36 protein-coding genes are annotated in these 57,671 nt (G+C 58.3%); 15 read left to right on the plus strand and 21 right to left on the minus strand.

Annotated features, from left to right (window positions below; all coding sequences use genetic code 11):
• Positions 1–137 precede the first annotated feature (137 nt).
• The 3 genes from ACRC0P_RS04290 to ACRC0P_RS04300 all read right to left on the minus strand — a co-directional run bounded on the left by ACRC0P_RS04290 (position 138) and on the right by ACRC0P_RS04300 (position 3,129).
• Positions 138–1,010, minus strand: coding sequence for a transposase (locus tag ACRC0P_RS04290; protein ID WP_438628551.1), 873 nt, complete (start codon positions 1,008–1,010; stop codon positions 138–140).
• A 537-nt stretch (positions 1,011–1,547) separates the two neighbouring features.
• The gene (locus ACRC0P_RS04295) at positions 1,548–2,546 is read right to left on the minus strand and encodes an RHS repeat-associated core domain-containing protein (protein WP_438628552.1); all 999 of its coding nucleotides are present in this window, start codon (positions 2,544–2,546) and stop codon (positions 1,548–1,550) included.
• 244 nt (positions 2,547–2,790) lie between these two features.
• A complete protein-coding gene (locus ACRC0P_RS04300; RefSeq protein WP_438628553.1) occupies positions 2,791–3,129 on the minus strand; it encodes a helix-turn-helix domain-containing protein in 339 nt (112 codons plus the stop codon).
• Positions 3,130–3,341: 212 nt separating this feature from the next.
• Here ACRC0P_RS04300 and ACRC0P_RS04305 point away from each other — a divergent pair, with 212 nt between their 5' ends.
• Together ACRC0P_RS04305 and ACRC0P_RS04310 are read left to right on the plus strand one after the other, a co-directional pair.
• Positions 3,342–3,707: a hypothetical protein gene (locus tag ACRC0P_RS04305; RefSeq protein WP_438628554.1), complete on the plus strand. Its 366-nt coding sequence runs from the start codon at positions 3,342–3,344 to the stop codon at positions 3,705–3,707.
• Between the two features lie 268 nt (positions 3,708–3,975).
• Positions 3,976–4,965: a transposase gene (locus ACRC0P_RS04310; RefSeq protein ID WP_438628555.1), complete on the plus strand. Its 990-nt coding sequence runs from the start codon at positions 3,976–3,978 to the stop codon at positions 4,963–4,965.
• Between the two features lie 880 nt (positions 4,966–5,845).
• Here ACRC0P_RS04310 and ACRC0P_RS04315 read toward each other — a convergent pair.
• The 10 genes from ACRC0P_RS04315 to ACRC0P_RS04360 form a co-directional block, all read right to left on the minus strand.
• Positions 5,846–6,346 (minus strand): hypothetical protein, encoded by a 501-nt coding sequence (locus ACRC0P_RS04315; protein ID WP_438628556.1) that lies wholly within the window; start codon positions 6,344–6,346, stop codon positions 5,846–5,848.
• A 17-nt stretch (positions 6,347–6,363) separates the two neighbouring features.
• Positions 6,364–13,059 carry an FG-GAP-like repeat-containing protein gene (locus ACRC0P_RS04320; RefSeq protein ID WP_438628557.1) on the minus strand — a complete coding sequence of 2,232 codons (6,696 nt, stop codon included), beginning with the start codon at positions 13,057–13,059 and terminating at the stop codon, positions 6,364–6,366.
• A 600-nt stretch (positions 13,060–13,659) separates the two neighbouring features.
• Positions 13,660–14,286 carry a hypothetical protein gene (locus tag ACRC0P_RS04325; protein ID WP_438628558.1) on the minus strand — a complete coding sequence of 209 codons (627 nt, stop codon included), beginning with the start codon at positions 14,284–14,286 and terminating at the stop codon, positions 13,660–13,662.
• Positions 14,287–15,221: 935 nt separating this feature from the next.
• Positions 15,222–16,781 carry a glycoside hydrolase family 43 protein gene (locus tag ACRC0P_RS04330; RefSeq protein ID WP_438628559.1) on the minus strand — a complete coding sequence of 520 codons (1,560 nt, stop codon included), beginning with the start codon at positions 16,779–16,781 and terminating at the stop codon, positions 15,222–15,224.
• Between the two features lie 154 nt (positions 16,782–16,935).
• Entirely contained in the window at positions 16,936–19,719 is a 2,784-nt protein-coding gene (locus ACRC0P_RS04335; RefSeq protein WP_438628560.1) for a TonB-dependent receptor, read from the minus strand.
• Positions 19,716–21,104: a glycoside hydrolase family 28 protein gene (locus tag ACRC0P_RS04340; RefSeq protein WP_438628561.1), complete on the minus strand. Its 1,389-nt coding sequence runs from the start codon at positions 21,102–21,104 to the stop codon at positions 19,716–19,718. Before ACRC0P_RS04340 ends, ACRC0P_RS04335 begins: the two co-directional genes overlap by 4 nt.
• Positions 21,105–21,138: 34 nt before the next feature.
• Positions 21,139–22,440, minus strand: a complete 1,302-nt coding sequence (locus ACRC0P_RS04345; protein ID WP_438628562.1) for a TRAP transporter large permease — start codon at positions 22,438–22,440, stop codon at positions 21,139–21,141.
• Between the two features lie 8 nt (positions 22,441–22,448).
• On the minus strand, positions 22,449–22,946 hold the full coding sequence (locus ACRC0P_RS04350) for a TRAP transporter small permease (protein WP_438628563.1): 498 nt from the start codon (positions 22,944–22,946) through the stop codon (positions 22,449–22,451).
• Between the two features lie 232 nt (positions 22,947–23,178).
• On the minus strand, positions 23,179–24,159 hold the full coding sequence (locus ACRC0P_RS04355; RefSeq protein ID WP_438628564.1) for a TRAP transporter substrate-binding protein: 981 nt from the start codon (positions 24,157–24,159) through the stop codon (positions 23,179–23,181).
• Positions 24,160–24,249: 90 nt separating this feature from the next.
• Positions 24,250–25,170, minus strand: coding sequence for a sugar kinase (locus ACRC0P_RS04360; RefSeq protein ID WP_438628565.1), 921 nt, complete (start codon positions 25,168–25,170; stop codon positions 24,250–24,252).
• 225 nt (positions 25,171–25,395) lie between these two features.
• Between ACRC0P_RS04360 and uxaC the strand changes: the two genes are divergently transcribed.
• The 3 genes from uxaC to ACRC0P_RS04375 all read left to right on the plus strand — a co-directional run bounded on the left by uxaC (position 25,396) and on the right by ACRC0P_RS04375 (position 29,818).
• On the plus strand, positions 25,396–26,811 hold the full coding sequence (uxaC, locus tag ACRC0P_RS04365; protein WP_438628566.1) for a glucuronate isomerase: 1,416 nt from the start codon (positions 25,396–25,398) through the stop codon (positions 26,809–26,811).
• Positions 26,812–27,013: 202 nt separating this feature from the next.
• Positions 27,014–28,504: a mannitol dehydrogenase family protein gene (locus tag ACRC0P_RS04370; protein WP_438628567.1), complete on the plus strand. Its 1,491-nt coding sequence runs from the start codon at positions 27,014–27,016 to the stop codon at positions 28,502–28,504.
• 405 nt (positions 28,505–28,909) lie between these two features.
• A complete protein-coding gene (locus tag ACRC0P_RS04375; protein WP_438628568.1) occupies positions 28,910–29,818 on the plus strand; it encodes a complex I NDUFA9 subunit family protein in 909 nt (302 codons plus the stop codon).
• Between the two features lie 245 nt (positions 29,819–30,063).
• On the opposite strand, the gene ACRC0P_RS04380 is transcribed toward ACRC0P_RS04375, so the two are convergent.
• The 5 genes from ACRC0P_RS04380 to ACRC0P_RS04400 all read right to left on the minus strand — a co-directional run bounded on the left by ACRC0P_RS04380 (position 30,064) and on the right by ACRC0P_RS04400 (position 36,744).
• On the minus strand, positions 30,064–30,855 hold the full coding sequence (locus ACRC0P_RS04380) for a gluconate 5-dehydrogenase (RefSeq protein WP_438628569.1): 792 nt from the start codon (positions 30,853–30,855) through the stop codon (positions 30,064–30,066).
• 98 nt (positions 30,856–30,953) lie between these two features.
• Positions 30,954–31,796, minus strand: coding sequence for a 5-dehydro-4-deoxy-D-glucuronate isomerase (gene kduI / locus ACRC0P_RS04385; protein ID WP_438628570.1), 843 nt, complete (start codon positions 31,794–31,796; stop codon positions 30,954–30,956).
• 11 nt (positions 31,797–31,807) lie between these two features.
• Positions 31,808–34,309, minus strand: a complete 2,502-nt coding sequence (locus ACRC0P_RS04390; RefSeq protein ID WP_438628571.1) for a glycoside hydrolase family 88 protein — start codon at positions 34,307–34,309, stop codon at positions 31,808–31,810.
• A gap of 115 nt (positions 34,310–34,424) precedes the next feature.
• Positions 34,425–35,840, minus strand: a complete 1,416-nt coding sequence (locus ACRC0P_RS04395; protein ID WP_438628572.1) for a glycoside hydrolase family 28 protein — start codon at positions 35,838–35,840, stop codon at positions 34,425–34,427.
• Positions 35,841–36,006: 166 nt separating this feature from the next.
• On the minus strand, positions 36,007–36,744 hold the full coding sequence (locus ACRC0P_RS04400) for a FadR/GntR family transcriptional regulator (RefSeq protein ID WP_438628573.1): 738 nt from the start codon (positions 36,742–36,744) through the stop codon (positions 36,007–36,009).
• A 204-nt stretch (positions 36,745–36,948) separates the two neighbouring features.
• Between ACRC0P_RS04400 and ACRC0P_RS04405 the strand changes: the two genes are divergently transcribed.
• Entirely contained in the window at positions 36,949–38,472 is a 1,524-nt protein-coding gene (locus ACRC0P_RS04405; protein WP_438628574.1) for a UxaA family hydrolase, read from the plus strand.
• 63 nt (positions 38,473–38,535) lie between these two features.
• Here ACRC0P_RS04405 and ACRC0P_RS04410 read toward each other — a convergent pair whose 3' ends face one another.
• Positions 38,536–40,221 carry an enoyl-CoA hydratase-related protein gene (locus tag ACRC0P_RS04410; protein ID WP_438628575.1) on the minus strand — a complete coding sequence of 562 codons (1,686 nt, stop codon included), beginning with the start codon at positions 40,219–40,221 and terminating at the stop codon, positions 38,536–38,538.
• Positions 40,222–40,364: 143 nt separating this feature from the next.
• Positions 40,365–41,645: an aminopeptidase PepB gene (pepB, locus tag ACRC0P_RS04415; RefSeq protein ID WP_438628576.1), complete on the minus strand. Its 1,281-nt coding sequence runs from the start codon at positions 41,643–41,645 to the stop codon at positions 40,365–40,367.
• A 311-nt stretch (positions 41,646–41,956) separates the two neighbouring features.
• On the opposite strand from pepB, the gene ACRC0P_RS04420 reads away from it, so the two are divergent.
• The 9 genes from ACRC0P_RS04420 to ACRC0P_RS04460 all read left to right on the plus strand — a co-directional run bounded on the left by ACRC0P_RS04420 (position 41,957) and on the right by ACRC0P_RS04460 (position 54,846).
• A complete protein-coding gene (locus ACRC0P_RS04420) occupies positions 41,957–43,387 on the plus strand; it encodes a hypothetical protein (protein WP_438628577.1) in 1,431 nt (476 codons plus the stop codon).
• A gap of 79 nt (positions 43,388–43,466) precedes the next feature.
• Positions 43,467–43,904, plus strand: coding sequence for a hypothetical protein (locus ACRC0P_RS04425; RefSeq protein WP_438628578.1), 438 nt, complete (start codon positions 43,467–43,469; stop codon positions 43,902–43,904).
• A 112-nt stretch (positions 43,905–44,016) separates the two neighbouring features.
• Complete coding sequence (locus ACRC0P_RS04430) at positions 44,017–44,337, plus strand: hypothetical protein (protein ID WP_438628579.1); 321 nt, start codon at positions 44,017–44,019, stop codon at positions 44,335–44,337.
• Positions 44,330–44,623, plus strand: coding sequence for a hypothetical protein (locus ACRC0P_RS04435; protein ID WP_438628580.1), 294 nt, complete (start codon positions 44,330–44,332; stop codon positions 44,621–44,623). Before ACRC0P_RS04430 ends, ACRC0P_RS04435 begins: the two co-directional genes overlap by 8 nt.
• A 128-nt stretch (positions 44,624–44,751) precedes the next feature.
• The gene (locus tag ACRC0P_RS04440; protein ID WP_438628581.1) at positions 44,752–45,303 is read left to right on the plus strand and encodes a YdeI/OmpD-associated family protein; all 552 of its coding nucleotides are present in this window, start codon (positions 44,752–44,754) and stop codon (positions 45,301–45,303) included.
• A gap of 270 nt (positions 45,304–45,573) precedes the next feature.
• Positions 45,574–46,188, plus strand: coding sequence for a demethoxyubiquinone hydroxylase family protein (locus ACRC0P_RS04445; protein ID WP_438628582.1), 615 nt, complete (start codon positions 45,574–45,576; stop codon positions 46,186–46,188).
• Positions 46,189–46,237: 49 nt separating this feature from the next.
• The gene (locus ACRC0P_RS04450; protein WP_438628583.1) at positions 46,238–51,373 is read left to right on the plus strand and encodes an MG2 domain-containing protein; all 5,136 of its coding nucleotides are present in this window, start codon (positions 46,238–46,240) and stop codon (positions 51,371–51,373) included.
• A gap of 248 nt (positions 51,374–51,621) precedes the next feature.
• The gene (pbpC, locus tag ACRC0P_RS04455) at positions 51,622–53,991 is read left to right on the plus strand and encodes a penicillin-binding protein 1C (RefSeq protein WP_438628584.1); all 2,370 of its coding nucleotides are present in this window, start codon (positions 51,622–51,624) and stop codon (positions 53,989–53,991) included.
• A 327-nt stretch (positions 53,992–54,318) separates the two neighbouring features.
• Entirely contained in the window at positions 54,319–54,846 is a 528-nt protein-coding gene (locus ACRC0P_RS04460) for an adenylate kinase (protein ID WP_438628585.1), read from the plus strand.
• Between the two features lie 106 nt (positions 54,847–54,952).
• Here ACRC0P_RS04460 and ACRC0P_RS04465 read toward each other — a convergent pair whose 3' ends face one another.
• Positions 54,953–57,382, minus strand: a complete 2,430-nt coding sequence (locus ACRC0P_RS04465) for a hypothetical protein (RefSeq protein WP_438628586.1) — start codon at positions 57,380–57,382, stop codon at positions 54,953–54,955.
• Positions 57,383–57,671 lie beyond the last annotated feature (289 nt).

A 57,671-nucleotide genomic window follows, 5' to 3' on the forward strand; every position in this document is an offset into this window, starting at 1 on the left:
GCTATTGACGAAATCACGCGATAAGGCACGGGAACTCGTTAGGAGACATGGACACCCCAAAAAGCAGAGAATGGCGACGGCTGCGTAAAAATGTTCCGCAAATTCAAACACTTGCGCTTAAGTCAGCGCCATTCGGGTCAGGTCTTACATTCTACATAACTTTCCGCTGAACCGTCCTCGAATGACTTCACCGCTCTGCTAACCGTTGCATAGCTCACACCAAACTCAGCCCCCACCTGCGCCAAAGTGTAATGCCCGCTGAGATAGGCCTTCGCCATAGCTTCATTTCGCTCCGGATATCTTTCCCGATAATGCGCCAACGGCCTTGGTGGACTCCGCTTCTGAGGCTTTGGAATATCCTGTAAAGACTGCTCTGGATTCATCCTGCATTGCATATCTTCTACGAATTCATCCGAACCCAGGTAGATCTGATTCTTGAGCGATTCCCAGGGGCCTGGCTGTCCACGGCCTTCCTGAACGAACTGCCGATACCCTTTCTGCGCCCTGCCACGACGAGCCCCGAAATTCCCCAATACACAATCCGTAGTCAGCACCGGATGTGGCTGCGCCAGGCCCGCCGTCGCCCGGTAGCTGCTCCAGGGCCAGTCCTTGGCTGCACGCACCATGCGCGCACGCACAGGATTCAGAACGATGTACCGTGCAAGTTCCAGTAGATAGCTCTCAGCCTCCACCAGAATCGCCTTGAAACGCCCCTGAAATACATGCCCTACCCGCTTGTGCCGGCGATTGAACTGCTGAGTATAAGTGCCGTTGAGGTACTTCATACCCTTGGACAAACTCGGCGTTCCGGTTTCCAACAACAGATGGTAGTGGTTGGACATCAAACAGTAGGCGTGACACAACCAATCGTATCGCTCACAGGCCTTGCCTACCAATTCCAGGAAGCCGACTTTATCCGCGTCCTCCAGGTAAATATCCTGCCGCGCATTCCCACGCGCCGTCACATGGTACAAAGCGCCGGCAAACTCTATCCGCAATGGCCTCGCCATACATTGTCACTCCTTGGACTCCTCTCTCCTCCGTAAGCCTAGATCACGAATCCTGGATGTCAAATGTAAGGCCTGACCCCGTCATCCTGCAAGGCCTGACCCCGTCATCCTGCATCCTGTGACCCCGTCATCTCATGTAAGGCCTGACCCCGTCATCTCATTGCATCTTGCATCTTGCATCTTGCATCTTGCATCTTGCATGTCAAATGTAAGGCCTGACCCCGTCACCATCTTGCATCTTGCATGTCAAATGTAAGGCCTGACCCCGTCACTTGCATGTCAAATGTAAGGCCTGACCCCGTCACTTGCCTCGTCACTGTTGTTGGTTGTTTTTGTTATCCTGCTGTTTACTTGCCTTCCAGATGCTTAATACAATCGCAACCATGATCCACAAAAATAAAAAAACATACGGAACCCTATCATAGGGTCCCAAATCTTGTTTATAAAAATAGATAGAATATATGATCAAGCCACAAATGCCACTTCTAAAAACCCAGCTAACTAATATTTTTTTTAAAAAAAAACCAAACCTGCGGCTCATAGTCCAGCTCCTGCAGAATATTCACCCCGATCAATTATGATATTGTCCGAGTCAATAATCGTTTCAATTATTATGACATTCCCTATACCGGAATCAGATTCCAAAACGGGGACAAGGTCGGCCCTAATTTCATGAATAACTGTATCTCCAACTTGCGGCACATACCTGACCTGAGAATCTACAAAGTGTGCATTTAATCCCATTGTTGCAGATAGAGCCGCACCGCTAACGCCACCGAATCCAGCTCCCAACATACCTATTGCAGCGCCCCTGATGGATTTATACATATTGGCCTCAGACATCATCCTCGCAATTTGTTCCCTGCTATTATATTTAAACGATCGCGAAGCACAAACATCTTTGTTGCATTCAAGTAATTGAAACGGCTTTCCTGGTATATTGAAGTTCACTTGCCCAGTAGCCGTCGCAGCAGCATCAGAACCGCCTGTATTAACCGCATTACTTAAACTATTATTAGACAATCCATCAACATTACTCCAAATATTGTCATCAATGGACTCAAATAATACCGAGTTATCAACCATAGAATCTACAAATCTATCGTAATAATCGTTGGGATCATCGTAATCATCAGGATCAGCGGTAACTTCAACCTCCTCGATAGGCTCGTCCTCGTCATCCTGACAGTAGCGCTCTTCCGGCTCCCCCGAACAATTCGACCCATCATACCCACTCGGGTCTGTGGTATTCAACGGGTTATTCCACACATAGGAATAACGATTCAGGTGCTGCATATTAAAGCGATTATGAACAATCGGATCAGCCTGAACAAACCTTGCTAGGTCGGGATCGTACATACGCCCATTCATATGAATCAGGCTGGATTCGTCCAGATGCTCATGACCTGTGAAGCCTCTGGTGGTTGCAGGGTTCCCGAAAACGCTAAATTGGTCGATCTGCTCCTGCTGCGACAGCTTCTGCCAATTATCCGGCCTGCGTCTGGCGCCCCAGGGGGACATTTCTTGGACACCCACCAGGGACATTTCTTGAGGGACATTTCTTGGACACCCATTTGTGGGGACGATTTGTGGGTGTCCTACTTCTCGCCTCCTACTTCTCGCCAGTGAGCACGGCCCTGTTCCACCTTTCCCATCCCGGACCCGAATGGTGCTGACCTAAATCTGGAAACAGTATTTTCGTAGGAGGGGCAAAGCGAAGTGTGCCCATCAACAGCGCGAATCTACGAGGCTTCCTATTGTGTACGCTTCAAAGACTGTATCAACCGTTTCGGCTACCCAAAGCCAACAACTGTTGCTTTGCAATTTTAAGATCTCGAATCGAAAGCTTGGCGAGCAAGTCCTTAATCTCCAGCTCTAATTCCAGGCGCTTTCTGTTTGCTCCGCCACGGTCGTAGCCCTCGAAAAATTCGACCATCGGCACATCCAGCGCTTTGCTTAACCGCTCTAACGTTTCAATGGTCGGCGCCGTTATTCCACGTTCGGTACTGGAGATGGTCTCCATCGTCCGCCCTATTTGTTCGGCAAGTTCAACCTGGGAAAGCCTCTTCGCTTTCCGCGCCGTTTTCACCCGCAGACCAATACTGTCTTTTAAGCTCATTGTCATATTCGCATTTAAAATTCATATGCCAAACTTGACAATGAGATTAAAATTCAAATATTCTCTATAATTAGAAATTAGATCTCTAATTTTGAGTTAAAACAATAGAAATGACCATCAATATTGCTATTGAAGGCCCTTAGTAATACTGGGAAAAACCGCAGAGGTGCGGATAGCTCCATTGCTATGGTAAGTGAAACAAGGAGGGAGAGATGGCCGAAATAGACGAGCTGTTAATAGCTATGCGCAGAGTAATCGAAAACGCCAGGCTGTTATCCACGGAGCTGTGCGACTTCATCATCGCCGAGTCGATGCCCATTGCCGAGGTGATGTCGGATTGGTTTGATCAGTGTCAGTCAAAAGATAGGCCAATTAGCGAACAGGCCATTGTGCGGCTTGTCGAACAACGTCAAACCGCTACGCGTATCAAGGCATCCCGGCTTTTTTCAGGGATAGAACTAGCGATACTGGACGATTGGCAGGCACTGGAAGTTAAAGCATTGGCACTTTCCCTGAATGCGTTATTGAAAGCCCCTTACGTATTTCGGCGAACGCGAACACCTATACCGGGGAACTGATCGCCGCCTTTGTGCTGGAGCACCTGGAATACCTGCCGCAAGGGTGGATCAATGGGGTCGTGGATCAATGGGGTCGCGGGATCAATGGGGTCGGTGTCTAATACTGATATTTCTTGGACACCCACCTCTGATATTTCTTGAACACCTGATTATTTCTTGGACACCCACGACACCGACCAAACAAAAAGCATTCAGCGCCGCTTCTATTGCAACTCATGTGAATTGACGCAAAATGCTGGTTATCCATCCACCTGTACGGATAACAACCATGGGGCTCCCGCGCAAAACGCTCATCTCGCTTGAAGCCACACCCTATTACCATTGCGTCTCCCGTTGCGTGCGCCGCGCCTTCTTGTGCGGGCGGGACGAGCGTACCGGGCAATGCTTCGAGCACCGGCGCCAATGGATAGAGGACCGGCTGCTGGAGCTGGCGGAGGTGTTCGCGCTAGATATCTGCGCCTATGCGGTGATGAGCAACCACTACCATGTGGTGCTGCACGTGGATGCGGCGCAAGCGGCCGGCTGGGAGCTGGGTGAAGTGGTAGAACGCTGGCACCAGCTGTGCCAGGGCTCCCCGCTCTCCCGGCGCTTCGTCCGCGGCGAACGCCTCGATGCCGCGGAGCTGTCCCGGCTTGCTGAGGTGGCAGAGGTGTGGCGGGTACGGCTGATGGATATCAGCTGGTTTATGCGCATGCTGAACGAGTCCATCGCCCGCGAGGCCAACCGGGAGGACGGCTGTACCGGCCGCTTCTGGGAGGGCCGCTTCAAATCCCAGGCCCTGCTGGACGAGCGGGCGCTGGCGACCTGCCTGGCCTATGTGGATCTCAACCCCATTCGCGCAAAGATGGCTAAAACGCCCGAGACATCGGAGCACACTTCTGTCAAACGGCGTATCACAGCAGCGAAAACTGGGCGGCAGCCGGAACCCCTGTTTCCCTTCGCCGGCAATCCCAGAGAGACCATGCCGGCTGGGCTACCCTTTCGGTTACAGGACTACCTGGAGTTGGTGGACTGGAGTGGACGCTGTCTACGCGAGGACAAGCGCGGGGCCATCGCCGAACAGCTACCACCGATCCTGGAACGGCTGCAGATAGATCCCCGGCACTGGCTCTATCTGAACAAACACTTCGAGAGCCGTTTCAAGTCCCTGGTGGGCGCCGCTCATTCCGTGCGCGGTGCCTGTGAGCAACTCGGCAAGCGCTGGGCGCAGGGCATCCACGACTGTGAGCGTTATTTCTCACCACCTGCAACTTCCTGACCTTTTGTATCTTCTTTAAAGAACACCTTCGCAGGCTTGCTGCGAGAGCCTGCCGTATTTAAAAAACGTCTTTTGGCACTGCTGTACACAACCTGCCGGCTCAAGTCATCCAGACGCCCAAGTCTCGATACCCTGCGACTGGATCAGCGGAAATTTTTGATCAATTTTCCAATTTATGGCTGTCCTGTTTTTGACCAACACTTCGAAAGCCGTTTCAAGTCCCTGGTGGGCGCCGCTCATTCCGTGCGCGGTGTCTGTGAGCGACTCGGCAAGCGCTGGGCGCAGGGTATCCACGACTGTGAGCGTTATTTCTCACCTCCTGCAACTTCCTGACCTTTTGTATCTTCTCTAAAGAACACCTTCGCAGGCTTGCTGCGAGAGCCTGCCGTATTTAAAAAACGTCTTTTAGCACTGCTGTACACGACCTGTCGGCTCAAGTCATCCAGACACCCAACTCTCGATACCCTGCGATTGGATCAGCGGAAATTTTTGATCAATTTTCCAATTTATGGCTGTCCTGTTTTTCGGCTTTTCCGTGCGCGGCGTCTGTGAGCGACTCGGCAAGCGCTGGGCGCAGGGTATCCACGACTGTGATCGTTATTTCTCGCCTCCTGCAACTTCCTGACCTTTTGTATCTTCTCTAAAGAACACCTTCGCAGGCTTGCTGCGAGAGCCTGCCGTATTTAAAAAACGTCTTTTGGCACTGATGTACACGACCTGTCGGCTCAAGTCATCCAGACACCCAACTCTCGATACCCTGCGATTGGATCAGCGGAAATTTTTGATCAATTTTCCAATTTATGGCTGTCCTGTTTTTCTGTTTTTCTGTTTGCGACCTGACCCCGTCACTGCATATCAGTAAAAGCGGTCTAAAATTTTCTTAATTCAGTGACAGTAAATTTACTCCACATCCAACTTCAACACCTTCCACATTGATGTTTTTTGCATCAAGAAATACATCGTAACCTGAACCTTTATAAAACCCTGCGTTAATTCGCAGAGTTGTAGCTGATTTACCGTATTTTGTCCCTTGAGAACGGTCCTCCCACACCAAAGCGTAAGCATGGGTTTCTTTGGTCTTGTTCTTTAAAAGCTCATACGCGGGGTTAAACGCACTACCTGTAGAGTCCACTGCCAATCTTTGAGTAACTAAAGAGTCTGCGCCACCTTTATTTTTCCAACGAAAGAGATACCACCCAGAAAACTCTTTTCCTTCCTTGACGGCCTGCTCTTTTAAATCTGCATAACCATATGCAGCCAAGCCAAATATCTCTAAAGATGACTCTTCGAACCTACAGTCTGAGAATATCTTACCAGCAGCTAATGAAAGCTGGCTATCAAGTAGCATTAAACCTAACAAAAAATAAAAAATGTTTTTCATACAAGCTTTCCTACAAATTACCATTGGCCGTAATTTCGTCTAACTTGTTCCACAATATCAACGTGATTCGCAACACCAGTTAGATTCACATTTGTGGCCATTGCACCATTCAAAGCAGCCCCTTTAAAAGTATTTGGGCCAAGACTAAATCCACCCCTTTGATAAAAATTAAATGCTCTCACATTGTCTGGAATCGTATAGCTACTAGCTCCAAAGAGTCGATTGCCAGAGCGAGGATCAAAAGTAACTAGTGTTCGCACCGAAAAACCTTCAGCAGAAAGGGCTTTAACAAATTTAATTGCATCAGCACCACCAGCACTATAGCCAGCGGCTAGAATTACACCATCAGGATTATCAGCTAGATATTGCAATGCATCATCAACTGCACCAGATACTGGAAATTTACCTACACCACTATCGTACCGGCTTACTCCCTCGCCTAAACTATCTACGTAACGAACAAAATGCGGATTGCCCCCACCTTCAAAATTACCGCCAGCCCCATCAAACGCAGCGATAAATTTATTCGGTCTCTTTTGTGCATTATGCCTCCCTGTGGCATTCAACAAATAAGCAAAAGCCGCCGTAGCCGCCCCATTTGCAAACTTGCCGCCAGTCGCCACAGAAGCACTACCGCCTGCTACCATTTCCACAATAATTCCGGCATCACCTGCACCCAGTGCGGCGGGCGTGACCGCCTTGCCAATAGCTGCACTTACAAAACCGTGGGCAAACTTCCCACCTCCAAGCTTGGCAGATATTCCCCCGACCATCGCATGCTGGAAGACCATAGTGGCCGCATTTCCGGTAGACAGCCACAGGTTTTCGCCCATCTGCCACATACCTGACGCAGCTTCGAGGGACGTTCCGGGCGCACCACCAGCGGCCGCATTTTGCCAGGCCTTCCCTATTTGCTGGAATGCACTTGCCGAAGCAAATGCCAGCAATCCACTGCCAATCGAGCGCCCAATATTCCCCGTGAGCTGGTAAGTCTGGTTGGCATTGTAGGCTGCCAGAGCATACGGACAGCCCGGTCCGGAGAAATAACAGAGCGCTATTTGCGCCGCCGCATTCAGTATCGGGTTTTTCGCCATCTCCTGGTGAATTTTCCGGTCGTTTACAAACCTGTCCCGATAGAAATTCCACCGACTGTAGCCACTCGGGTCTGAGTAAGCTAGTGGGTTGTTATGCACATACGCATAACGGTTGAAACCCTGCGTTGAGGTCACCCCGTCGATGACAGGGTCTGCGCTGACGAACCTCGCCAGAGTCAGATCATACACCCGCCCATTCATATGGATCAGCCCAGTCTCGTCCAGCATCTCGTGACCGGTGTAGCCGCGGTTGGTCCTGAGATGGTTGAAGGTACCCACCTTGAGGGAGCTGACGATGTTCTCGGGGGTGGTGAGCTGGGCCCAGGTGAAGGGCTGCCTGCGCTTGCCCCAAGCGTCGAAGCTGAACACCTGTTTCACGCCGTTTTCTTGTGCCACCTGGCCTGTGGCGGTGGTGATGACGTCCAGACTGCCCTGCAGGTCCTTGAGCAGGTATTGGGTGTTCCTGGCAGTGACGCTGTCACTCTGGTCCAGGTCCATCTTTTCGACCACGACGCCGGCGATGCTTCTGCGGTAGTAGGCTTTGATGAAGGCGCCACCGCTACTGCGCTCGGTGACTTTCTCTACGCTGCCGATCTGCAGGGTGGTGACGGTGCCGCTGCCGTTGTCGTCCACGCGCTTGTATCGGTTTCTGTCCGGGTCGTACTGGAAGCGGGTGGTGTGACTGCCTTTGCTGATCTCGGTGGGCTTGTCGAACACGGCGTAGGTAAGGTTCCGGCCGTTGGAATCACTGACCAGGTTGCCGTTCAGGTCGTACTCGTAGCTGACATTGCCGGTGGTGGTGTCGGTGACCGCGTGCGGGCGGCTGCTGTCGTAGGTGTAGGTGCCGACGCCGGTTTTGGTTTTGATGTTGCCATTATCGTAATAGCTGACCTCTTGGGTGCTGGTGAGGCTGCCGGCCTGGTACAGCCGGGCGTACCTGAGGCGGTTGAGACCGTCGTACTCGTAGCTCTCCTGCAGGTTCTTCTGGTAGCTGCCGTCGCCGCTCGAGTCGGTTTTCGACATGAGGTTGCCGATGGTAGTCCAGTCGTAGTGCAGGTTCTGTACCTGGCCGACGCCGGGGATGATGTCGGTGAGGATGTCGGTGAGCCTGTGACTCTGGCTGTCGTACACGTAGGTGGTGGTGAGACCGTTGCCGAGCTCGATCTCCTTGACCTGGCCGCGGATGGTCATGTCCTGGACTGTGTAGTAGGCGCTGCCGGTTTCCAGGTTCTTGACGGCCTGTTTGTAGCCGTAGGCGTTGTAGGCGGTCTCTACGCCGTACAGGTAGTTGCCGCCCTGGGCCACTTGCTGGTTGGCGGCGTCGTAGGTTTTATGCGCACGGCTGTATTTGTCGTAGGTGACCTTTTCGTAGAAGTCGCCTTCGCTCTCCACGAGCGTGCCGATGGCAGTAACGGTTTTGCCCAGGCGGCCGTAGCGGTCGTGCTTGAACAGTTTGAGGTAGTCGATGTCCTCCAGGTTCGGGCTGCAGCCGGCGTTGATCACTGCCGACGCCTGGGCGACGGCGAGCAGTTTGCCGTCGAAGCGATTCTGCGCGTTGCAGATCGGATCCTGGTCGAAGTACCAGCGGCTGAAGTTTTTGAGGGTGCCGCTCTGAGTCTGGCTGTCGAAGTCAGTGTAGTCGGCGCGGGAGACCATTCTGCCGAGCTTGTCATAACCCATGACGGTGCCCTGGCCCTTGGCGTCCCGCTGCCATTTCAGTTCGCCGAAACCGGTATAGCCGTAGGTCCAGGAGCCCTTATCGGGATCGATCAACTTCTCCTTGCGGCCGAGTTCGTCGTACTCGATGGTAGTGAGCGAAGTCTGCATTCCAGTGCTGTCGAGCACCTTGACGTTCTTGAGCTGGCCGTCGGCGTAGTAGCTGTATTGCAACTTGCCGCCAATATTGTCCGTGATCTCGCGGACTTCGCCGAGGGCGTTCTTGACGGTGGTCTTGCTCTGACCACAGCTGGTTACGGTCTCGGTGAGTCCGCTGTACGCGGTGCTGACGTCGCACTGGCCCGCGGGCGCATTGACCAGGGTGGTACGGCCGAGCTTGTCGTAGCTGTAGGCGATCCAGCGCGGGCTCTGGGCCGGTGTGTAGGGCTCACTGACCTTGAACACCCGCGACTGCTCGTCGTACTGGGTATCCACGTACACCGGATCGCCGTGGAAGTCCTGGGTCTGCTTGCGGATCTCGCGCCCCAGACGGTCGTGGTAGACGATGGTTTGAGTCTGGTCTATCCCCTTGGTGGTGACTGTGAAGTATGCGGGCACACCAGCCACGGTGGGGCAGCCGCCGGTGTCACTGCACAGGGCCTTGAGGGTGGTGCTGTGGCGACCGGTCTCATGGTGTTCGAAATAGCCTTCGCCAAACTCGGAGGTGGCACGGGTAGTGGTAACACCGTCCTGGTCCAGGCTAACAAGGGGCTGGCCAAAGGCATCGCGCTCAATGACCTGCCCGGTAGTCTGCTCGAGCGCGTTCACTTCGCTGGTCGGGTATCGGCCGAGGCTGTCGTAGATGGTCTTGGAGGTGCGGCTGTTGCCCTGGCTGTCCGTCACCGTGGTCTCGGTGCGGTTGCCGAAGCTGTCGTGCTCATAGTGAGTGTGCAGCTCGAAGCCGGTGTCTTTTTCCACCCATTCGTCGGTGAGCAAGCCGGTGACCGGGTCGTAATCGAAGTCGGCCACGCGGGAGATGGCGGCGGATGCCAAGCTGCCATAACGCTGGGTGGTGACGGTGCTCCTTGTCAGCCGCGCCAGGTGCCAGCGAGTGTTGTCCACCACATTGCTATAGGTGTTGGTGGTGGTTTTGTTCTGCACCTTGGTACCGGCCGCGTCGAAGTTTTCCACGATGACCTTGGAGACATTGCCGTACTTGATATCGTCGGGGTAGTCAGGATCGTAGATAGTCCGGGTTTCCACCCGGCCCAGATAGGTGCCGTCGATATCGTAGGACTTGTCGACGGCTTTGCTGATATAGGACAGCTTGGTCTTGCCGGTGATCGGCTCCACAAACGCCGGGGTATTGGTGGAGCAACTGATCAGTGTGAGCCCCGTGCCAGAACAGGCGGCCGGAATATGAATATTGGCCGCATTGGGTTCGATCACCTTGGCGGTTTCCACCGGCATACCGATATAGGGATAGTCCTGGCGGTAGCTGGTGGTGGTCTTGACCTGGTTTTGCGGGTCGTAGGTGGTGATCTTCTCGAAGCCGAGGAAACCGCGGCCGCCGGATTGCATGCGCGCGCCGGTGTAATGGTACTGGGCCTCGACGGTGTTGCCGTCGTCGTTGGCGGCGGGGGCGTCGGAGATGACCTTTTTCACCACGTACATGGGTGAGTAGAGGTCGAACACCGGAGAGCCCTTGCCGTAGCTGAGCGCAGAGGAGCCGGTTTTGCGGGTGTAGATATTGCTGTCGGCATCGTTCAGGCGCGCGTATTCGATCTGGGTTTTGACACCGAAGCCGTTGGTGACCGCGGTGAGCACGTCGACCGGTTTGTTGTCATGCCAGGGGCGGTAGACGCGCACGTGTTTGTTGGCGCCGCTACCGCTGTAGCTGTCCACCAGGTCCGGGCGGCCGTCGCCGTCCACGTCCGCGGCCAGTTGGACGTGACTGTCGTCGGTGTTCCAGACGAGGTGGGCGTAGAACGCGGTGGCGAAGCCGCTTCCAGTGTTGCGCCGGACGTGCAACACATCACCGTGACTGAAGAGAATATCCACCAGACCGTCACCGTCGTAGTCGATGAACTGGAGTTTCGAGCTATCGGCATCGCTGGGCAGGGAGATGTGGCCCGCACTGACGAAGCCGGTGCCGGTGTAGTGGCGGATTTTCCAAGCGGTGCCGATGCTCGAGCGATCGCGGTACAACAGATCCGGCAGGCCGTCTCCGTTCAGGTCTTGCAGGAACTGTTCGAACTCGCGGTCGTCAATAGCGATACTGGTGTGGAACACTGTGTTGTAGCTGGTGGCACTGTCAGACAATAGCACCACAAAATATTTCTTCGTTATGGTTTCCTGCTCATTGGGGCAGTCATATTCCGGAAACGGTTCGTCGCAGATCCAGGTAATCTTGGCGATGGCCGTCATGTCGGCCATGCCGTCACCGTTGAGGTCCGCCACCAGATCGTTGTCCCGCAGCTTGACCGAGACACTCTTCCCTGTGTACTCGGGGGCCGGGCTGGCCCAGGCAGGAAGGTTCAGGGTGAGCTGCATATCGCTGGATTCGAACTCCAGGCCACCACCCGCCTTGCGCCTGAGCAGGCGCACCTTGGCCTTGAGCGTATCACTGCCGCTGGCGATCACGTCGTTGGAATGTTGCTTGAGGTAGTCCGGCAGGCCGTCCGAATTGAAGTCGTACATGCTGCCGCGCTGGCCGGAGACATAGGGGATGGACGTCGCCACATCGCCGGCGGTATCGTGCTCGGCGAAGAAGTTGCCATTGGACAGGTTTACCCGCCAATAGCCGCTACCTTCAGCGGGCGCGTGCAGCAGGTCGGCCTTGCCGTCGTCGTTGTAGTCCACCAAGTGCCATTCCTTGCGCACCTCGGTTCTAGCTCTGATATAGGTTGACGGCAGGGTGAAACCGCCGTCGGCGGTACCGAAAGCCACCTTGAAATGGTAATGGTTGTCACTGCTCCTTTCGCGCACATACACCAGGTCCTGGCGGCCGTCGCCATTGACATCACCCACCTTGACGTCCCTCAGGTGGCTGGAGAGCCCCGACTCCGAGTCGAAGCTCTTCTCATAATGGCCCCGTCCCGGACGTTCCGCATAGGCGAACTCAGTAGCCGGACGGCAGTTGGTGCCCACACACGCCTCGATGCCGCGCATGCGCAGCATGCCGGTACCGGAGGTTTCATAATCCGGCACATAGCGGCGCAGTTCCTCGCCGCCAGCTCTGGAGGTCACCAAAATGAGACGGCGGGTAGTGGCTTTCTTGTCACCGAAGGCGTAGCCGTAGCGCTTGTCGCTGCGGTTGGTATCGTAATCGAACTCGATCTCGTTGCCGGAGTAGCGCACCTTGTCAATCAAATGTTCGCCGACGGCGGTGTCCTTGAGGTAGTCGTATTCGATGCGGTTGCCAACACTGTCCACCTGTTCGTCCAGGTACCAGACGTTGGTTTCATAGGAATCCTCATTGAAACCGTAATAGGAGATAGAGCCGTCTTTGCGGTAGACAGTAAAGCCTTTATTGGAGCCTACGCTGGTGGAGACCAGTTTGACACGGGTGAAGGAATCCATGCTGGTGCGGTACTCGGCACCGATTGCACCCTCACTGCCACTGACCAGCACCAGGCGCTGGCCATCGAGACAGTAACGGTCGAAGGCGCTGCCGTTGACACCATCCTCCTCCCTTGTACGGCGGCAGGCGCTGATCGCGGACAAGCCGCCAATATTCCAGCCCATGCCCAGCGGGCCGTTGCCGCTTTGGCTGCTGTAATTGAGGGAAATGGAGGGGATGGCGCCGCCGGAAGCCGGACCTGTGATGATCGGGATGCTGTAACTGGCGGAGCCAGATTCGCTGACCCGGAATTCTCCTCCCACTACGCCCACACGGTCCGAGGCCCGTACTTCCTCTGACGTATTGGCTGGCGCGGTTTGCTGGTGGGGCTGGATAGGCACATCCACTATGTCCAGTCTCGGCCTCCCACCATCAACATTAGGCGAATACACTACCTGGTCAGCAGCCCCAATCACCACATCGCTCACCCCTTGCAAAAGGAGATCCGCGAATCCATCGAAATTCAAATCATCGATAGTTATCTGAATCCCGGCCTGCTGCCATTGCCGCGCCGCTGCCTTTTGGGAGGGTGACAAGTCCTTAAGCAACAAAAACTGACCTGACGTCTGCTGTAAGATAAAATCCTGGACCGGAGCAGGAAGTATAACCGACGGGGTAATTGCTCCCTGCAGTATCACTATTTGCGGCTTCTGACGGACATATAGATCTATTAACCCGTCTCCATTGATATCACCTTGGCGCACTTCGTAGTTATCATCGAAGCCCTGACCTATGACCGGGCTCGAAACCAACACAAGGAGAGAAATAAGGAGAAGCCTAACTTTCATGACAATTCCATGTTAATTAGCCGCCGCTGTACCGCCCGCAGCTGAATTTATTATGCGTTCTTTCTTTAATTGAAGCCTGCGCATGCAAAATGAAAAATTCTTACCTGCGTCACAGCGTACCACGGCATTTCAAGAGGGATTGCCAGGTTTGCGCTATTCCCTCATCGTAACTGCATATATAGAGGTATAATTCCCTATGCACTTTTTATAGTCGATCTCAATCGGGGCTCCCGACAAATATGCTGATATTAGAAGGCTTGCTTTGGCCTGATAGCTATCTTCGGAACTATAAGTTACAAATGTTGTTTTTGAATCACAGTTAAGACCACTGGAATCGGAAAAGTCAGCCAATTCTATGAAAATTGCATCAGGAGTCACCGAGAGCCTTGTTATCTTCTTTGCGCCATCAGTACCAGTAACAATAGCTGTGACCGGGCTCGCCGTAAAATACTCGATTCCCGTCTCGCTGCTATCATAAGTATTGAAGAGCTCAATTTCGTATTCGCCAGGGGGATATCCATTAGCAGTAAAAGTCGTATAAGGCTCAGTAGAACAACCCCATTCTTGATTTTCACGAAAGCTGTTATTGCCAACAACAGTAATTTGGTAGTCAATACAACGCTCACCTGGCTGCAGCAAATTGTCCCAGGTTACTGTAAACGAGCCATCCGTAGATACAGTCGGAGTTACAACAATATTTGTTGGTGTAGCTAATGCGAGCAACGGGAAATCAGCCAGCAGCGCCAGGAAAAAAAGAATAAAACAATTATTTTTTGTCATAGAAGAAAACCCTTTCACTTTATTTAGCTTCTTTACCAAGCTTTTATGAGTGCTATTTAAAGATTAAAAATTAAAGATTCCATCTCGTTATATTTTTCTATTCGCTGCTTATCGCCATACTCCTCTGATAGATTCATATCAGGGAGTAAAAAATTACACACAATCAAAGTCCAAAGTCTCAGAATATTTTTTGCATGCAAAAAGAACATTTATCCTTATATTCCACGTTAGAACCTCTGATCAACTCGCCACTTCCCCAAGGAGAGGCACAGTCAGCAAAAAACAAGCATTTTGCACACCAATATTTCTGATTTTCCACCTGCCCCTCTCATTTTCCTTGCCTGGAACCCGCCATTCGCGGAGTTCAGTTGCACAGCCCTTGCTAGCGAACCTTGCTTTCCCCTTCTGGCCGGGATTAATTCAGAGGCTTCTCATTACTGCGCACTGTGTACGCTAAAAAACTGGAACATTATCGCGGAATAAAACCATAAATGAGACCAAAGTTCCAGATATTCAAAGAAAAATAATAAAAAAATAGCGCCCATGTCGAATGAGTGTAGGAACTTTATACAAACCTGTAATTGACGTGTAATGGGCCGTCTAAAAAGTGAGCGTATCGCTCAATTTTTAAGAAGACCCTAACCCCTCTTCTCTTTCCAGCACATTGCGCAGGGAGCGGGGCTTCTCGGCATTCAGGCTGTTGATCCAGGGGGATCCAGGCTGAAGCCTTTGAGTCTTTGCAGGCTTAGTGAGTCCGCACAGGCTTGGGAGTATGCAAACAGCAACAGCAGTGGCTAGAAACGGTAGGGCGTTAGCATGGTGGCACGCCCCGGGTAGTGGGAATTGTCTTTAGGAGTGAGGGGCGAGCGAGGGGCGGGCCTGCGGCCCGCTTGCGGAGCTGGAGCTCCGCGTTCCCGGGGGGGCGCAACTACGGATTAGTTTACGTGCAGATAGTCGAAGTCGGCGTGGCCGTTGTCGCCCTGGGCAAAGAAGCCGAAGCGGGCGCCCACCCAGCGCCCGGGTTGGGCGATGAAACCTTCGTTCAGCGGTGTCCAGTTTCCATCCGGCTGCCGGTAGGAAAATACGGTGCGGCCTTCGGGAAAGACGCTGATGCCGATTTCCGCCTGGGGCTTCTCCAGCTCTGCGAGCAGGACCTCATGGGTCTTGCAGCCGCTGCGCGCGCCGATACACACGTTGTAAATCAGCTGGTTTTTGCCGTTCTCGTCGCGCAAGCCGAGCCAGGCGTAGTCGGTGCCGTAGACCAGCAGGCCGGCCTGGGCTTTGTCCCCCTCAAGCCTCAGTTTGGTCTCCACGCGGAACTCTTCCGCCGGGAACTTCTGCAATAGCAGCGACGGCACGTGCCAGAGGTTTTCTGCCTCACCGGTGCCGGGCTGGGCAAAGAGGCGCAGGTGGCCGGGGTTGTCGCTGAGGGAATACCAGTCGGCGCGCCAGTTGGCGTTCCACTGCCACTGGGGCTGCAGTTCTTTCGTATCGAATTCGTCGCTGGTAGCCAGGGAAAAGTCCGGCGAGCCCCCGGATACTTTGGGGGGCGCATGGCTCAGTACCGGCTCGCCCCGGCCATCGCCGTCGGGGTCTGCGCCGATCACCGGCCAGCCATCTCTCCATTGCATGGGCTGCAGGTGCACTATACGGCCGTAGGCGTCCTTATCCTGGAAGTGCAGGAACCAGTCCTCACCGCTGGCGGTGCTTACCCAGGCGCCCTGGTGCGGGCCGTTGATGGGGGTATTACCCTGGGCCAGCACCACCCTCTCCTCGTAAGGGCCGTTAATATTTTTTGCGCGGAATGCGGACTGCCAGCCCTGTGTTACGCCACCGGCGGGCGCAAACACATAGTAGTAGCCGTCGCGTTTGTAAAACTTGGGGCCTTCCAGGGTGCGATAGCCGGGGATCTTATTGCCGTCGATCACCACTTTGCCCTTGTCGAGAACCTCGCGCGCATCGGGACTCATACGGTGCAGGGTGAGCACGTTATTGATGCCGGCGCGGCTCTTGGCCCAGGCGTGCAGCAGGTAGGCCTTGCCGTCGTCATCCCACAGGGGGGTGGGGTCAATCAGTCCTTTGCCTTCTTTCAGCAGGTGCGGCTCACTCCAGGGGCCGCGCATGTCCTCGGCGGTGATCACGAAAATACCCTGGTCCGGATCGCCGTAGAAAACCCAGAATTTGCCATCGTGATAGCGCAGGCTGGGCGCCCAGACGCCGTTGCCGTGCTGGGGAACGGAAAAACGCGCATCCGGTATCTGCCGCTCCAGCACATGGCCGAGCAGGCGCCAGTGCACCAGGTCTTTGGAGTGCAGTATCGGCAGGGCGGGTGCATGGTTGAAGCTGGATGAGATCATGTAGAAATCGTCCCCTACCCGGACTGCGTCCGGGTCGGAGTAGTCGGCGTGGATTATGGGGTTGGTGTAAATTTCGCTGCGGGCGGCCTGCGCCAGGAGAAGCAGGATAGTTACGCAGGCCAGAATTAGTCGCTTCACAATTTGGATCTCCATACGTAAAAAAAGGCACCATATTTTTCTGAAATATGGCGCCCAACTGGGGGAATAATAGCGCGTTGAGTACGGGAACCGAAATACAGGTAAAATTTTTCATTGCCTGTAAATCCGGCTCCCGCGTTTGGGAAAGTCCCGGTTAGAAGTTGGCCCTCATACCCAGTAGAATTTCCCGTCCAGTACTGTTGTACTCCCTCACCAGGTCCATATCGCCGGTAGGACCAGTGGTATACAGACGCTCGGTTTCGTTGGTGAGGTTGATGACTTCCAGGGTCACCTTCAGGTAGTCGGTCACGTTGTAGAAACCCGACATATCAACACGGGTGGGACCGGTGGTCATCTCAGCCGCGTTGCCGTTGGACCCGGGTGCGCGGGTGGTGTAATCGTCCCTGTCGTTGACCATCAGGCGGGTTCCGAACAGGTCCGTTTCATAGTAGACGCCCATGTTATAGCTGTTCTTCGACAGGCCCGGCAATTCGCCTTCGACACCATCGCCGAAGTCAGCGCTCGATCTCACATGGGTGTAGTTGGCGAGCAGGCCGAAATTGCTGGCCCAGCCGGGCAGGAAGCGCAGCGGCTGCTGGTAGCCGATCTCGTAACCCTCCACGGTAGCGCCTTCACCATTGACGGGCGTCCGGAGATCCCAACCCTTCTCGCCCGGCTGAATGATATTAGGCTCGAACAGCGGGCTGTTGGGATCGTATTCCGGCCGCGCGGCCACCGCGGCGCGGATATCGTCAGGCAGGAACTGGTTTTCCAGCTCCTGAGTCGTAATAAAGCTCTCTATCTCCTTATGGAACAGGGTCAGCGCCAGCACCGATTCGTCGTCGAAATACCACTCCAGCCCCAGGTCCGCGGAGTTGGCCCGCACCGGCTCCAGCCCCGGGTTGCCGAGAGAGACACTCTGGTTGATGGGCGTCACACTGACCGTACCCGCGAGACTGCCGAGACCCGGTCGGCTGATATTGCGACCCACACCCAAACGCAGCAGCAGGTCTTCGCGGAACTCCCACACCAGGTTAGTGGAGGGAAGCACTTCGGTATAGCTGCCTTCCCTGCTAGTGGGCACGAAACCGCCCTCGCCGTCGCTGGCCACACCGCGCGAGGTCACTTGGGTGTCCACTATGCGCAGACCGGCGTTCACTGTGAGGGGCAGACCTAGCAGCTGGGTTTCCACATTGGTCTCCACATAGCCACCCAGGGTCTCTTCTTTGATGTCGTAGGTGCTGGAGTCGTCTTCGTTCAGCTCCCATTGACCTACACCCCAGGCGGCAGCGGCCGCATCGTAATCCGCCACCAGCCAGTTGGCGGGGAAACCGGATGGCGCGTCTATACCGTCGGAATAGTCATCCACGACATTGCCCAACTGGTCTGCCAAGCCCGCGGCTACCACTTCTCCGTTTAGAGAATTAATGTTAATGGCATCCCAGCGTTGGGATTCCACCTTACGGCTGTTCCAGATCAAGCCGGTCTTCACGCTGGAGCTGTCGCCCTCAATGGTGAAATCGGCGCGGAAGGTGTCGTTAGTGCGCTCAACGATATCCCGGCGCAACACGGGACCAGTCCACTCATAGTTTGAGGGGTCGAGGATATCGAAGCCGTAGGACATCTCGGCGATATCACTGTCTTCCAGGAAGGAATAGGAGAAGCTGTGCCCCTCGGAGGCAGTCTGGTTGAAGCGCAGTTGGTCCTCGCTGTGCTCGGACACTGCGTTGCCGTACATCACATCCAGAGTGATATTGTCCGCAAGATCGAACTTGCCTGAGAGCACTACCTGCTGGAAATCCGTCTCGCTGAACTGACCGCGGCTCTCGGAGCGGGGTGCCACGTTTTCGAATTCGCCGGCGACGATCATGCGCCCGGATTCATCCAGAGTGACTTCGGTGGGAATCACAGTGTCATAGACATTCCGGAACTGGGCGAAGTAGTTGTATGAGGTCACATCCGCCTTCAGATTCGAGCTGAGCACATCCAGGGAGAACTCCATGGTGTCCGTGGGGCGGTACTGCAGCGAGCCGGTAAGGCCCAGGCGCTCCTGGTCACGATTGAAGGAGTCCATGCGTGGGAGGCGCGGCGTCCACATATAGTCAAGCGGGTTCGCGTCGGGGTCCACCTCCCCGGGATGGTTGGCTCCGGGATTAGGAGTGCCGTTTATCACGGCTGGCGAAGTTCCGCTGGCCCAGCTCCGACCTCCGTTGGCATGGGGACTGGTCCAACGTACAGTACCGAAGCCCTCCTGGCGCACGGTCCGCTCAGAGTAGGCGGCGCTCACAAGTACGCCCAGCTTATCGTCCATAAAGGTATTGCTGTAAAGGCCGGTGAGACGCGGATCCTGCTCACTGGCAAAGCTGTCCACCATCAATTGGCCACCGAAAGCTATATGCTGTCCGGGAGTGTCCAAAGGTTTGGCCGTAGACAGCTCCACTGTGGACGCCAACCCACCCTCCTCCACCGAGGCGACGGGTGACTTATGGATAGTGATTCTGTTGAACAGCTCTGAAGCGAAAACGTTGAAGTCGAAATCGCGTCCGCGGTTGACACCGCCGGAGGAATCCAGGCCGCCGGTACTGGCGGGAACCTCCATACCATTCAGAGTAGTGCGCGAAAAACCCGGACCAAGCCCGCGCACGGTGATATTGCGGCCCTCGCCACCCTCGCGGGTAATGGCGACACCGGGTACCCGTTGCAGCGACTCGGCCAGGTTGAGATCCGGCATCTTGCCGATATCCTCGGCGACGATGCTGTCGCTGCTGTTGGCGTTCATGCGCTTGGCGTCCAAACCCTTCTGCAGGGAAGCGCGGAAACCCGTTACGGTGATTTCCTCCAGCATCTGGCCTTGATCATTAGCACTTTGCTCCTGAGCGAACGCCGGCGAAGCTATTGCCATAGCCAACACGAGCGGCTTGATTTTATATTTATTCATCTGGTCATCTCCTTTTTCTCAGTTCCATGCCAGCTAAGTACCCCATCAATTCGCTGACTTCCTAGTTTCACAGCATAAAATTTCAGATTTACTGCGTTTTCTATAACCATTGGGATTTTCACTTGGTCGACAGTGATATCTTTGAACAACACGTCCTGAAGCGGCGCAGCCGATGGTGCGTGAACTTCCAGAAAAGTCCCTACCTTCTCTACTTCAATATTTTCGAAAACAATATCCCGATAGGTAGAAGGGAAAAAGCCACCCAGTTCTCCCGGGTAATTCAACTGAAACCAAAACAGGTTCTTGAATGACTCCACTCGCAGATTGCGCAGGCGAATGGTTTCCACCAGACCGCCCCGGTCCAGATTTGACTTAAAGCGGAAGGCAGACTCGCCCTGACGCAGCACATTGTCAGAGAAAAATACCTGCCTGATACCACCGGACATTTCACTGCCAAGGGCTATACCGTCTTCTCCGCCCATATCATTGTGGCGCACAACAATTCTCTCGCTGGGGATACCGATACTCCGGCCGTCCAGATCGCGGCCGGATTTAATCACCACCGAATCATCACCGGTACGGAACCAACTGTTCTCGACCAGCACATTTTTGCTCGACTCTATATCGATTCCGTCATTGTTCGGAAAGTGGCTGTCGACACGAATACCTTTAACTGTGGCGTCTTCTGTATAGACAAGGTGGTTTACCCAGAAAGGCGAGTTCAGAGCAGTGTAATCCTCCAGCAAGACCCGCCGGGCACGGAAGAACTGCACCAGCGGTGGACGAAGATAGGTTCCCTCAGCAAAGATGCGTTCCTCAACGGGTACCCCTTCGGCTCCCATCCTGCGCAACCTGTCCATATCCTTGGATTGCAACGGATGCCAACCCTTGAATTCGCTATTCCGGTTGCCATCGATAGTGCCCTTGCCGGTTATTGCCACATCTTCCACATTGCTGGCATAAACCAACGGCGAGTAGCTGAACAACTCGGTACCTTCCCATCGGGTCTTCACAACCGGCAGGTAGTGTTCCGGCTTGCGGGAAAACAACAGAGTGGCGCCTTCCTCCAGATGGAGCGCTATACGACTTTGCAAGACAACAGGGCCATTGCTCAACCATTTGCCTTTAGGAATCACCACTTTTCCACCGCCACTTCCAGAGGCGACTTTTATGGCTTCCAGTATCGCCGCTCTCGCGTCGGCTCCCGGTTTAGCACCATAGTCGGTAATTCTGTAAGTTTTATCCGGAATGTCCGGCAGTTGAATATCCGCAACGATATGCTCGGCAAGTTCCCATTCATCCGCGCTTACCAGCGAGGACAAGGTCACGAGGAAAACAAGGGCGAGCATCTGTTGATAAGTGCTCTTGTTTTTGTTCTTCCACATATAACGCACTTCCGTATGCGAGCTACCAATCGGCCTAGTCGATCAATCCCAGCGCCCGCGGCAGGTACTCACTGATCGCCGGCACGTAGGTCACCAGTATCAATACGAGGAACATCACCGCATACATGGGCAGCAGCGGTCGAATAAGCTGGGTGATCGAGGTTTTGGAAATGCTTGCGCCCACGAACAGCACACTGCCCACCGGAGGTGTGCACAGCCCGATACAGAGGTTCAGGATCATGACGATGCCGAACTGCAACGGGGACATACCCAGTTCCACGGCCACCGGCAGGAATATCGGGGTGAAGATCAGAACCGCCGGGGTCATGTCCATAAAGGCCCCCACGACCAGCAGGACCAGGTTGATGGTGAGCAGAATCAGCAGTGGGTTGTCGCTGAGGGTGATCAGTGCCTCACTGATGGTCTGGGGAATATTCTCGTAGGAGAGGATCCAGGACATGGCCGAGGAGGCGGCGATCAGGAACATCACTATGGCTGTGGTTTCCACCGCCTTTACCAATAGTTCCGGCAATTGCGAGACTTTTACTTCCCGGTATACCAGCACCGAGAGCAGCAGCGAGTAGAGGACCGCGATGGCACTGGCCTCGGTCGCGGTGAAGATACCGCTGATAATGCCGCCGATAACCAGCACCACCAGGAACAGGCTGGGTATCGCATCCAGGGTCTTGCGCAGCGCCTCCCGCCAGGGGGTGACTTTCCCCACCGGGTAGCCCTTGGCTTTGGCCCAGATTCCACAGACCAGCATCAGCCCCACGGCCACCAGCAGGCCGGGGAGGTAGCCGGCGATAAACAGCGCGGCGATGGACACGCCGCCGCTGGCCAGGGAGAACACGATCAGGATGTTGCTCGGGGGTATCAGCAGGCCGGTGGTGGAGGAGGCCACGGTAACGGCGGTATTGAAATTCTTGTCGTAGCCCTCTTTGGTCATCGACGGAATCATGAATCCGCCGATCGCCGAGGTGGCGGCCACCGCGGAACCGGAAATGGAACCGAACAGGGTGCAGCTGATGATGTTCACGAATGCCAGGCCGCCGGGCAACATGCCCACCAATACCCGCGCGAAGTCGATAATTCGCCGCGCGATTCCGCCGCTGCCCATCAGCAGCCCCGAGAAAATGAAAAATGGAATCGCCAACAGTGCGAAACTGTCGATCCCACTGGCCATGCGCTGGGCCATGGTGATCAGTGCGGGTACCACGTCGATGGTTATCAGCATGCTCAGCAGGGTGGCGACACCAATACTGACGGAAATAGGGACGTTCAGCGCCAGCAGAAGCAGGAAGCTGATCAGCAAAACGGCTGCGGCGATTTCCATAAATCCTCCTAGGCGGACGCAGTTTTTACGGCTGTTGCAATGCGTTCTTTCTGTCCCAGCAGTTGGACCAGTTGGTCCACACAGAAGAGACAGATCAGTCCGCCGGACAGGGGTATCACGCTGTAGACAATCCCCATGGGAATATTCAGTGCCGCGGACAGCTGGTTCAGTTCGACAGTCAGCGCCACCAGTTTGACACCGCCGAACACCATGGCCGATGCGGCAAAGGCGAAGCACAGGGATATGGTCAGAATTTGAACCTGCCTGCGGATTTTTTCCGGCAGGGCATTGGTCAGCAGGTCGATACCCAGGTGGGATTTTTTGCGGTAGGCATAGGCCCCGCCGAGCAGACCGATCCAGACCAGCAGGTAGCGCGCCAGCTCCTCGGTGTAGGAGCTGGGGCTCATGGGCAGGAAGCGGGTGAGTATCTGCCAGGTGACGTCCAGTACCATCAGCGCCAGCAGGCTGCCGAGGAAGATTTCCAGCAGTTTTTCTATTCTATTCATCGCCAGTACGCCTTTTATTACTTGGCTTTTACTTTTGTTCTTTCCTGGTAACTGCTCACCCCTGTAGGAGCGGCGGGGCGGCCATCCGCCATGCCCGCGAACAGAACCCGATCGCGGGCATGGCCCGCTCCTACTCCTACAGGGTGGCTCGCTTAAGCCAATACAGGTTCCCTATGGGTGAGTAGTTTCCTTTCTTATAGGAGCGGCCGGGCCGCTCCTGGCCGGGCCGCTCCTACATAGCCGCGATTCGATCCAGCAGTTCGCCCACTTCCGTGCCCTTATAGCTGGCGTGTAACGGCTGCACGGCATCGATAAACGGCTGCTTGTTCGGGTAGATCACTTCCACTCCGGCCGCCTCCACTGCGGCGAGGGATTCGCGGGTGGATTCCTGCCAGAGTTTCCGCTGGTAGGCCACCGCGTCATCCACTGCCTGTTGCAGCCATTCCCTCTGTTGTGGTTCGAGTTTCTTCCACACCTCTGTGCTGACCAGCAGCATGTCCGGTACATAGGTGTGCTCGTCCAGGGTGTAATACCTGGAAACTTCGTAGTGTTTGGAGAGATAGAAACTGGGCGGGTTGTTTTCCGCACCGCTGACCACACCCTGTTGCAGGGCTGTATAGAGCTCCCCCCAGCTCACCGGCGTGGCGGCGCCGCCGAGGGTGTTGACCATTTTGATCGCGGTCTGGCTGTTCTGTACGCGGATCTTCATGCCGCGCAAATCTTCCGGTGTGTGAACGGGCTTGTCGTTCATATAGAAGCTGCGGCTGCCCGCATCGAAATAGCCCAGCCCGCGCAGGCGCGCTCGCTCGCCGGCCACCAACAACTGGCGGCCGATATCGCTCTGCAGCACTTCCCAGAAATGATCCGCATCGCGAAACACATAGGGGAGGTTGAAGATCTTGAGTTCGGGGACGAAACCCTCCATGGGGCTGGCGGACACCTTGGTCATGGCCAGGCTGCCAATCTGCAACAGCTCGATCAGTTCGCGCTCGCTGCCCAGTTGCCCACCGGGATAGATATCGATGCGCATGCTGTTGCCAGACAGCTCGCGCAGCCGCTCGTCCATAAATTCCATGGCCCGGTGCACCGAGTGCTGCCGGTCCAGGGTGTGCGCCAGCTTGAGCGCGGTCTGCGAATCTTCGAGACCGCAGCTGCCAAGCAGCACTAACAATCCCACTACCGCCAGGCGGCAGAGGGTTTTTCCTTTCATCATCTTATGCACCTGTTGTCTATTGTTATCGCTACAGGTATGACCGAAAAATTTTGACGGCTTTTATTTTCTCGCCAAATTGGTCTTACCATCCTATCGGCTTGCTGCCCCAGGCGCAACACTTCTCGGAATAATTGCCCCGCGGTGGCGGATCACCGCCGCGGCGCAGCGGTTGCCCGCGGAGACCGCGGCCTCCGGCCCCTCGCCCTGCAGCCGCGCCGCCAGGTAGCCGGCATTGAAGGAGTCGCCGGCACCGGTGGTATCCACCACCTCGTGAACCTCCGGCACGGGAATAGCACACAACTCCTCATCGTGCCGCAGCAGGACCGGCTCGGCGCCGCGCTTCAGCACCAGCTCCGACAGGGGATAGCGGCCGTTGCGCTCCAGACATTGGTCGGCATCCCCATCCCCCCACAGCAGTTGCTCATCCTCCAGGGTGAGCAGGGCGATATCCGACTGTTGCAGAAAAGCGGAGACCGCCTCCCGGGCCTCATCCACACTGGACCACAGACGCGGCCGGTAGTTGCTGTCAAAAGCCACCCGGCCACCCCCGGCGCGGAACTCCCCGACAAATGCGAGTAAGTGCTCACGTGCGTGGGGGGCCATTATTGCAAGGGTGATCCCGGAGAGATAGAGGCAATCCATCTCCCCCAGGTAAGTCTTTAACCGCTCGCGCTGCAGCTGGTCCGCAAACAGTTCCCGCGCCGGGGACTCGCCGCGCCAATAGGTGAAATAGCGTTCGCCATCGGGGGTGTTGTAGATGCTGTAGAGACCGGGGCAACGCCCGGGCAGGCGCTCTATGGCCCCGGTATCGATGCCTTCGGCGCCCATGGCCTCCAGCATCTGCTCACTGTAGGGATCGTCCCCCAGCAGGGTCACATAGGATGTGTGAACGCCACTGCGCGCCACATAGACCGCGGTGTTGTAGGTATCCCCGGCAAAGGACTGGGCCAACAGCCCCTCTCCGCGCGGGGACAACTCGACCATTACTTCACCCAAAGCTGCAAGTTTCAAAGCTATCTCCTGTACTGACCAGATCAGGTCTTACCATTAGTTGTTGACCGGTATAACCAATTTTTGGCAGTATAGCAATTCCGGTCTATGTACTGGGTTTCTCCATTGCCTGGCGCGGTCCATCCCCAACTTGCCGCGCACCCCCCGCCTTCGGGCGGGGTTTTTCCTTCAATGGGGTACGCAGTATGCTTGTAAGACAACCCAATTAGAACGAGCCTTTCCGCTATGCCACGCCCTTTGCAATTGCACCCCGATCGCCTGTTCCCTGTGGATAACACCCAGCGGGATATCGCCCGCAAGCTCTATGAGAGTGTCAGGGATCTGCCGATTATCAGCCCGCACGGGCACACAGATCCATCCTGGTTCGCCGGCAATCAGCCTTTCGGCAATCCGGCGGAACTGTTGATCAAGCCGGATCACTATGTGTTCCGCATGCTCTACAGCCAGGGCGTACCGCTGGAGAGCTTAGGCATTGCCGGCCGCGAGGGCACTCCGGCGGAAACCGACCCCCGCGCCATCTGGCAGCGCTTTGCCGAACACTACCACCTGTTCCGCGGCACTCCCTCACGCATGTGGCTGGATACCGTATTCCACGATGTGTTCGAGCTGGACGTGGCCCTGGACGCCTCCACCGCGGAACTCTACTACGAGCGCATCGACAGCTACCTGAAAAAGCCGGAGTTCCTGCCCCGGGCCCTGTTCGAGCGTTTCAATATCGAAGTGATCGCCACCACCGAATCCCCGCTGGACGACCTCCGCCATCACCAGAAAATCCTGGACAGCGGCTGGAGCGGGCGCATCATCACCGCCTACCGCCCGGACCCGGTGCTCGATCCGGATTACGAGGGCTTCGCCGACAATCTGCGCAAACTGGCGGAAATCACCGGTGAAGACACCGGCAACTACGCCGGCTACCTGGCGGCACTGAAAAACCGCCGCGAGTTCTTCAGGCAGATGGGCGCCACCTCCACCGACCACGGCCACCCCACCGCCACCACCGCCAACCTCAGCCCGGCCGAGGCGGAAGCGCTGTTCAACCGCGTGCGCGGCGGCGGCGCGAGCAGCGAAGACGCGGAGCTGTTCCGCGGTCAGATGCTCACCGAAATGGCGCGCATGAGTATTGAAGACGGCCTGGTGATGCAGATTCACCCCGGCTCCGTGCGCAACCACAACAAAGTGGTGTTCGACAAATACGGCCGCGACAAGGGCTGCGACATCCCCTCCCGCACCGATTACGTCCACGCACTCAGGCCGCTGCTGGAAGCGGTGGGCAACGAGCCGAACCTGACGGTGATCCTGTTTACCCTGGACGAGACCAGCTACAGCCGCGAACTGGCACCGCTGGCCGGTCACTACCCGGCACTGAGACTCGGCCCCGCCTGGTGGTTCCACGACAGCCCCGAGGGTATGCGCCGCTTCCGCGAGCAGGTGACCGAGACCGCCGGTTTCTACAATACCGTGGGCTTCAACGACGACACCCGCGCTTTCCTGTCCATCCCCGCGCGCCACGACGTGGCCCGGCGCATGGACTGCAACTTCCTCTCCCAGCTGGTGTGCGAACACCGCCTGGCGAAGGACGAGGCCTTCGAACTGGCACACGATCTCAGCTACGCGCTGGCCAAGCGGGCCTATAAGCTTTAATTTGTGCGCCCGCCCGGGACCAGCGGAGCTCCAGCTCCGCTTGCGGGCCGCGGCCCGCCATCGGGACTCGAGACTCGAGACTCGAAATGATTATGTGCTGTAGGAGCGGCCCATGGCCGCGATCGGGTGCTTCGGCAAGTCCGATCGCGGCCATGGGCGGATGGCCGCCCCGCCGCTCCTACAAGGGATTTGGGGAAAATTTATGAGTGAAAGAACTCTCAACAACGCCAGTCTGGGCCAACTGTCCCAGGAAGTAATCGTGCCCTCCTACGACCGCAGCCAATTGCGCGCGGGCATCGTCCATCTGGGCATTGGCGCCTTCCACCGCGCCCACCAGGCCTGGTATACGGAGCAGGTACAGGAAGACGGCAGCGACTGGGGCATTGTCGCCGCCAGCCTGCGCTCGCCCACAGTGCGCGACCAGCTGGCACCGCAAAACTATCTCTATTCCGTGGTGGAAAAAAGCAACGATGGCGAAAAAGTCCGCGTGATCGGCAGCGTGCAGGACGTCTACGTGGCTCCGGAAAGCCCGCGCGCCCTGCTGGATGCCTTGTCCCGCGAGGAGATCCGCATCGTCTCCCTCACGATCACCGAAAAGGGTTACTGCCACCATCCGTCTTCCGGCGAGTTGAACCTGCGGCACCCGGATATCCAGCACGACCTCGCCAATCCGCAGGCCCCGAAATCCGCGCTCGGTTTCATCGTCTACGCCCTGCGCGAACGTATGCAGAAAGGGCTGCCCGGATTTACCCTGCTCAGCTGCGACAACCTGCCCAGCAACGGCAAAGTGCTGCAACGTGTGCTCTTCCAGTTCGCCGACCAATTGGAGCCGGAATTCGCCGACTGGGTCAGGGAGAATACCCGCTGCCCCTGCACCATGGTGGATCGCATAGTCCCCGCCACCACCGACGCAGACCGCGACGCCCTCGAGAAGCTTCTCGGTGTGCGCGACAACGCCGCGGTTATGGCCGAGCCCTTCTCCCAGTGGGTGGTGGAAGACAACTTCCTGCGCGGGCGCCCCGCCTGGGAAAAGGCCGGCGCCACCTTTGTCGATGATGTGGAAGTCTACGAACTCATCAAACTGCGCCTGCTCAACGGCTGCCACTCCCTGCTCGCCTATAGCGGCTACCTGGCCGGCTTCGAGACCATTGCCGACGTCATGCAGGAACCCGCTTTCGCCGCGCTGGCGGAGCGGTTTCTCGCCGACGAGGCCAGCGCGGCGGTGGAAGCGCCGGCGGACTTCGATCTGGCGGCCTACCGGGGACAATTGCTGGAGCGCTTCGCCAACCGGGCGCTGAAACACCGCACCTGGCAGATCGCCATGGACGGTTCGCAGAAGATCCCCCAGCGCTGGCTGGGCACCCTGCGCCACCAATTGCACAACGGCGGCTCCATCGAGCTGCTGTGCCTGGCCCTCGCCTGCTGGATTCGCTATGTCTCCGCGGAGGACGACGCCGGCAAGCCGATCGAGGTTTCCGATCCGCTGGCACAGGAACTGAAAGCCCTTTGCGACGCAAACGCAGGAAATCCCCAGAAGCTGGCCGCGGCCTTCCTGGGTTTTGCACCGGTATTCGGCGAAGACCTGCAAAAGAGCGAAGCCCTGCAGCAGGCACTGGCTGCCCAGTTGGAATTACTGGCAAAACAGGGTGTGCTGAACACCGTGCGTATGCAGATGGAAGAAAGCCTCGCCTGATCTCACCCGCCATTCGCCTGCAAGCAGGCTCCTACAAGGCACCCCGTAGGAGCCTGCTTGCAGGCGAATGGAACAGAACTCCGCAGCCTTTCGCTTGCAAGCAAGCTCCTACAAAGCACCCTGTGGGAGCCTGCTTGCAGGCGAATGGAACAGAACTCCGCAGCCTTTCGCTTGCAAGCAAGCTCCTACAAAGCACCCTGTGGGAGCCTGCCTGCAGGCGAATGGAACAGAACTCCGCAGCCTTTCGCTTGCAAGCAAGCTCCTACAAAGCACCCTGTGGGAGCCTGCTTGCAGGCGAACGGAACAGACCTCCGCCAGCCCTCCGAAACCCAGCCACACGTCCCCACTATCTTCTACTATTCATCGGTTGGCAGGGGCCGGGATAGCCAGCGCGGGAGAATCGAGATGAATGAACAGATTGCAACAGTCTTTGGCGGCACCGGCTTTTTAGGCCGTCGCGTGGTGCGGGCGCTGGCAACGGCGGGTTACCGGGTGCGCGTTGCGGCGCGCCATCCCGAGGACGTGGATTTCTCTGACATTAAAGATCAGATCGCGCCGGTGGCTGTTGATATACGCAATGAGCGGCGGGTTACAGAGGCGGTTTCGGGTTCGGTGTTCGCAGTCAATGCGGTTTCTTTATATGTGGAGAGAGGTGATCTCACGTTTGACACCATCCACGTAAAAGGTGCCGAACGCATCGCCCGTTGCGCCCGGGCAGCCGGCGTTGATCGGCTTGTGCACATATCCGGTCTCGGCGTGGACGAACATTCGCCGTCGAAATTTATTCGCGCGCGAGCACGGGGAGAACAGGTCGTCTGCAACGCCTTTGAGCGAGCGACCCTGGTTCGGCCAAGCGTTATGTTTGGTAGCGATGATGCATTCCTGTCCTCCCTCAAAACCGCAACCCTATTGCCAGTGGTACCGCTCTTTGGCAAGGGAAACAATCGGTTGCAGCCGGTATACGTCGAAGACGTCGCCGCGGCGGTGGTGGAGCTTGCGCGGCAGGCTGGTGGTCAAGGGCAAGTGTTCGAATTGGGTGGCGGGAGTGTCTACACTTATCGCCAGGTCCTGCAGGTGGTTATGTCCCATCTGGGGCGCAGGCGCGTTTTATTACCCGTGCCATTTACTCTTTGGCGGCTATTGGTGGCCACATTGAGCCTGATGCCCAATCCTCCACTCACCCGCGACCAGCTTGTTTTAATGCAGAGTGACAATATGGTGGGCGAGAATGCGAAAACTTTTGCCGACCTCGGCATTGATCCCTATAGCCTGGAAGATTTATTGGATGAGTGCTTGCCTACAAATAGCGGGTAAACTCGACCGATATCGATACCGGTAAAAGAACGTTGTAGGAGCGGCGGGGCGGCCATCCGCCCATGGCCGCGTCGGTCTAGCTACGTAGCAGATGCCGATCGCGGCCATGGGCCGCTCCTACAAGGGTGCATACGTTAAGGTAGGGTGCATACGTAGGGTGGATAAGGGAAGCGTATCCACCATAAAGCGGGCCTTGCGGCCCGCAAGCGGAGCTGGAGCTCCGCGGTCCCAGGGGGGGGGGGGGGTTATTCGTTCGACGGCTTGCCGATGGTCGCCAGGATACCGCCGTCCACATAGACGATCTGGCCGGTCACGAAGTTGCTGGCGTCGCTGGCGAGGAATATCGCCGTACCCTGCAGGTCCTCCGGGTTACCCCAGCGTCCCGCCGGGGTTCGGCCGAGAATAAATTCGTTGAAGGGATGGCCGTCCACGCGGATAGGAGCGGTCTGGCTGGTAGCGAAGTAACCCGGACCTATACCGTTGACCTGAACGTTGTGCCGCGCCCACTCGGTGGCCATATTGCGGGTGAGCATTTTCAACCCGCCCTTGGCCGCGGCGTAGGCGGAGACACTATCCCTACCCAACTCGCTCATCATCGAGCAGATATTGATGACCTTGCCGCCGCCGCGCTCGATCATCTTGCGCACCACCGGGCGGCTCATGGTGAAGACGCCGGTAAGGTTGGTGTCGATCACCTGCTGCCAGTCCTTCAGCTCCATGTCCAGCAGCGGCACCCGGCGGATGATACCGGCGTTGTTCACCAGGATATCGATGGGCGCGCACTCGCTCTCTATCTGCCCCACCGCGTCGGCGACCGCCGCTTCATCGGTGACATTGAACAGGTAGCCGGCGGCATCGAACCCCTTGTCGCGCAGGTGTGCCACTGCATCGTCCAGCTTCTGCTGTGACGAGTGGCCGGTGATGACCAGCCGGGCCCCGGCCATGCCGAGACCCTCGGCCATGGCCATGCCGAGGCCGTGAGTGGCACCTGTTACCAGGGCCAGCTTGCCGGTTAGATCAAACAAGGAATTCGCCATATCAAAACCTCAAAATTTTTCCAGGTGGCGGGCCTGCGGCCCGGTGCGGAGCTGGAGCTCCGCGTTCCCAGGGGACCCGAGTCCCGAGCCCCGACAAATCATCGCAGCTCGTTCGGCTGCACAAAATCCATATCGGTGTAGTCGAGATTCTCGCCCGCCATACCCCAAATGAAGGTGTAGTTGCTGGTACCCACACCGGAGTGCAGGGACCAGGTGGGGGAAATCACCGCCTGCTCGTTGTGCATCCAGATGGTACGGGTCTGCTGCGGCGGGCCCATGAAGTGGCAAACGGCCTGGCCTTCCGGCACATTGAAATACATATAGGCTTCCATGCGGCGGCTGTGGGTGTGGGCGGGCATGGTGTTCCAGACACTGCCCGGGGCCAGTTCGGTCATACCCATCTGCAGTTGGCAGCTTTCCACCACTTCTTTTACCAGCAACTGGCGGATAACGCGCTGGTTACAGGTTTCGCTTGAGCCCATCTCCAACACCTTTGCGTCGCTCTGGCCCACTTTACGGGTGGGGCACTCGCGGTGTGCGGGGGTGGAGTTCAGGTAGAACTTCGCCGGCGCGGACTTGTCATTGCTGGAAACCTTTACCTCGCGGGAGCCGCGGCCGACATAGATGGCCTCCTTGGTGCCCACGTCGTAGCGGGTGCCATCGACTTCCACTACACCCGGGCCGCCGATATTGATCAGACCCAGTTCGCGGCGCTCGAGGAAATATTCGGATCTGAGCGCGTCTACGGTTTCGAGAAGTACGGTTTTCTCCACCGGCATGATCCCGCCCACGATCATGCGGTCTACGTGGGTGTAGGTGAGGCGCACTGTGTCCGCCTCAAACAGTTTCGGCACCAGGAATTCCTCGCGCAGACGCTCCGTATCGTAGCTCACATAGTCGCGCGGGTTGTGCGCGTAGCGCTCTTCGTATTTGGTAGCCATCAATCTCTCCTTTAGCCCTGCTTGTTGAGCAGCTTATACATCTCGGCGCCGGCCATGATGAAGGGGCCGACGCCTTTAAGATCGTCGTCGATGACCGGCTCGCTCATGTAATAGCGGTAGCTGCCGTCGCGGCCGAAGCCCAGGCCCGCCACTTCGCAGTTGTTGGTCAGGCTTACACTACCATCGGCGTGCACCTGGATAAACTGGTCCAGCAGGCCCTGATAGGATTTTTTCGCCAGGGGTACGTAAGAGTCGGGCAGGTAGCCGTTGTTGATGGCCTTGGCAAAGAAGTAGGTGAACATGCTGCTGCCGGTGGCTTCCAGGTAATTGCCCCGCGCGCCGGCCTTGTCCGCGACCTGGTACCAGGTGCCGCTTTCAGCGTCCTGGTATTTTTCCAGTACCGGGGCCAGTTCGTTGATCATGTCGATCAGGTACTGGCGCTGCTCCGTGTTTTCCTCCGGAATATAGTCGAGCACGTCTACCAGTGCCATGGCCATCCAGCCCATACCGCGGGACCAGAAATTGGCGGATAGGCCGCTCTCTTTATCTGCCCAATCCTGCTCTTTCGCTTCATCCCAGGCGTGGAAGTAGAGCCCGGTTTGCGGATCGCGCAGTTTTTCGCGCACCACCTTGAATTCCGCCAGCACCTCGTCGAAGTCCCCTTCTCCACCTTCTTCAGCGCGCATTTTTTCGTAATGGGCGAGGAACGGAATGCCCATATAGACGCCGTCCAGCCATACCTGGTGGGGATAGATTTTCTTGTGCCAGAAGGCGCCGGCGGTCGTGCGCGGGTGGTGTTCCAGTTGCTCGCGCAGGGTGGCCACGGCGGTTTCGTAGTTGTCTTTGCCGTTGCGCTCGAGCATGCGCAGCAGCATCTTGCCGGCGTTGATGCTGTCGATGTTGTATTTTGACTGCACGTAACCGTTGATACTGCCGTCTTCGTTGACGAAGGAGCCCATCACCTTTTCCACCGCGTCCGCGTAGTGCGGCTCGGGACTTACCCGGTTGAGGTCGTCGTAGGCTTGCATCAACAGGCCGGTGGTGTATTCGAAATAGGCCGGGCGCTTGCGGTGCGGGTCCACACCGCCGAAGGCGAGCTGGTAGGTGCTGCGCTCCAGTTCGGAATCCGCCAGGCGCTGGCTCCACCGCAGTGCCACATCCGCGCTCAGCGGCTGTTGCGTCTGCGCCTCGCTCAGGACAGTGGTCAGACGCTTGCGCAGCGGCATGGTGAGCTTTTCCGCCTCGCGGGCCAGGTAGGTTTCGAACTGCCCGGCACTGGTGATGGGGCCGTGCCTGCTCTCCACTTCTTTTGCCCAGGCGGCGGTGAAGTAGTAGTTGAAATCGTTGGTGGCCGGCTGCTTGAATACCACCACCTGGTTGTGCTCGTCTTCGGTCACCTTCTTGACGGTCTTTTTCTGCACCAGCAGGCCGATGCCCAGGTCGCTGCCATCGAGGCTCTGCTGGCCCCAGGTGCCGATATAGGTCCAGGCGCCGCCATTGATGTCCAGGTCGCCGACGATCAGTTTAGTATCCGGATGCTTGACCAGGCCGGCCACCAGGGCGCCGAGACCTTCGCTGGCCTGCCCGTTCACTTCCACCAGGCGGCTGCCGGCGCGCATGGAGAGCACCGTACTCAGGTCGGCCTGCTTGTTCTCCGCGGGTTTCCAGCCTTTGTATTCAATATTCAGGGAAGAGTAGAGCTCGCCGTTGTCGACGATTTTTGCGGACCAGTCCTGCACGTCACTGACCCGCACGACTTTTTCGCCATCCCAATAGCCGTAACCGCCCACGCCGAGGGCGTCGCCCACTTTCAGGATATCCATACCCCAGTCGGCCATATGGTGGTAGGACTCAAAGCCATCCTGCCCCACATCCTGCAGCACCGGCTCGCGCACTTTCTTGCCGAATATGTCGAAACCGTTGCGCCAGTCCAGGTAGACCCGGTAGCCCACCAGGTCCGATTCGATGCCCGGGCCCTCGTAGCGGATAAACTGCGAGTGATCGGTGTGTTCCGGGGGAACATCCAGCTCGCTGACATTCTGGAAGTAGCCGCCCAGGTATTTCCTGTCGACCCACTTGCCGCCGGTTTTGCGGGAAATTTCCGCCTGGGTGCGTTTATCCACAGCCGGCTGCTCACCGCTGCCGGGAAAAATTTTCAGGTCGATTTTTTCATCCACCTGCAAGTCCACCAGGAACAGGATGCCGTCGGCGCTGCCGTCGGCATCCCGGTCGACCCGCTGTACCGGAAGTTGTCCCTCGCCGCGGACCGCCAGCGGCTCAGCGTAGTCTTCGCCCAGGCCCAGCTCCCGGAAACTCAGGTATACAGGCTCGTCCAAGCGCGGAAACGCCGACGGGTTGGCCAATTGCAGGCGGGCGATGCTCTCACTCTCCGTGCTTTTGCTCTCCGCCGGTCTCTGTTGATCCTTTATTGCCGTGGAATCCGTCGCTTCGCCACAGGCGGTCAGGGCAATTGCGGCGGCCAGCAGCGGATAAACGGAACTGGATAATTTCACTCTCTGTTCCTCGTCGTTATTTCTTCTTTCAAAGGGGCGAAGGTGTAGGAGCCTGCCAGCAGGCGACTCCAGAACTTCCTCGATACCTCATTCGCCTGCAGGCGGGTCCTACAGGTCAGGCTGGATGGAATTCCTTGCCGTTGATAAGCAGTCCCTTCGCGGTAAAGTCCTTCAGCGCCTCGATCACACCAAGATCGCCCGCGCTCTTTATCTCGCTGTTGGAAATATGCAGACCGCGAATGGGAGCGCGGTCGAAACCGCGGATATGGAAGGCGCGCTGCGCCTTCTCGCAGCGGAGGTTGTCCACGAAGATATTGTACACCTCCGGATCGAAGGGACCCTTGTCCCCTTCCTCGTAGAAGAAATTGATTACGATCACGTCCTTCACCTGGCCAATCTCCAGGTTGCGCACATAGATATCGTGTATCTCGCCACCGCGCATGGCGTTGGTCTTGATGCGCAGGCCGCGATCCAGGCTGGGGCTGCTCATCACGCAGTTCTCCAGGAATACATTGCGCACCCCGCCGGAAATCTCGCTGCCCAGCACCAGGCCGCCGTGACCGTCGCGCATACGGCAGTTGCGGATGACAATATTCTCGCTGGGTGTGGCCAGGCGGCGGCCGTCCGCATTGCGGCCGGACTTGATCGCGATGCAGTCGTCGCCGTTGTCGAACAGGCAATCCTCGATCAGCACGTTGCGGCAGGATTCCGGGTCGCAGCCGTCGGAGTTTGGCCCGTGGCTGCGCGCCGTGACACCGCGTACGGTGAGGTTTTCACAGAGCACCGGGTGCATGACCCAGAAGGGCGAATTCTCCAGGGTGACGTCTTCGATCAGCACATTGCGGCACTGGTAGAACTGCACCAGCGGCGGGCGCAGGTAGCTGTCGTCGGCATAGACCCGCTCCGCCACCGGCAGGCCTTTTTCCGCATCCTCAAACAGCGCGTCCCGCGCGGCTTTCTGCGTGGGGCTCTCTCGGTATTCACATTTGCTGTTCTTTCCTTTCCAGGGCCACCAGGTATCGCAGTCCGCACCCCCGTCGATGCGGCCCTTGCCGGTGAGCGCCACATTCTCGCAGCCGAGCACGTAGATCAGGGGGGAATATCCCATCAGCTCCATTCCCTCCCAGCGGGTTTTTACCGCCGGCAGGTAGCGTTCCGGGTCGGGAATAAAGGAGAGCTCTGCACCTTCCTGCAGGTGCAGTTCGGTATTCGAGGACAGGTGAATGGGGCCACTGCGGTAGCGCCCCGGCGGCACCAGGATGCGACCGCCGCCGGCCTCGCGGCAGGCGGCCAGGGCGCGGGCGAAGGCGGTGCTGGCATCCTCACCCTCGCCCCTGGCGCCGTACTGGCGAAGATTGAATTCCCGGGGGGGGATCTGCGGCCGCTCGATGGCGGCGAGGATTTCCGGTACCGCGGCCCAGGGGCCACTGTAATCCATCCGCGGCGGCCGGCTCATGGCCCAGGGCACCGCGGGAATGGCGGCCGCGGCCAGAGCAGATTGCAGAAATGCGCGCCGGCTCAACTGTGTCATAACTTCCTAACTCCACTATCGTTACTATCTCAGCCGAAACCGGCAAGACCAGACTATTTACTATGACCCAATAGTGTCATACCAATTTTAGGGGAGCAAGGGGAAGGAAAATCAATGACCGATGATATAAGTTGAAAAACTGATCATCAATCATTGGTCATTGCCCTCAGGGCAGAGCAAAGCGCTGGCGCGCCGCATTCACTTCGCGCCTCGCGGCCTCCAGGGCCTCGGCTTCGGTGGCGTCCAGCAGTTGCTGCACCACACGCTGCAGGTGATCGCGCATGGCGCTCCTGGCTCCATCCGCATCGCGGCGCTTGAGGGCGTCGAGAATCCTGCGGTGCTCCTCGATGCGCGGCCGGGAGCCGGCCTGGCGCACTTTCTCCAGGATGCGCGCGGACACGCTGGAACTGTTGCGCAGCTGCCACAGGTGCTCGCACACGGAGACCACCGCATCGTTGCGGGTGCTGCGGGCAATATGAAGATGGAACTTCTCGTCCGCCACCTCTGCGTTGGCCTCGGTGGCGTTCTCGGCGATCATCTCCTCGAGTATCCACTCCAGCTCCTGCAGTTCCACCTCGGACATCTGCCGGGCGGCCAGGCCGGCGGCCTCCCCCTCGAACATGATGCGCGCCTGCAGGATCTCAAACGGGCCTATATCGGATTCCCCGGCCTTGAAGGCGCTCACCTCCGCATCCACCACATAGACGCCGGAGCCTCCTTTCACTTCCACGCAGCCGGCCAGCTCCAGGGCGATAATCGCCTCGCGCACCGTGGGCCGGCTGACCTCGAAGCGCTCCGCCAGCTTGCGCTCCGCCGGCAGGCGCGTGCCCGGCGGGTAGTCACCGGAGGCGATGGCGGCGGCCAGTTGCTCGGCCACCTGTTGGTAAAGTCGCACACCTTGCATGAAGGCATTCTCCGTCATTCGTTAATCGACGCAGTTTAGCAGATGGGGTTTAACCGCCACAACCGAACCGCCTGCCACAATAGTCTTACCAAAACAAGCCCAACTCAAGATTGCGGCCTTACCAATATAGTGCTAGATTGCATTCAAGCAATCAATAAAAATCAGTTGTTCCTGGCCGTTTGCCGGTGCGGAGTCTGTACGCAGATGGACCTTATCTATATTCACGAATCCGACAATGTCGCCCTCAGCCGCGCCCTGCTGCCCGCCGGCAGCCTGGTGAACTGGCGTGACGCCATGCTCGAGCTGGTCAGTGACCTGCCCGCCATGCACAAGGTGGCGGTCGCCCCCATCGCCAGCGGCGAGGCCGTACTCAAGTACGGCCAGGTGATCGGTTTTGCCACCCGCGATATCGCCGCTGGCGAACACGTGCACGAGCACAATATGTGTGCCGGCAACCACAAGCCCAGCCACGATTTCTGCAGCGAGACGCAGCCCGTCGACTACGTCGACCCCGCGGCCCGGGCCAGTTTCCTGGGTTTTCGGCGCCCCAATGGCAAAGCCGGCACCCGCAATTATCTGGCAGTCGTCTCCACCGTCAACTGTTCGGTGACCGTGGGCCGGGCCGTGGCCGCACATTTCCAAAACAGCGGCATGCTGCGGGACTTCCCCAATATCGACGGTATCGTCGCCCTGGGTCACGAGAGCGGCTGCGGTATGTCCACCTACGACGAGGGCTACCAGACGCTGCTGCGCACCCTGCACGGCTACATCGCCCACCCCAATTTCGCCGGTGTACTATTGATCGGCCTGGGCTGCGAGGCAATGCAGGTGAGCAGCGTGCTGCGCGAGTCCGACCTGGAGACCAACCCGCTGTTCCAGACACTGACCATCCAGCAGCAGGGCGGTACCCGCGCGGCCATCCAAGCCGGCATCGAGAAGCTCACCACCATGCTGCCGGCGGCCAACAACTGCCGTCGGGAGCCCGTTCCCGCCTCGGAACTGACCCTCGCGGTGCAGTGCGGCGGCAGCGACGCCTACTCCGGCATCACCGCCAACTCGGCACTGGGTGCTGCGGCGGACCTGCTGGTACGCCACGGCGGCACGGTGATCTACTCGGAAACACCGGAGATCTACGGCGCCGAGCACCTGCTCACCCGCCGCGCGGTATCCCCGGAAGTGGCGCAGAAGCTGGTGGACCGCATCCACTGGTGGGAGCACTACACGGAGATCAACGGCGTAGCCCTGAACAACAACCCCTCACCGGGAAACAAGGCCGGCGGGCTGACCACCATCGCGGAGAAATCCATGGGCGCCCAGGCCAAAGCCGGGACCACCATGTTGCAGGATGTCTACCTCTACGCCGAACAGGTGCGCACGAAAGGGCTGGTGTTCATGGACAGCCCCGGCTTCGACCCGGTTTCGGTAACCGGTCAGATTGCCTCCGGCGCCAATGTGGTCTGCTTTACCACCGGCCGCGGCTCCGCCTTCGGCGCCAAACCGGTGCCCAGCATCAAGCTGGCGAGCAATTCGCAGCTGTTCGAGCGGATGCGCGAGGATATGGATATCGACTGCGGCGGTATTCTCGACCGCGAATGCACAGTGGCCGAGCACGGCGAGTTTATTTTCCAGCGCATCCTCGCCATTGCCTCCGGCGAGCGCAGTGCCAGTGAAAAGCTCGACTACGGCGACAACGAGTTTGCGCCCTGGCGGATCGGCGCGGTGATCTAGAGCCGGCTCAGCTTATTTGCCGGCCCTTCCCTGCCCCAGGCTCTACACAGGCGCCTGGATGGCTCAGGCAAACACCACCCGCTGCCAGAAACGCGCTTTGCGGCGCAGGCGCGCCGGCGCCTCCCGTGGAGGCACCTTGTGAACAAACTCCCGCCGGGCGCGATGGTACTCCGCTTGCGGATCGAAGAGCACCGCGGACACCCTTTCCAGCTCCTCCTCCCGGTACCGGCGCAACGGCTTGCGCCTTTCATCGGCGGCGCGTATGGCCCGCTTGGCTTTCAGCTGCGCGCCAAAGTTGGCAGATTGCGACAATATCCGGCAGTAATACTCCAGTTCCCGCTGGAAAATATCCCAGCCCTCGTCGAAGATTTCGTCGCCAAGCCCCATCTGCAGCGCCTCGGTGGCGAGCAGCGGCAGGCAGTTTCGGGTCAGCGCCAGGGCCCGCTTTTGCCCAACCCGCCGCGGCAGCAGATAGGTCCAGTACTCTGAACCGTAGAACCCCATAGTCCCGTAGTGGGGATTGAGCACTACGCCCTCGCGCAGCAGTACATGGTCGCAGGCCAACGCCATCATGGCGCCGCCGGCGCCGGCGTTGTTGCGCAGGGCGGCCACGGTGATCTGATCGGGTGTTTCGATAATGGCCTCCACCAGGTCGTTGACGGCGTTGATATTCTCCCAGGACTCCCGCGCCGGGTCCTCCGCCGCCTCAATACAGTGCAGGTGGATGCCGTTGCTCCAGAAGTCCTCGCCACCCATCAGCACGATCACCCGCGCATCGCCGGACTGCAGTTCGCGGTAGTGTTCGAGCAGGCGCCGGCACTGACCGGTATTCATGGCGCCGCCGGCAAAGTCGAAGTGGAGGTAGGCCACATGCCCGATCCGCTCGCTGCGAATCTCCTCCACGGCGCGGGGAATGCTTTTCAACTCGCGGGGCGTTTCCCTTAGCAGCGGCAGCAAGACCTGCGCCGCGGGCAGCTTGATCCCCCCTTCGCACCGGGCCTGCGGTATCCACACTGCGCCATCGACGGTGGCGCGACAGACGGCGCCGTTGCTGTGGGCGATAAAATCGCCCGCCCCGCCGGAGAGCTTTTCCTCCCGGCGCACGCCATAGAGGAACACCGCCCGGCCGCCGATCTCCTCGCGGATACCCGGCGCGCTGTCGGCGGCGCGCAGTTTCGCAATGGCGATATCGGTGGAATCCCTCTGCCAGTCGATCGCTCGGTCCGCCTGGCGCATGGGCGGCTGCACGCGCCAGGGAATTTTTTGCGGCTCCAGCGGACGGGGAGTGAAGTCGGGGTCTCTCAGCGCGGCCAGGGCCGACTTGACCAGGGAAGCGGCGACGGCGGTGACCTCGCGTCGGTAAAGGCCGGCCTTGCTGGTGCCGCGCAGGGGGAAGGTGGCGGAGCCCCAGATATCCCCCGCGCCCATTTCCCCGTTGGCCTGCAGCAAGGTCACGCCCCACTCGGTACAGTTGCTGGCGATCGCCCAATCGAGAGACGAGGGGCCGCAGTCCCCCTCGATGCCGGGGTGCACCACCAGACAGGGTATTTTTTGCCAGATGGTGTCGGGAATCCTGTGGACCAGGTAGGGACAGACGATCAGCCGCGGGCGGAATTGGGCCACCGCCACCCCAATCCCGGCTTCGCCAGTGGCCAGCTCCACGGAAACTTCGCAGCCGCGCAGTTCCAGTTCGCGGTGGATACGCTGGCTTATGCCGTTGAAAGCGCTGCACAGCAGCAGGACTCGCATGGTGACGCTCCTTGTTGTTATTTGGTCTGGGGAAAATCCTCTTTCCCCGTGGTATATCAAGAGAACGCTGTCAGCTGTTTGTAGGATGGGCAAGGCGAAGCGTGCCCATCCTACAATGCCAACCAGCGCGACCTCTCTAGACCTCAGTTGTCCTGCAAAAAGCGTGCAATTGTGCGCAGGCCGTGCCCTTTGGCACCCTGGGCCCACAAGTCATTGGCGGAGGGCAGGTAGGAGCCGGACAGATCCATATGCACCCAGGCGCGCCCCTCATCGCGCACAAAGCGGGCCAGGAAGGCCGCGGCGGTGGAGGCGCCGGCACTGCCGTCAATCCCCACATTGGCCACCTCGGCAAAGCCGGAGGGAATCTGCTCCAGGTGGAATTTCTCCAGCGGCAGCCGCCAGGCCCTCTCGTTTTCCGCCGCGGCGGCGTCCAGCACCTTCTGCGCGGTTTCACCCTCGAAGCTGAGCACGGAGTTGTAGTCGCGCCCCACCGCCATCTTCGCGGCGCCGGTGAGGGTGGCGGCGTCGAGGATCCAGCGCGGATTCTGTTCCGAGGCGGCGATCAGGCCGTCCGCCAGCACCAGCCGGCCCTCGGCGTCAGTGTTCAGGATTTCCACACTGACGCCGTTCTTGTAGCGGATGATATCGCCCAGCTTGTAGGCCTGGCCGGAGATCAGGTTTTCCGCACAACACAGATAGAGTTTGACCCGCTTCTGCAGGCCGCGGGCGATAGCCAGCCCCAGGCCGCCGCTGACCATGGCGGCACCGCCCATATCGGATTTCATGGTGACCATATTGCTGGACGGCTTGATGCTGTAGCCGCCGGAGTCGAAGGTGATACCCTTGCCCACCAGGCAGAAATCCACCGGTGCATCGGCATTCCCGGACGGGTTGTAGTCCAGTTCCAGCATCACCGGCTCGCGCGCACTGCCCTGGCCCACCTTGTAGACGCCGGCAAATCCCTCCTGTGCCAACTCCTCCCCGGCGACAACCCGGTAATTGACCGCCTCCGGCGCCAGCTTCTGCAGCATGTCCGCCGCACTCTCCGCCAAGGCCCGCGGGAACACCTCCTCCGGAGTGCCGTTGGTGATTTCGCGCACCCAGCGCGCCGCCGTCTCGCGGGCCTCGAGCTCCGCCAGTTCGCCGGCTTCTTCCGTGCCCCAGTCCAGGCGGTTTTCGCGGTTGGGATTGTAGTAGCCGGCGCGGAAGGCCCAGCGGCTCTCCAGGCCCCAGCCGTCCCCGGCGAGCGCCACCGAAGGGATCCCCATGCCATCCAACCGCCGCGCCGCGCGCTGGGCGGCCACCAGCGGCCCACCGGTGGCTTTGGTGGCATGCACAGTGGCACCGCCGCTGGTAAAGCTCAACAGCGCCTTGTCCCCGCCCCAGGTCTCCGCCGCCGCGGTTTCAACCAACTGAACCTGCATTGCGTTCCTCATACTGCGTCCTTAACTGAAATCTTCGGATGGATTTGCGGTGATTCTACCAGTATGCCGACACCGTCAGGGACTGGGGGCCCGGGGCCGCCCCTATCTGCTCCCCTCCCCCGCTCGCTCTATATCTCCCCTCTCCCGCTTGCGGGGGAGGGAGCAGTTCCTGGCGTTCTGAATTCGGCATTGACCTCCCCTCTCCCGCTTGCGGGGGAGGGGGAGCGAGGCGGCACGGTAGGCATTTGCGCCCCCAGAACCGCACCGGATAAACTGGCGCCCAGGGAATTAAAAGAACCATAGGGAAACGAATGGCCGAGCCCTGCAACTACCACTCATCCGCCGAGGCCGCCTGGCACTGCCAGCCCTGCAGCCGCCACTTCTGCGGCAGCTGTATCCCCGGCGCCAGCGCCAACTATCGCAACGGGCGGCCGGACTGCCCTCTGTGTCACAAGCCGCTGGACTATATCGGCGCCAGCAACAGCGCCAAACCCTTCTGGCAGATGGGCCTCTTCTACTTCCGCTACGCGCTGCAGCCGGGCCCGCTGACGGTGCTGGCACTGGCCGCCGGCGCCGGCCTGATGATCTCCGGCCTGGGCATCATCTCGCTGCTATTGCTGCTGGCGGCGGTGGCCCTGGTCAGCCGCTACAACCTGCTGGTAATCGAGAAGCTGGCCAGCGGCCAGCTGCAGGCGCCATCCTTCGGCGACGCCCTGGACGGCAACAGCGCGCCCCTGTTCCTGAAGGTGATCGGCATGACGCTGATCGCCGGCTTTGTCGGCTACAAGCTGATGGCCTTCGGCCAGGGCGCCCTGCAGCTCTACTCGATCGCGCTTTCCCTGCTGGCCCCGGCGGCGATGATAGTGCTGGCCCTGGAAGGCAGCCTGCGCGCCGCCATCAACCCGCTCAAGCTACTGCAGTTCACCCTGATTATCGGCTGGCCCTACCTGCTGCTGTGGCTCACCACCAGCGCCGTCTCCGCCGCCCCCGGCTACCTGCTGATGCTGGTGGCGAACAAGCTGCCGCCCTGGGCCATAGTGCCGGTGATCGCGGCGAGTACGACTTACTTCTATATCGTCACCAGCGCGATGATGGGCTACATCTGCCTGTCGCGGCAGCAAAAACTGGGCATCATCGCCGAGCGGGACGACGACGGTGACTTCCTCGAGGAAGCGGAATTCAGCCGCGCCCGCGCCCTGGCAGAAAACCAGATACTGATGCGCGAGGGCGACTTCAGCGGGGCGCGCCGCACCCTGGTGGAATGCCTGCGCCGCTACCCGGACGACCCGGCCCTGAACGAGCGCTACTACCGTCTGCTGCTCGCCACTCAGGACAAAAAAGCCCTGCGCGAACTGGGCCCGCACCTGCTGGAAAAATTCATCCGCATGAACCGCGCCCACAAGGCCGCGGAACTCTACCTGGCCACAGACCCCCACCCCACCATCGACAAGTCCCACCTCCGTCACACCCTGGCCGAGGCCCTCTACCGCCAACAGAAATTCCGCCCGGCGGCGATGCTGTTGAACAATTTGCACAAGGAAGACAAGGACTACCGGCAGCTGGATGCGGCTTATCTGCTGTTGGCGCAGATCTATATCGATGGATTTAACCGGGAGGATCTGGCGAGGCAGTTACTGGCGTTTGTGCGGAAGCATTTTCCGGAAAGCAAGTTGCAGGAGCAGGTGGATACGTTGGAGCGGGTGCTTGGTGGGGTGCAGGTGGCTGGCTGCTCGGCGCGATAGTACCTGCTATGCCTATGAATAAAACTGTTGGCGATATAATGAGTTTTTACAATCATCAATAGCAAGGAGCACATTAAGGATGTTAGTTCAACCAACGTATAAAATGGTTTGGAGCAAACACGATGAATTACGAGACAAGGCTTTAACTATTGCGTATCAGCAGCTTCCCAATATCTTGATAAATCAGCGAGGTGAAGGAATCTTAAAGAGTCAGATTAGCCTCAGAGGGTTAGATTATAAAACCTTCGAAAGGTTAGCTATGAATGAACGCAACAAATCCACCAAAAAAGAAAGTACAGATACTCTCAAAGAGTTACAGAAGTACGCACAGAAAGAATCAGAAAGATTATTCAAAAACAGAAAAAAATCAAATTTTGATGAGAAAGATTTAGCTTCAGGAAGCAAAGATTTACTTGAAAAATCAGATGCCGAGCTTTTTCCTGATGAGATTGAGGAGTATACGGAGAAAGAAAAGAGGCCAAAGGTGATAGCAGATAACAAACCAAAGAAAAAGTAAGTGGCCCCTGGGCGCCAGCGGCGTCGCTAACCAAGCACTGCAGTGGACGCTTTCTTGGAGAGTGGAAACCCGGTATCGACTCCTCGCTACTCGGCGCACCATGGGAAGTGGAATGATGAATAAGAAAGTCGATAGAAAACTGCTTGCCTACGTTCAGTTTGATGAAATGGATCATGTAGTCATAGATGTGATTGAAACATCTAAAAATGGCCTTTCTTATCATTACAAAAATACCACATGGAATAGGGATATCCGTTTCTTTGGCAACGATTTCTGCACTGATCCACATGGAAATAAATGCAAAATTGCAACCTTAAGAAGATGGCACACGCCAAGCTGGGTTGAAAATGCAGACATACACATTACAGATGAAGCCAGGGAGCGCTATCAACTTTGGATTGCAAAAAAGCTAAGATCCTCAAGAAATGAATAGTGATATTGAGATTTCTGATACCTTTGAGGTAGAGAAAAGAAAACGTGAGATTCAGATTCTGATAAATGTAATAGAGCCCGATCCTGAGTATCAGCCTTTCTTTATTTCCGATGAGGCTAGTTTTTACGATATAACAGGTAAATCGAAGGAAGAAATAGAGCAAAACTTGCGGTTCTATTTTAAAGGTGAGCTGCCTGTGACTATAAATACTCCTATCTGGCAGTTCGTTGATGTAGTAAAAATTCGCTATCCCGGCTGGCCCGATAATTGGCCCCCGGAGCATTAGCGCATAACCAGCCGCTCCATAAGACAGAGGAAATAGCCATGTCATCCCATCATTTACCGCGCAGGATTGCGGCCCTTCGGGGATTGGACGTTTGCATCCAGTTAGACGCATTTGGAGGCTGACTCAGAATGATACAAAGCGACACAAAGTCCCAGTTCAAAGCAAAACTGCTTTGCCCAGCCAAGTCGGGCAGCGATACGCCGTGGGCTTTTATAATTCTGCCCAAGAACGCGAGCGCAAAACTGCCAAGACGGGGAAGGACGACGGTAGAGGGCACTATCAACGGTCACGACTTCCGGGCCACGCTTGAGCCGGATGGTCAATTGAGTCATTGGCTGCGAGTAAACGAGGAGCTATTCGAAACCGCAGGCGTGAATATTGGCGACACTGTCACCTTTGAGATCATGTCAGTGGAGCAAGAACCAGAACCTGAGATTCCCCCGGACCTGCAGGAAGCCCTTGCGGCTGCTCCCGAGGCTCGAGCCGTTTGGGAGGATACAACCACCATCGCACGTCTGGACTGGATACATTGGATTACTTCAGCCAAGCAGTCCAAGACTCGGGCGAAACGGATTAGTAATGCTTGTGACATGCTTGCTTCCGGAAAGCGGCGGGTTTGCTGTTTCGATCCATCTGGCTACTATAGTAAAGCCTTCAGCGCACCCAAAGCGGCAGATTAGATCAGGCGAATTTATGAACAACAGAAGGCAAAGTCAGTCCCGAATGGCACTAAGTGAAGCCTCGAGCTGCTCCGGCCCCTAAAGATTGCGCTGTAGGAGCCTGCTTGCAGGCGAACATTCCCGGTGCCACGCCGCGGCCTCAGTTCGCCTGCAAGCAGGCTCCTACAGGGGGATTTCGCTTAACTTAGTACCATTCGAGTCAGTCCCCTCTCCCCCATTGGGGGAGAGGGTTAGGGAGAGGGGAGAGTAGCTACCGTATGATCTTATGATGTGTCTATCGCATCAATCTTTTACTCCGACTTCATTTATTTCTCACTAAAAAATTCGCGACTATTTCAATTAAGAATGAAATATAAAGACAGCAAAGGAAGTCTGGACACCCCAAAGAAGATTCTGAAAGTGAATCACGCCGGGGAATTTGGCGCGATCAATATATATCGCTCACAGATCTTTGTTTCCCGGATTTTTATGCGCGACCTGGTCCCACTGCTTGAATCATTCCTAGCCGACGAGAAAAGGCACCTGCAAATATTCTGGGCGGAAATCCAGTCCCGGAACGGCGTGAAGTGCAAGAGCTTCTGGCTTTGCGGGCTCGGGGGCTATTTTATGGGGTTTGTATCCGCGCTGCTCGGGAAGAAGGGTATTATGGCCTGCACCTGGGCGGTGGAATCCGTGGTGGTAAACCACCTCAATACTCAACTCGCCTATCTGGAGAGCAAATCCGACAGGGCCGCTTACAATACCGTAGCGGCGATTCTGGAAGATGAAAAGAACCATCGGGACATCGGCAGCGAACATGGCGGTGCCAACAATATCTGGTATGGCCCCCTGCGGTTTGCGATAAGCCTTTTTACCGAGAGCGTTATCCGGTTTGGCATGAGATAACCGTACCCAGTATTATTTGTTTCAAAATCAAAAGAAAAAGGAAATAGCCATGCCAACCCGCCGGCTGCCGCATTGGGTTGCGGTCGTTCTTATCTCCATGCTCGCCCTGGCCTGCTCCAGGGAAGAGCCGAAAAAGATAGTGGTCAAGGACCCGCACATTGAAGCGCGCCAGCAGGCCCAGGAAGAAGCCATTGCGCCGGCAACCAGTGCGGAACCGGATACCGGGGTGGCCGGCGAAGTACCACCTGCGGCCGCACCCGAGCAGCCCGTCGCCGGGACGATTGATGGGGAGGAAGCCACGGTCGATTCGCCGGAGGTCGCGGTTGCGGACGTCGAAATCGAACCGGCGGACGGCACAGTTGCCGAGCCTGTAACCCTGGCGCCCGCGCCGCGCACCCTCAAGGTGCTGCATATCGGCGAGCGGATGTACAAGGACAGGCGGGCCATCGGTATCGTCTTTTCCGAGCCGCTGCTGGGCAATGCGCATTTCGGTTCCTATATCACCCTCTCCCGCGAGGATGGCGAAGCGGTGGACGGGGGTTGGGTGCTTTCCGACAGTCAGAAGATCCTCTATTTCCCCAATATCGAGCCGAACACCCAATACAAACTCTCGGTGCGCCCGGGCCTGCCGGGCGATGACGGGCTGGAGCTGGAGGGCTTCAAACAGGAAAAAATCCGTACCCGCCGCATCAATCCCAGCATCAGCTTTTCCAGCAATGGCAGCGTCTTTCCCGTTACCGTGTCACCCGGCCTGCCGGTCAGCGCGGTCAGTGTCGAGGCGGTGCAGATTCATTTTCACCGCGTGAGCCCGGAACACTATTCCGAGTTTTTCCGGCTGGTCAAAGGACAGTCCCTGAAGCACTACTATCAGCTTCACGCGCTCAACAAGGTGGCCGACCTGGTCTACACCGCCCAGTTCGATCTCACCGAGGAAAAGCATGTCCAGCGGGACTTCGATCTCTCCATCGGCCATATAGACGCACTCAAACGGCCCGGCATCTACGTCGCGGTAATGCGACCGGCGGGGGTGTACAATCCCAGCCTCTACGATGTCACCCACTTCTCCGTATCCAACCTGGGGCTGCACGCGCGTTTCTACCGGGAAACCGTGGATCTCTATGTCTCCTCCCTGGATCAGGGCGAGGCGCTCGAGGGCATAGAGGTGGATCTGCTGGACGGCAAGGGCGAATTGCTCGACCGGCGCTCCACGACTGCCGACGGGCGTGTGCGTTTCCAACTTTCCGAACAGCCGGAGAATTCCCAGCGCTTCTTTGTGGCGCGGGACAACGGCGAAGGCCACTTCTCCATGCTGGACCTGCGCGAGCCGGCGCTGGACCTCTCCGATTTCAAACTGGGGCAGCGCCCCTCGCGGCCGATGGAATTCTTTATGTACGGCCCGCGGGACCTGTACCGGCCCACAGAGTCCATCCAGGTCAGCGGTCTGCTGCGTAATTACGACGGCCGTTACATTCAAAACCTGCCGCTCAAGGCGGAACTGATCAAGCCCGACAACACCAGCGCGCGCACCTTTACCTGGCACGCCGGCGCGCCGGGCTATTACGAGAAGCTGATGTCCCTGCCACAGAACGCACCCACGGGCGACTGGCGCCTGGACGTGGAGCTGGCGGACGGGCGCAAAGTGGCCTACCCGTTCAAGGTGGAGGAGTTTCTGCCGGAGCGGATGAAGCTGGTACTGCAGGATGGCGAGGAGCGCAGCCTGGTTCAGGGGCACGGCAGCGCCCTGTCGCTGGCGGTGGAAGGCAGCTACCTCTACGGCGCGCCGGCGGCAAAAAATCGCCTGGAAACCCTGGTGCAGTTGAGCCACTACCGCGAACCTTTCCCTCAGTGGAAGGGCTATCGGTTCGGGGATGCCCGCGAGCAGTTGCCGCTGCGCCAGTTCAACGCGCCCACCATTCAGCTGGACGACAAGGGCGAGGGCAAATTGCGCCTGCCCTCGCGCTGGCAACGCGCGCAGAACCCGCTGAAAATCAACCTGCTCTCCAGCCTGTTCGAATCCGGCGGCCGCCCGGTGACCCGCCAGCACCCAGTGCTGGTGTGGCCGCAACACCCGGTGGTGGGCATACGCCCGAATTTCGGCGAGGACAATCCCGAAGCCAACAGTAAACCGGAATTCGATATCGTCGTTACCGACGCCCGCGGCGAGCCGGTGAACGGGCGCGACCTCAACGCGGTGCTGATCGCGGAGGACCGCCAGTATTTCTGGGAATACTCCGCCAGCCGCGGCTGGCACTACGAATACTCCAGCGCGGAGTACGAGAGCTTCAGCCGCAAACTGCAATTTGCCGACGGGCGGCCACTCAAGCTCACGGTGCCGGTGGAGTACGGCCACTACCGCCTGGAGGTGACGGACACCGGCACCGGCGCCACCAGCAGCCTGCGCTTTCACGCCGGACGCGACTGGTACTACTGGTGGCGCAAGGACCAGGTGGCAAAAGGCCAGGCGGCACGCCCGGATACAGTGGCGCTGTCCCTCGACAAACCCCGCTACAACCCCGGCGACGAGGCGCAACTCACCATAGTGCCACCGGCGGACGGCGAAGCCCTGGTGCTGGTGGAGAGCGACCGGCTGCTGTGGTCCAAACGCCTGCCGGTAAAAAAGGAAGGCACACAAGTTGAAATCCCCATAGCGCCGGAGTGGGACAGCCACGATATCTACATTTCAGTAGCCGCCCTGCGACCCGCGGACAGGCGCGAGCGCATAGCCCCCAACCGCGCCTTCGGCCTCACCCACCTGCCGCTCGACCGCGAGCCGCGGCGCCTGCCGGTAACCCTGGAAGCGCCGGAGCGGGCAATGCCCGGTTCGGAAGTGCAGGTGACCGTAAGCACAGATATCAACTCCGTACCCCAGGATGGCAAAGCCTGGACCACCCTGGCGGCGGTGGATATGGGCGTGCTCAATATCACCCGCTTCGAAACCCCGGATCCCTTCGAGGCCTTTTTCGGCCAGCGCCGCTACGGCGTGGATGTGCGCGATATCTACCACCGCATCATCGAATCCGGCAAAGGCGAACTGGTGGAGCAGCGCTTCGGCGGTGACGCGGAACTGGCCCGCGGTGGCGACGAGCCCAACTCCGACGTGCAAATAGTCTCGCTGTTTTCCGGCCCGGTGGAATTCGACTCGAACGGCAAGGCGCAGATACCGCTGGAGCTGCCGGACTTCAACGGCAGACTGCGCCTGATGGCGGTGACTTTCAGCGAAGACCGCTTCGGCAGCGCCGATGCAGAAATGACCGTGGCCGCGCCGGTGGTGGCCCAGGCGGCGCTGCCGCGCTTTATGGCCCCCGGCGACCGCAGCACCCTGGCGCTGGACCTGAACAATATGAGCGGTCGCGCGCAGCAGCTCACCGTGGAAATAAAATCCCTGGGCGCGGTGGAACTCGAGATGGGCGAGCGGCTGCTGGACCTGGCGGACGGCGAGCGCAAAACCCTGCGCTTCCCCATCACCGCCAAAGACGCCACCGGCGATGCGGAATTCCAACTGGTTGTGCGCGGGGCCGTGGACGAGGACGGCGCGGACCTCACCATCGACCGCACCTGGCGCCTGGGCGTGCGCCCGGCCTGGCCGGCGAGTACGCGCACCCAGCGGCGCCTGCTGGCAAATGGCGAGCGCTTTCACCCGGACAGCGTTTTCCTCGATTCACTGATGCCGGATACGGTGCAGACTCTGGTGTCCCTGGACAGCCGCCCGCAACTGCAACTGCAGGACCACCTGGCCAACCTGCTGGGTTATCCCTACGGATGCCTGGAACAGACCTCCAGCCGCGTCTACCCGCTGGTCATGGCGACGCCGCAGCGGCAGCAGAAACTGGGCATTGAACCGCTGGACGAAAGCGAGCGCGCCGAGCGCATAGACGCCGGCATAGAGCGCATCTTCAGCATGCAGAAGGGCAACGGCGGCTTCGGCCTGTGGAGCTCGGACTCCCCCGAGAACCAGTGGCTCACCGCCTATGTGGCCGACCTGCTGCTGCGCGCGCGGGACCAGGGCATAGTGTTCGACGACACACGCCTGGAATCCACCCTCGAGCGCCTGGAGGATTACGCCCGCGAGCGCGGCAGCTTCTACCGACAGCGCTACAGCAGCGACCCGGACTACTACGCCTTTGCCGCGCGCGCCTACGCCGCCTATGTGCTCTCCAGGGTGCAGAAAATCTCCCTGGGCCAGCTGCGCAGCCTCTACGAGAACCGTGACGGGATTGCCCGCTCGCCGCTGCCGCACCTGCAGTTGGCCATCGCCCTGGACACCATGGGCGACAGCGCCTTGGCCCAGCAGGCGCTGCAGAAAGCCTTCAGCATCGATCGCGCGCGCCGCAGCTACTACGGCGACTACGGCTCCGACCTGCGCGACACGGCGCAGATGATCGCCCTGCTGCTGGAGCACGGAATGGCCAAGGATAAAGTGGAGGAACTGCTGTTCGAACTGGCGGACCAGCTCAAGGGCCGCAGCTACCTCAGCACCCAGGAGCGCAACAGCGTGTTTATGGCCGGCGTGCAGCTACAGCTCAACACCGGCAAGGACTGGTCCGCGACCCTGGAGACCCCGGACGGCCTGCGCGAACTCGATCGCAATACTCCGTACAGCAGCCTGTTCCGCGGTCGCGAAGCCGCCGCCGCGGTTGAGGTGGCGGCGCAGATAGACCAGCTCTATGCCGCCATCACCCTGAACGGCTACAGCAAACAGGCGCCTGCGCCGGCGCTGAACAACGGCGTTCGGATCAAACGCAGCTACCACCGCCTGGACGGCTCCAGCGTGAAGCCGAGCCAGGTTGGGGAGGGCGATCTGTTCCTGGTGCGCCTGGAAATAGACGCGGAGCGGCGCCTGCCGGACCTGCTCGCGGTGGACCTGCTGCCGGCGGGTTTCGAACTGGAAAACCAGAACCTGGCCGACAGCGTCAAGGTGGACGAGCTGCAATTCGACGGCAAGAGCATCGCCGAGTGGCAGCGCGAGCAGGACAATGTGCAGCACACCGAATACCGCGACGACCGCTTCGTGGCCGCGGTGGACCAGTCCGAATGGAAGAGCACCAACCTCTTCTATATCGCCCGCGCGGTAACCCCCGGCAATTACCAGGTGCCGCCGCCCTACGTGGAGGACATGTACAACCCGGAGCGCTTCGCCATCGGTGAAAACCCGCTGGCGCAGATGCGGGTGATCGGCAAGCAGTGAAAGACTCGGGACTCGGGACTCGGGACTCGGGACTCGGGACTCGGGACTCGGGACTCGGGACTCGGGACTCGGGACTCGGAAAAGAATAAGGGTGGGTGGCAAACGATGAAAGGCTTAAAACGTAGGGTGCGCCGTGCGCACCGGACAAGGTCATCGGTGCGCGCGGCACACCCTACACCCGGTTACACAAACCCCGAGGATAGGCAAAGGAGCGTAGCGACGTGCCCATCCATCAGATGGTTGAGCCAGTGCCATTCGTAGCCATCCTCGCGGGCTTTTGGCGCCGACGCAGCCGCAAATTCCGCGCGCTGCTGCTGGCACCGGCCGTGCTGTCCGGCGCGCTGCTGTTGCTGGATTTTATTTTTCCCCCACCACTACCCGGCGACCAGGGTTTCGCCCGCGTAGTCGCCGACCGCCACGGCAAACCGCTGCGCTTTTTCGCCGACAGCCGCGGCGTATGGCGCTACCCGGTAACCCGGGAGGAGGTATCGCCCTGGTTTATCGAGGCGCTGCTCACCTACGAGGACCGCTACTTTTACCGGCACCCGGGCGTCAATCCGCTGGCGCTGCTGCGCGCCGCAGCGCAGTACCTGCGCAACGGACGGGTGGTTTCCGGCGGCTCCACCCTCACCATGCAAGTGGCGCGGCTGCTGGACCCGCACCGCAAAACCCTGCCGGGCAAGGCCAAACAGATGCTGCGCGCCCTGCAACTGGAATGGCGCTTCAGCAAGCGCGATATTCTCGAACTCTACCTGAACCTGGCCCCCTACGGCGGCAATATCGAGGGCGTGGAAGCGGCCAGCCGCCTCTACCTGCGCAAGTCCGCCGCCGACCTCACCCGCGCCGAGGCGGCGCTGCTGGCGGTGCTGCCCCAGGCCCCCAGCCGCCTGCGCCCGGACCGGCATCCCCAGCGCGCGCAGAAGGCGCGCGACAAGGTGCTCTCGCGGCTGCGCGATTTCGGCGTCTGGAGCGGGGCGGAAATCGACCGCGCCAGACTGGAAAAGGTCTACGCCGAGCGCCTGGAATTTCCCCAGAACGCCCCGCACCTGGCGCGCAGGCTGGTGGAAAGCATCGGCGACCGCGAAATCATCCGCACCACCATCGATGGCAATATCCAACGCGGCCTTGAGGACTTCCTGCGCGACCATATGGACGGCCACCCGGCAAAAACCTCCGCCGCCGTGGTGGTAGTGGAAAACGCCGATATGGCCGTGCGCGCCTATGCGGGCGCCTCCCATTTCGGCGACGGGCGCCGCTTCGGCTATGTGGATATGGCCAGCGCCACACGCTCCCCCGGCTCCACCCTGAAGCCCTTCGTCTACGGCCTGGCCATGGACGCCGGACTGATTCACAGCGCCTCACTCCTGAGCGACGCACCGCGCATCTACGGCGACTACCGCCCGGAAAATTTCCGCCGCGGTTTTTCCGGCCCTGTCAGCGCCACCGCCGCCCTGCAGAGATCCCTCAATGTACCGGCGGTACAGCTGCTGGAACACTACGGGCCCGGGCGCCTGGCCGCCGCGCTGGAAAACGCCGGCCTGTCGCTGCAGTTTCCCGCCGGGGGCAAACCCAACCTGGCGATGGTACTGGGCGGCGTAGGCACGCGCCTGGACCAGCTCACCGGAATCTACGCGGCCCTGGCCCGCGGCGGCGTGGCGGCAACGCCGCGTTTTCTGCCGCAGGAACCGCTGCGCGAACGGTTCCTTATGTCCCCGGAGGCCGCCTGGATCACCTTCGAAATGCTCGCCTCCAACACCGGCGGCTCCCGCCGCTGGCGCAACTTGGTGCGCCAGACCAAGGCGGATATCGCCTGGAAAACCGGCACCAGCTACGGCTACCGCGATGCCTGGGCCATTGGCGTAACGCCCACTTACACCGTGGGCATATGGGTCGGCCGCCCGGACGGCACCCCACTGCCCGGCTACTACGGCGCCATCAGCGCCACGCCCCTATTGAACGCGGTGATCGCGGCACTGCCAGGCAATAAACAGCGCCGGCTCGCAAAACCCGAGTCAGTAACCAAGGAAATAATCTGCTGGCCCCTGGGCACACGCGAAGACCAGACCAAAGCGGAACACTGTCACCAGCAGCGCCACGCCTGGTTGATTAACGGCGGCGCCCCGAGAACCCTGCCACCGAACAGCGAACCCCTGCGCGCGGCGCAGACCTTCACCTTTTTTGAAAACCACCGCGGCCTGCGGGTAAAGCCAGGTTGCATGAACGCCAGCGCAAAAAAACGCAGCCTGGCCCTTTGGCCCAAGGAACTGGAATCCTGGCTGCCTCCGATTCAAAGGCGCGCACAACAGATTCCCCCCACGGCACCGGAGTGCAGCGACCCAGCCGCCGCCAGCGCCACACCGCTGAAAATCGTCGGCGCCAGCAACGGCAACCAGTACCGCCCCGCCGGTACCAACGCCCCACCGCCGCGCCTCAGCCTGAGCGCCATCGGCGGCCAGGGAAAACGTTTCTGGTTTCTCGACGGCGAGCCCCACGGTGAAACACACGGCGGCGGAAGCCTACAACTGGTACCGGAAAGCGGCAGGCACCAGATAGCGGTGCTGGATGCCAGTGGCAATGTGGATCGGATAGAAATTGTTGTGGGAGATGGGGGCAATTGACTTTAGGGTACCTCTAAAAATTGCAGACTCCGCTGTTTCGTAGGGTGCGCCGTGCGCACCGCTAAGGCCAACACAGCTTTCAAGCCTTTTGGTGCGCACGGCGCACCCTACGGTCGCAAATTTTAGAGGTTCCCAGTTGACTTTGATCGACTTATGGACAAGGATTGAAAAATGACTACAAACCTTAGCCATCGGCTGTTTCAAATTATTACCATCATTCCATAGGAATGGTGGGTTTTTGATGCGCAAGCAGTTATCCAAACCCGCCCAAGAGGCGGGTTTTTAGTTTCTGCTTCTTGGGCTTCAACGAAAGCCATGGGAGGCAAAATGAAGAAGGTGGCAATATTTGGCAATGCGGGTGGTGGTAAATCTACGCTGGCAAGACAGTTGGCCGAAGCCACAGGCCTGCCTCTCCACCCTATCGACAAAATAAAGTATCGGCCGGGTGGTGAAGAGGTACCTCACGATGATTACCTCAGCATCCACACCGACATCCTGAAACAGAGTGAGTGGATCATCGATGGATTTGGGTGTGTTGCTTCTGCCTGTGAGCGTTTCTCGGCCGCGGACACGCTCGTTTATATCGATCTTCCCCTGTTGACTCACGTTATCTGGGTAACCAAACGCCTGCTGAAGGGTTTATTCGCAACCCCGGAGGGTTGGCCGGAAAACAGCCCTATTCTCAAGGGCTCGTTGAATAGCTACCGAGTGCTGTGGCTCTGCCATCGCAAGTTGACACCGGCCTACCGGCAGCTCGTTGCCGATTCGAGGGGCTCCAAGCAGATCTATCATTTGAAGTCGGCAGCCGACCTCAAGGTTTTTTTACGAGATATCCGCCAGGTAGTCACCCATTAGCGGGTTTGGTTACAAATATGCATACGGTGCGGCACTGAAAAGCGGCGCACTTGCCTCGGTTATCAGACGAGTGCTCGACGAGCTCCTGGAAACAGTAGAAACAGGCTCAGGTAACCCACTGGGACACGGTCTCCGCAATCCACTTATCGCCCTTTTTATGCAGAATAAGTTTACCCCCGGTCCAGCTCGCGCTCCACTGAACCACGGCCTTATCACCGCTCTTGTTGACGAACAGAGGACTGAAGCTAACCGGATAGAGGATGCCCATACGATCCCCCATCTGGTTATATTCGTCTGCGGAAAACACCATCATCCTCGAAGGTGGATTCAGCCCGGAAAAGTCTTTTTTATCCCCCAGCACAAACAGAGTATTCTGGTTACCCAACGTCACAAAATCGTCTTGTCGAAGGAAACCGGGAAGGTCCCCGGTGCCATTGCCGAGGCCAGTAATGATCGCTGCTCGCTCGAAACCCAGCGTCTCTTTCAGGATGGCGGCCATCAGGGGTGAGCGCTCACTGGACCGCGCAAACGGCACATTGGGCAGAGCATCGTGGCCGTCGTCTATCGAATCCCCGTCCGAATCCGGATTGCCGGGGTCCAGCAGCAACTTGTATTCGGCAAAATCGGTCAGGCCATCACCGTCGGAATCGCGCTTCAGGTCCTGCCACTTGATAGTGATGTAGAGATTCTTCTGGATATTTTTCGCTCTCAGCCCGACCGGCGGAAACGTAATACTGCTTTTATCCAACTCCCGCCGCTCCACTTCGATCTTCAGCATACCATCACCAAACAGGGACAAATCCGACTCGGGCAGGACCACATAAGGTGCATAGAGCTGAAGACCAGTGTAATAAGGGCCGCCCCAGTCCAGACCGCCATTTGTTGAATGAAGTATCCAGTAGCCGCCACTGGATACTTCACCGACGGAGTCCAGGTCCTGGGAGCTATAGATAACAACCACTTCCCCGTTCCTTTCTTCGCTCCGGACGATGGAATACTCCGGCAGCGGCAAATGGTATTTTTCAACTACCGAAACCTCATCCGCTGGCGCCTTTTCCTTTCCAGAGACCTGCGCATCTCTCGGAGCCCGTTCCAGTGCGTGTTCCCTGTAACCCAGTGCCGGAGTTTCCTGCAACCTTTCCGCGACAGACTGCGGGCCCACAATGCGCTTTTGCGCAGTCGGTAACATCTTGCCCAACACGGCCCGTAGCTCGCCGTCATGCTGCCCGATCAGCTGGCGGAAATACTCCACTCTCCGGGTCAGGTGCTTGTCCGAAAATTCCGCTTCCCGATAGTCCCCTCCGAACCTGCGATTCTCGAATGGATCGCTGCTTAGCTCCCGCGCAATGTCCAGGTAGCCGTCCTCCGACGCAACGCGTACCGACAGTTTTATCCAGATGGGTTCGGCGTTTGCGGCAGCCCAATACCAACCTGTATTGCCGTCACCAATCATTCGTTCAAAGGTATCGCTGCCGTCCGGGTCTATTGAATAGGCGAGGAGATCGCCGAGCTGAAACAGGTTTTCCTCACGCTCATATTCCACCGAGTTGTCTTTGGATTTCTCCGGTCGGTCGTTGAGCTCCCCTATTTTCTTCAAAAGGCTTCTGGCAGCCTGGTCGTCGCCCCGGTCGTGGTAGGCCGCCGCGATGGCAAAGGGCATGGCACTGCCCCGGTCATCGACTTCAAGACGGACACCATCGGACTCGACATTCCGGGTTTCCGGTTTGACTGCAAGCATTGCAAAGCGGATCTTCCCGGGGAGCTGCTCATATTCGTCCAGCAACAATTCATTCAGGCCAGCCCGGTATAACTGCGACAGGTAGAGATAGGAAAAAGCGGCTTTTGTCTCCCCGTCTACACCCGGACTGCCGATCACGTTGCGCTGGGCTCTCTCCATCAGGGCCAGCTTGACTTCGGGTCGGAGGTTGAGCCGGCGCACACCGACCAGAGCCAGTATGTCCACGGGCCCGAAGGTATTGATCAGCTGTTGCCAGAGCGACTTGCAGGCACCGTAATCCAGTTCATCGACGCCCAACTGCAGGCCGTCGTGGTGATCCGCCAGGAGGGAAGTCAGGGGTCCTGCGCGGCAATCCAGGGCGCGGCTATAAATTCGTGTAGCCTCCTGCACCAGCAGCGTCTGCGGGCCACCCCGGTCGAGGGCGCTTTGCAGTGCTTTCTCCAGACGGCGATTAGTTTCTGACAACTTGTCTTTGTCACCCTCAAACTTTGTCTCGTTCGCCTCGACACGCAGCAGCACCAGGTCGATAACATCCCTGGCCGCCTGTAGTGACGCTCCGTAGCGGTCACCGTAGGCCCGGTACAGCGCGTCGTTCCGCAACCCCTTTTCCACGAGGTAATACAGATAGTCCTCATGATCCTTCGCGTTTTCAGACACATCGTGAGGACGAAACGAGGAATAAGACTCTTCCAAAAAGAATTCGTAGCGGTCTTTGTAGGCGTCCGGCATTTTAGCGAACGCAGGTCCGATAAAGAGAAACGTCAACCAAACGAAGATAAAGCTCTTCCTGAACCGCATATCCCCCCCTTTCATAGGTTTGTGATTCTTCTGTGAGCGCCCCTGTGTTTTTTGGGGTTTCCCGGTACGTCTGCCGGGCGCGGCGCAGCGGCATCTGGGTATCAGCGCGGAGCACGCAGAGGAAGGCAAATTCCTCGGCGACACGGAATTCGAACGCGCCCTGGCGCACATACCGATACTAATGCATTGGCAACCCGAGTCCTGTTCACGTCAGAGCCAAATGATACTAAGTTAAGCCCCGAGCTGCTCCTGTCCCTAAAGATTACGCTGTAGGAGCCTGCGTGCGGCG

It is taken from the genome of Microbulbifer sp. (assembly GCF_051659245.1).
Classification (GTDB): domain Bacteria; phylum Pseudomonadota; class Gammaproteobacteria; order Pseudomonadales; family Cellvibrionaceae; genus Microbulbifer.

What these genes read in the sequence shown, in the direction of transcription:
- ACRC0P_RS04290 (WP_438628551.1), bottom strand. Translation starts at nt 1,010, where the DNA reads ATGGCGAGGCCATTGCGGATAGAGTTTGCCGGCGCTTTGTACCATGTG.
- ACRC0P_RS04300 (WP_438628553.1), bottom strand. Translation starts at nt 3,129, where the DNA reads ATGAGCTTAAAAGACAGTATTGGTCTGCGGGTGAAAACGGCGCGGAAA.
- ACRC0P_RS04305 (WP_438628554.1), top strand. Translation starts at nt 3,342, where the DNA reads ATGGCCGAAATAGACGAGCTGTTAATAGCTATGCGCAGAGTAATCGAA.
- ACRC0P_RS04310 (WP_438628555.1), top strand. Translation starts at nt 3,976, where the DNA reads ATGGGGCTCCCGCGCAAAACGCTCATCTCGCTTGAAGCCACACCCTAT.
- ACRC0P_RS04315 (WP_438628556.1), bottom strand. Translation starts at nt 6,346, where the DNA reads ATGAAAAACATTTTTTATTTTTTGTTAGGTTTAATGCTACTTGATAGC.
- ACRC0P_RS04325 (WP_438628558.1), bottom strand. Translation starts at nt 14,286, where the DNA reads ATGACAAAAAATAATTGTTTTATTCTTTTTTTCCTGGCGCTGCTGGCT.
- ACRC0P_RS04335 (WP_438628560.1), bottom strand. Translation starts at nt 19,719, where the DNA reads ATGAATAAATATAAAATCAAGCCGCTCGTGTTGGCTATGGCAATAGCT.
- ACRC0P_RS04340 (WP_438628561.1), bottom strand. Translation starts at nt 21,104, where the DNA reads ATGTGGAAGAACAAAAACAAGAGCACTTATCAACAGATGCTCGCCCTT.
- ACRC0P_RS04345 (WP_438628562.1), bottom strand. Translation starts at nt 22,440, where the DNA reads ATGGAAATCGCCGCAGCCGTTTTGCTGATCAGCTTCCTGCTTCTGCTG.
- ACRC0P_RS04350 (WP_438628563.1), bottom strand. Translation starts at nt 22,946, where the DNA reads ATGAATAGAATAGAAAAACTGCTGGAAATCTTCCTCGGCAGCCTGCTG.
- ACRC0P_RS04355 (WP_438628564.1), bottom strand. Translation starts at nt 24,159, where the DNA reads ATGATGAAAGGAAAAACCCTCTGCCGCCTGGCGGTAGTGGGATTGTTA.
- uxaC (WP_438628566.1), top strand. Translation starts at nt 25,396, where the DNA reads ATGCCACGCCCTTTGCAATTGCACCCCGATCGCCTGTTCCCTGTGGAT.
- ACRC0P_RS04370 (WP_438628567.1), top strand. Translation starts at nt 27,014, where the DNA reads ATGAGTGAAAGAACTCTCAACAACGCCAGTCTGGGCCAACTGTCCCAG.
- ACRC0P_RS04375 (WP_438628568.1), top strand. Translation starts at nt 28,910, where the DNA reads ATGAATGAACAGATTGCAACAGTCTTTGGCGGCACCGGCTTTTTAGGC.
- ACRC0P_RS04380 (WP_438628569.1), bottom strand. Translation starts at nt 30,855, where the DNA reads ATGGCGAATTCCTTGTTTGATCTAACCGGCAAGCTGGCCCTGGTAACA.
- kduI (WP_438628570.1), bottom strand. Translation starts at nt 31,796, where the DNA reads ATGGCTACCAAATACGAAGAGCGCTACGCGCACAACCCGCGCGACTAT.
- ACRC0P_RS04395 (WP_438628572.1), bottom strand. Translation starts at nt 35,840, where the DNA reads ATGACACAGTTGAGCCGGCGCGCATTTCTGCAATCTGCTCTGGCCGCG.
- ACRC0P_RS04400 (WP_438628573.1), bottom strand. Translation starts at nt 36,744, where the DNA reads ATGCAAGGTGTGCGACTTTACCAACAGGTGGCCGAGCAACTGGCCGCC.
- ACRC0P_RS04405 (WP_438628574.1), top strand. Translation starts at nt 36,949, where the DNA reads ATGGACCTTATCTATATTCACGAATCCGACAATGTCGCCCTCAGCCGC.
- ACRC0P_RS04410 (WP_438628575.1), bottom strand. Translation starts at nt 40,221, where the DNA reads ATGCGAGTCCTGCTGCTGTGCAGCGCTTTCAACGGCATAAGCCAGCGT.
- pepB (WP_438628576.1), bottom strand. Translation starts at nt 41,645, where the DNA reads ATGCAGGTTCAGTTGGTTGAAACCGCGGCGGCGGAGACCTGGGGCGGG.
- ACRC0P_RS04420 (WP_438628577.1), top strand. Translation starts at nt 41,957, where the DNA reads ATGGCCGAGCCCTGCAACTACCACTCATCCGCCGAGGCCGCCTGGCAC.
- ACRC0P_RS04425 (WP_438628578.1), top strand. Translation starts at nt 43,467, where the DNA reads ATGTTAGTTCAACCAACGTATAAAATGGTTTGGAGCAAACACGATGAA.
- ACRC0P_RS04430 (WP_438628579.1), top strand. Translation starts at nt 44,017, where the DNA reads ATGATGAATAAGAAAGTCGATAGAAAACTGCTTGCCTACGTTCAGTTT.
- ACRC0P_RS04435 (WP_438628580.1), top strand. Translation starts at nt 44,330, where the DNA reads ATGAATAGTGATATTGAGATTTCTGATACCTTTGAGGTAGAGAAAAGA.
- ACRC0P_RS04440 (WP_438628581.1), top strand. Translation starts at nt 44,752, where the DNA reads ATGATACAAAGCGACACAAAGTCCCAGTTCAAAGCAAAACTGCTTTGC.
- ACRC0P_RS04450 (WP_438628583.1), top strand. Translation starts at nt 46,238, where the DNA reads ATGCCAACCCGCCGGCTGCCGCATTGGGTTGCGGTCGTTCTTATCTCC.
- ACRC0P_RS04460 (WP_438628585.1), top strand. Translation starts at nt 54,319, where the DNA reads ATGAAGAAGGTGGCAATATTTGGCAATGCGGGTGGTGGTAAATCTACG.
- ACRC0P_RS04465 (WP_438628586.1), bottom strand. Translation starts at nt 57,382, where the DNA reads ATGCGGTTCAGGAAGAGCTTTATCTTCGTTTGGTTGACGTTTCTCTTT.